The 57,671-nt window shown below is 47.8% G+C and carries 45 protein-coding genes and 1 riboswitch (2 of these 46 running past the window's edge); of the genes, 32 read left to right on the forward strand and 13 right to left on the reverse strand.

Translation table 11 applies throughout. The features are described from left to right. From M3629_RS24360 to M3629_RS24385, 6 genes are all read left to right on the forward strand, one after another. A protein-coding gene (locus tag M3629_RS24360; RefSeq protein WP_251511000.1) for an alpha-mannosidase crosses the window boundary here: on the forward strand, positions 1-1,767 show its 3' portion. Its footprint begins 1,539 nt before the window's first position; only the last 1,767 of its 3,306 coding nucleotides appear in the window; its start codon lies beyond the left edge, outside the window; its stop codon occupies positions 1,765-1,767. 320 nt (positions 1,768-2,087) lie between these two features. Then, the gene (locus M3629_RS24365; RefSeq protein ID WP_251511001.1) at positions 2,088-2,963 is read left to right on the forward strand and encodes a sugar phosphate isomerase/epimerase family protein; all 876 of its coding nucleotides are present in this window, start codon (positions 2,088-2,090) and stop codon (positions 2,961-2,963) included. 11 nt (positions 2,964-2,974) lie between these two features. Next, complete coding sequence (locus tag M3629_RS24370) at positions 2,975-3,847, forward strand: sugar phosphate isomerase/epimerase family protein (RefSeq protein ID WP_251511002.1); 873 nt, start codon at positions 2,975-2,977, stop codon at positions 3,845-3,847. A gap of 189 nt (positions 3,848-4,036) precedes the next feature. Beyond that, a complete protein-coding gene (locus tag M3629_RS24375; protein ID WP_090924231.1) occupies positions 4,037-4,264 on the forward strand; it encodes a DNA-binding protein in 228 nt (75 codons plus the stop codon). A 126-nt stretch (positions 4,265-4,390) separates the two neighbouring features. Then, positions 4,391-4,951 (forward strand): hypothetical protein, encoded by a 561-nt coding sequence (locus M3629_RS24380; protein WP_251511003.1) that lies wholly within the window; start codon positions 4,391-4,393, stop codon positions 4,949-4,951. 177 nt (positions 4,952-5,128) lie between these two features. After that, on the forward strand, positions 5,129-5,557 hold the full coding sequence (locus tag M3629_RS24385) for a VOC family protein (protein WP_251511004.1): 429 nt from the start codon (positions 5,129-5,131) through the stop codon (positions 5,555-5,557). A 146-nt stretch (positions 5,558-5,703) separates the two neighbouring features. Here the strand turns inward: M3629_RS24385 and M3629_RS24390 are convergent, their stop codons facing one another. Next, a complete protein-coding gene (locus M3629_RS24390) occupies positions 5,704-6,549 on the reverse strand; it encodes a hypothetical protein (RefSeq protein ID WP_251511005.1) in 846 nt (281 codons plus the stop codon). 242 nt (positions 6,550-6,791) lie between these two features. On the opposite strand from M3629_RS24390, the gene ytxJ reads away from it, so the two are divergent. The 8 genes from ytxJ (at position 6,792) to M3629_RS24425 (ending at position 17,361) form a co-directional block, all read left to right on the forward strand. Then, positions 6,792-7,331 carry a bacillithiol system redox-active protein YtxJ gene (gene ytxJ, locus M3629_RS24395; RefSeq protein ID WP_251511006.1) on the forward strand — a complete coding sequence of 180 codons (540 nt, stop codon included), beginning with the start codon at positions 6,792-6,794 and terminating at the stop codon, positions 7,329-7,331. 431 nt (positions 7,332-7,762) lie between these two features. Next, a complete protein-coding gene (locus M3629_RS28755) occupies positions 7,763-7,840 on the forward strand; it encodes a potassium-transporting ATPase subunit F (protein ID WP_090924284.1) in 78 nt (25 codons plus the stop codon). A gap of 90 nt (positions 7,841-7,930) precedes the next feature. Next, positions 7,931-9,610: a potassium-transporting ATPase subunit KdpA gene (gene kdpA, locus M3629_RS24400; protein ID WP_285888998.1), complete on the forward strand. Its 1,680-nt coding sequence runs from the start codon at positions 7,931-7,933 to the stop codon at positions 9,608-9,610. Between the two features lie 146 nt (positions 9,611-9,756). Beyond that, complete coding sequence (gene kdpB / locus M3629_RS24405; RefSeq protein WP_435368270.1) at positions 9,757-11,850, forward strand: potassium-transporting ATPase subunit KdpB; 2,094 nt, start codon at positions 9,757-9,759, stop codon at positions 11,848-11,850. A 106-nt stretch (positions 11,851-11,956) separates the two neighbouring features. Beyond that, positions 11,957-12,520, forward strand: a complete 564-nt coding sequence (gene kdpC, locus M3629_RS24410) for a potassium-transporting ATPase subunit KdpC (protein WP_251511007.1) — start codon at positions 11,957-11,959, stop codon at positions 12,518-12,520. 171 nt (positions 12,521-12,691) lie between these two features. Beyond that, positions 12,692-15,025, forward strand: a complete 2,334-nt coding sequence (locus tag M3629_RS24415; RefSeq protein ID WP_251511010.1) for a histidine kinase — start codon at positions 12,692-12,694, stop codon at positions 15,023-15,025. A 17-nt stretch (positions 15,026-15,042) separates the two neighbouring features. Continuing rightward, the gene (locus tag M3629_RS24420; protein ID WP_251511011.1) at positions 15,043-16,659 is read left to right on the forward strand and encodes a DUF4118 domain-containing protein; all 1,617 of its coding nucleotides are present in this window, start codon (positions 15,043-15,045) and stop codon (positions 16,657-16,659) included. After that, positions 16,660-17,361, forward strand: coding sequence for a response regulator (locus M3629_RS24425; RefSeq protein WP_154891505.1), 702 nt, complete (start codon positions 16,660-16,662; stop codon positions 17,359-17,361). Between the two features lie 140 nt (positions 17,362-17,501). Here M3629_RS24425 and M3629_RS24430 read toward each other — a convergent pair whose 3' ends face one another. Continuing rightward, a complete protein-coding gene (locus tag M3629_RS24430; protein WP_090924222.1) occupies positions 17,502-18,800 on the reverse strand; it encodes an alpha-glucosidase/alpha-galactosidase in 1,299 nt (432 codons plus the stop codon). A 229-nt stretch (positions 18,801-19,029) separates the two neighbouring features. On the opposite strand from M3629_RS24430, the gene M3629_RS24435 reads away from it, so the two are divergent. The 6 genes from M3629_RS24435 (at position 19,030) to M3629_RS24460 (ending at position 25,406) form a co-directional block, all read left to right on the forward strand. Next, complete coding sequence (locus tag M3629_RS24435; RefSeq protein WP_251511012.1) at positions 19,030-19,866, forward strand: AraC family transcriptional regulator; 837 nt, start codon at positions 19,030-19,032, stop codon at positions 19,864-19,866. 99 nt (positions 19,867-19,965) lie between these two features. Beyond that, positions 19,966-20,160, forward strand: a riboswitch (cobalamin riboswitch). A 199-nt stretch (positions 20,161-20,359) separates the two neighbouring features. After that, positions 20,360-21,298 (forward strand): nickel ABC transporter permease, encoded by a 939-nt coding sequence (nikB, locus tag M3629_RS24440; protein ID WP_251511013.1) that lies wholly within the window; start codon positions 20,360-20,362, stop codon positions 21,296-21,298. Further along, a complete protein-coding gene (gene nikC / locus M3629_RS24445) occupies positions 21,299-22,135 on the forward strand; it encodes a nickel transporter permease (protein WP_251511014.1) in 837 nt (278 codons plus the stop codon). Between the two features lie 18 nt (positions 22,136-22,153). Further along, complete coding sequence (locus tag M3629_RS24450) at positions 22,154-23,752, forward strand: ABC transporter substrate-binding protein (protein WP_251511016.1); 1,599 nt, start codon at positions 22,154-22,156, stop codon at positions 23,750-23,752. A gap of 2 nt (positions 23,753-23,754) precedes the next feature. Further along, positions 23,755-24,570, forward strand: coding sequence for an ABC transporter ATP-binding protein (locus tag M3629_RS24455; RefSeq protein WP_251511017.1), 816 nt, complete (start codon positions 23,755-23,757; stop codon positions 24,568-24,570). Next, the gene (locus tag M3629_RS24460; RefSeq protein ID WP_251511018.1) at positions 24,567-25,406 is read left to right on the forward strand and encodes an ABC transporter ATP-binding protein; all 840 of its coding nucleotides are present in this window, start codon (positions 24,567-24,569) and stop codon (positions 25,404-25,406) included. The genes M3629_RS24455 and M3629_RS24460 overlap by 4 nt, the downstream gene beginning before the upstream one ends. A 198-nt stretch (positions 25,407-25,604) precedes the next feature. On the opposite strand, the gene M3629_RS24465 is transcribed toward M3629_RS24460, so the two are convergent. From M3629_RS24465 to M3629_RS24495, 7 genes are all read right to left on the reverse strand, one after another. Further along, positions 25,605-28,499, reverse strand: coding sequence for a DUF5704 domain-containing protein (locus M3629_RS24465; protein WP_251511019.1), 2,895 nt, complete (start codon positions 28,497-28,499; stop codon positions 25,605-25,607). 537 nt (positions 28,500-29,036) lie between these two features. After that, positions 29,037-30,314 carry an S-layer homology domain-containing protein gene (locus M3629_RS24470; RefSeq protein ID WP_251511020.1) on the reverse strand — a complete coding sequence of 426 codons (1,278 nt, stop codon included), beginning with the start codon at positions 30,312-30,314 and terminating at the stop codon, positions 29,037-29,039. A 256-nt stretch (positions 30,315-30,570) separates the two neighbouring features. Next, on the reverse strand, positions 30,571-30,900 hold the full coding sequence (gene csaA / locus M3629_RS24475; RefSeq protein ID WP_251511021.1) for a chaperone CsaA: 330 nt from the start codon (positions 30,898-30,900) through the stop codon (positions 30,571-30,573). A 138-nt stretch (positions 30,901-31,038) separates the two neighbouring features. Next, complete coding sequence (gene udk / locus M3629_RS24480; RefSeq protein WP_090924213.1) at positions 31,039-31,671, reverse strand: uridine kinase; 633 nt, start codon at positions 31,669-31,671, stop codon at positions 31,039-31,041. A gap of 225 nt (positions 31,672-31,896) precedes the next feature. Continuing rightward, entirely contained in the window at positions 31,897-32,454 is a 558-nt protein-coding gene (locus tag M3629_RS24485; RefSeq protein WP_251511023.1) for a VanZ family protein, read from the reverse strand. A 33-nt stretch (positions 32,455-32,487) separates the two neighbouring features. After that, positions 32,488-33,615 carry a DUF4179 domain-containing protein gene (locus tag M3629_RS24490; protein WP_251511025.1) on the reverse strand — a complete coding sequence of 376 codons (1,128 nt, stop codon included), beginning with the start codon at positions 33,613-33,615 and terminating at the stop codon, positions 32,488-32,490. Next, a complete protein-coding gene (locus M3629_RS24495; protein WP_251511026.1) occupies positions 33,599-34,135 on the reverse strand; it encodes an RNA polymerase sigma factor in 537 nt (178 codons plus the stop codon). The genes M3629_RS24490 and M3629_RS24495 overlap by 17 nt, the downstream gene beginning before the upstream one ends. A 360-nt stretch (positions 34,136-34,495) precedes the next feature. On the opposite strand from M3629_RS24495, the gene M3629_RS24500 reads away from it, so the two are divergent. From M3629_RS24500 to M3629_RS24510, 3 genes are all read left to right on the forward strand, one after another. After that, positions 34,496-35,341: a PRD domain-containing protein gene (locus M3629_RS24500; RefSeq protein ID WP_251511027.1), complete on the forward strand. Its 846-nt coding sequence runs from the start codon at positions 34,496-34,498 to the stop codon at positions 35,339-35,341. Between the two features lie 202 nt (positions 35,342-35,543). Beyond that, positions 35,544-37,475, forward strand: coding sequence for a beta-glucoside-specific PTS transporter subunit IIABC (locus tag M3629_RS24505; RefSeq protein WP_251511029.1), 1,932 nt, complete (start codon positions 35,544-35,546; stop codon positions 37,473-37,475). A gap of 33 nt (positions 37,476-37,508) precedes the next feature. Further along, on the forward strand, positions 37,509-38,966 hold the full coding sequence (locus M3629_RS24510) for a glycoside hydrolase family 1 protein (RefSeq protein WP_251511049.1): 1,458 nt from the start codon (positions 37,509-37,511) through the stop codon (positions 38,964-38,966). A 185-nt stretch (positions 38,967-39,151) separates the two neighbouring features. On the opposite strand, the gene M3629_RS24515 is transcribed toward M3629_RS24510, so the two are convergent. Continuing rightward, complete coding sequence (locus tag M3629_RS24515) at positions 39,152-39,835, reverse strand: type 1 glutamine amidotransferase domain-containing protein (protein ID WP_251511030.1); 684 nt, start codon at positions 39,833-39,835, stop codon at positions 39,152-39,154. A 214-nt stretch (positions 39,836-40,049) separates the two neighbouring features. On the opposite strand from M3629_RS24515, the gene M3629_RS24520 reads away from it, so the two are divergent. Further along, positions 40,050-40,697, forward strand: a complete 648-nt coding sequence (locus M3629_RS24520; RefSeq protein ID WP_251511031.1) for a TetR/AcrR family transcriptional regulator — start codon at positions 40,050-40,052, stop codon at positions 40,695-40,697. Positions 40,698-40,873: 176 nt separating this feature from the next. Continuing rightward, positions 40,874-41,341, forward strand: coding sequence for a hypothetical protein (locus M3629_RS24525; RefSeq protein ID WP_251511033.1), 468 nt, complete (start codon positions 40,874-40,876; stop codon positions 41,339-41,341). Between the two features lie 128 nt (positions 41,342-41,469). On the opposite strand, the gene M3629_RS24530 is transcribed toward M3629_RS24525, so the two are convergent. Together M3629_RS24530 and M3629_RS24535 are read right to left on the reverse strand one after the other, a co-directional pair. Further along, positions 41,470-44,508 carry a DEAD/DEAH box helicase gene (locus M3629_RS24530; RefSeq protein WP_285888999.1) on the reverse strand — a complete coding sequence of 1,013 codons (3,039 nt, stop codon included), beginning with the start codon at positions 44,506-44,508 and terminating at the stop codon, positions 41,470-41,472. Then, positions 44,505-46,256, reverse strand: coding sequence for an SWIM zinc finger family protein (locus M3629_RS24535; protein ID WP_251511034.1), 1,752 nt, complete (start codon positions 46,254-46,256; stop codon positions 44,505-44,507). Before M3629_RS24535 ends, M3629_RS24530 begins: the two co-directional genes overlap by 4 nt. Before the next feature lie 241 nt (positions 46,257-46,497). Between M3629_RS24535 and M3629_RS24540 the strand changes: the two genes are divergently transcribed. Further along, positions 46,498-47,322 carry an endonuclease/exonuclease/phosphatase family protein gene (locus M3629_RS24540; protein ID WP_251511036.1) on the forward strand — a complete coding sequence of 275 codons (825 nt, stop codon included), beginning with the start codon at positions 46,498-46,500 and terminating at the stop codon, positions 47,320-47,322. A 212-nt stretch (positions 47,323-47,534) separates the two neighbouring features. On the opposite strand, the gene M3629_RS24545 is transcribed toward M3629_RS24540, so the two are convergent. Then, a complete protein-coding gene (locus M3629_RS24545; protein ID WP_251511037.1) occupies positions 47,535-48,362 on the reverse strand; it encodes a methyl-accepting chemotaxis protein in 828 nt (275 codons plus the stop codon). Positions 48,363-48,724: 362 nt separating this feature from the next. Here M3629_RS24545 and M3629_RS24550 point away from each other — a divergent pair, with 362 nt between their 5' ends. From M3629_RS24550 to M3629_RS24575, 6 genes are all read left to right on the forward strand, one after another. Further along, on the forward strand, positions 48,725-51,034 hold the full coding sequence (locus tag M3629_RS24550; protein WP_251511038.1) for a glycoside hydrolase family 88/105 protein: 2,310 nt from the start codon (positions 48,725-48,727) through the stop codon (positions 51,032-51,034). A gap of 222 nt (positions 51,035-51,256) precedes the next feature. After that, entirely contained in the window at positions 51,257-52,588 is a 1,332-nt protein-coding gene (locus M3629_RS24555) for an ABC transporter substrate-binding protein (protein ID WP_154891485.1), read from the forward strand. Positions 52,589-52,722: 134 nt separating this feature from the next. Next, complete coding sequence (locus M3629_RS24560; RefSeq protein ID WP_397351819.1) at positions 52,723-53,673, forward strand: carbohydrate ABC transporter permease; 951 nt, start codon at positions 52,723-52,725, stop codon at positions 53,671-53,673. Further along, the gene (locus M3629_RS24565) at positions 53,670-54,518 is read left to right on the forward strand and encodes a carbohydrate ABC transporter permease (RefSeq protein ID WP_090924199.1); all 849 of its coding nucleotides are present in this window, start codon (positions 53,670-53,672) and stop codon (positions 54,516-54,518) included. Before M3629_RS24560 ends, M3629_RS24565 begins: the two co-directional genes overlap by 4 nt. Before the next feature lie 27 nt (positions 54,519-54,545). Further along, positions 54,546-56,435 carry a cache domain-containing sensor histidine kinase gene (locus M3629_RS28760; protein ID WP_251511039.1) on the forward strand — a complete coding sequence of 630 codons (1,890 nt, stop codon included), beginning with the start codon at positions 54,546-54,548 and terminating at the stop codon, positions 56,433-56,435. Continuing rightward, positions 56,432-57,671: the 5' portion of a response regulator gene (locus tag M3629_RS24575; protein WP_251511040.1), read on the forward strand. It continues 368 nt past the right edge of the window; only the first 1,240 of its 1,608 coding nucleotides appear in the window; its start codon is at positions 56,432-56,434; the stop codon falls past the right edge of the window. The genes M3629_RS28760 and M3629_RS24575 overlap by 4 nt, the downstream gene beginning before the upstream one ends.

The following is a 57,671-nucleotide window of genomic DNA, read 5'->3' on the forward strand; positions in this document are numbered from 1 at the left end:
TATCTGGAGCTGCATCGCGGCACATATACAACCCATGCACGGAATAAACGCAGCAACCGTAAGGCCGAGGTACTCTATCGCGAAGCAGAAATCTGGAGCCAGTGGGATCAGAATCACGGCCGAATGTTGGATCGCAAGGAAGTGCTTGAAGAAGGCTGGAAGCTGATCATGTTGAATCAGTTCCATGATATTATTCCGGGTACATCGATTCCCGAAGTGTATGTAACTTCTGCTGAGGAGTATACGAAGGTGTTTGCGCTTGGTGATGAAGTGTTACAGGGGTCACTCGATGCGCTCACGGATAACATTGCAACGAATGAAGTATCAGGTAAGCCGTACGTTGTATTCAACAGTCTTGGCTGGGAGCGGAGTGAAGTGATCTGTATCGCAGGGGATACAGATTGGGAGGGCTTGGCGGCGTATGATCGCTATGGAAATCGTTTGATTAGCGAGGTAGAGCGGGAAGAGCAAGAAAATAGGGTTAGATTGCATGTTCTTGTTCCTTCGATTCCTGCCTTTGGGTATATCACCATATGGTTGCGCGAGACAAAAGAAGAAGTAGAACGATATTCAAAAGAAGAAATAGCAGTAACTGTAGAACAGGGAGCGGATAGCGCATTAGGAGCAACAGGTGAGGGCGACATTCCAGTAGGGAAAAGAACAACAAATGCAGATCTAGAAGTGAGTTCAGCGATCCAAAAGACAGCTAAGCTTGAGCAGATACCTGCATGTTGGGAAACCGAGTTCTATTTGCTCGAATTCAACGACTTGGGTGAGATCACAAGATGGTATGACAAGACGGTAGAGCGTGAATGGTTGAGGCCGGGCGATCGAGCAAATGAGTGGCAGTTTTTCCACGACAAACCGACGTACTGGGATGCATGGGATATAGACCCAAGATTTGAATCTCAGCGGGCGAGTGCTGTGCAGCTGATCTCCAGAGAGATTGTTCAGCGCGGCCCTGTGCAGGATGTACTGCGTTTCCGCTGGAAGCTGAATGAATCCGAGATTAGCCAGGATGTAATTTTGTTTCATCACCAGCGGCGCGTTGATTTTAAAACTCGGGTAGACTGGAATGAAAGTCACAAGCTGCTCAAGGTGGCGTTCCCGGCAGATTTGGTGGCGGCTAAAGCAACCTATGAGATTCCGTTTGGTGCCTTAGAGCGGGCAACGCATAACAATACAAGTTGGGAACGGGCGCAGTTTGAGGTGTGCGGGCATCGCTGGGCTGATCTCTCGGAGGGCAATAGTGGTATCAGTTTGCTGAATGACTGCAAGTATGGCTACGACATTAAGGATCGCACGATTCGTCTTTCACTTTTGCGAGCACCAAAATGGCCTGATGTACATGCCGATCAAGGACAGCATGCATTCACATATTCGGTACTGCCACATGCAGGAGACTGGCGTCAGGCAAATGTGGTGCAACGTGCGATGGAACTGAATCATCCGGTCCAGGTGATTGCACCCACACCACATGGAGGCGCAAAACCCTCGGAACACAGCTGGGTTCAGTTCCACAGTGAACATGTTATTTTGGATACGATTAAGGCATCGGAAGATGGAACGGGAACGGTACTGCGTTTCTACGAATCAAGCGGAGGCCGGGAAACGGTACAGGTGCAGTGGAATGAACGAAACGTGAGTGCTTCGATCATTAATCTGCTGGAAGATGAGCTTGCCCCGCTCACTTGCGAGGGTGGAGTGTTTAAACTGACGTTTAAGCCCTATGAAATCAAGTCGGTAAAGCTTGTGCCATCAAGGTGATACGATATAAGTTGAACTATTCATGTACACTATAACGGAGAGGACAGAAAAAACCTGAAAAAGCCAAGCTACAAGCTTTCTGTAAGAAAGCTGCATCGGAAGCATAGGCTTCGCCTTTATCACCGGATTTTCCCCTTTGGAAAAGGGAATCAAAAAAATCTGGGGATAACAGCGATTGGAAGGTTATTCTGTCATCGGAGTGTTCCGTGTAAAAAACCTTTAGTTCAACTTATATAGCTTGATTTTTGAATTCACGGATGCACGATGGATTGAAACGTCAAAGAGCAGCATAACTCATCTAATCTCATGGGAGGTACGACATGAAATTAACCAATAAGATTGGTGTAATTGTGGACAGTTTTGGCGTAGGTGTGCGGGAAGGGCTGTTGAAAGCCAAGGATGCAGGTGCAGAAGGCGTACAGATCTATGCGGTGAAGGGGGAGATGGACCCGGAAAATCTGTCGCTAGCGGCTCGTAAAGAGCTTCGTAGTTATATAGATGGTCTCGGTCTTGAGATCTCGGCATTGGTTGGTGATCTGGGCGGTCACGGCTTTCAGGTCAAGGAAGACAATGCTTGGAAAGTGGAAAAGTCTAAACGAATTGTTGATCTTGCTCTCGATCTGGGCACAAATATTGTGACCACACATATCGGTATTGTTCCACATGATCCTTCTTCCGAAGTATACGAAACACTGCATGTGGCCTGTGAAGAACTGGGACAGTACGCCAAAAGTGTCGGAGCCTACTTTGCGATCGAGACGGGGCCGGAAACGGCTGCTGATCTGAAAAGTTTCTTGGATACCCTCTCCACGAACGGGGTATCGGTCAATTTTGACCCGGCAAACATGGTGATGGTGACAGGGGATGATCCGGTACAGGGTGTTAAGCTACTCAAGGATTATATCGTGCATACACATGTGAAGGATGGCTTGCGTCTGAAAGAGGTCGATCCACGGGACGTGTACGGTGCTGTGGGTTACGCTCCGATGGATCATGAGAAAATTGCCGAAATGGTAGCTTCCGGCGCCTTTTTCCGCGAAGTGCCACTGGGCGAGGGAGCTGTTGATTTTGATGCGTATTTTGCCGCGCTGCAGGAGATTGGTTATACAGGGTATCTAACCATTGAGCGCGAAGTAGGAGATCAACCGGAATTGGATATTCGCAAAGCCGTGCAGTTCATCAAACAATATCGATAGGAGTGGAGCAGATGAAGGTAGGTCTGAGCACGTACAGTTTGTTGAATGATCTGAATTCAGGAGCCATGACGGTGCTGGATGTAATCGACTGGATTGCAGCGAACGGCGGCGAGCACATGGAGATGGTTCCCTACGGATACACGGTGGAGGATAATCATGAGCTGGCGGATGCGATTCGGGAGCGCGCCGAAGTAGCTGGGATTGAACTGTCGAACTATTCGATGCCAGCCAACTTTGTGCAGGAGACGGAAGAGGCTTTTGAAGAAGAGATGGCTCGGGTCAAAAGACATGTGGATGTCGCACACCGGATGGGTGTCAGGCATCTGCGCCACGACGTTACTGCATTCAAGTTGCCCAAGGAAAGCACGACCATTGCCTGGTTTGAACAGCATCTGCCGCTCATGGTTAGGGGAAGCCAGATCATTGCGGATTATGCTGCGCAGTACGGAATGACCACAACGATTGAAAATCATGGGTTCAGTGTGCAGGCTAGTGATCGGGTTCAGCGAGTATTACATGCCGTAGATCGGCCGAATTTCAAAACAACGCTGGATATTGGCAACTTCATGTGTGTAGACGAAAATCCGATTATCGGTGTGATGAAAAATCTGCCGTACGCTTCGCTCATTCATTTTAAAGACTTCTACTTCCGTCCGTATGACGAGCATCCGGGGGAAGGGGAGTGGTTTACCACAACTTATGGTAACTTCCTGCGCGGTGCGATCGTGGGTCAAGGTGATATCCCCATCCGTAAAATCGTCAAGCTGATCAAAGATTCCGGTTACGATGGCAACATAACGGTGGAGTTCGAAGGCATGGAGGAATGCAAAGCCGCTTCCAAAATCGCCATGGATAATCTGCGTCGTTTCTGGGATGAAGCATAGAGGGAATATTAATAGTGATTTGGCATAGGGCCGCGTTTTCGTGGCTCTTTTTGTCATATACAGCATACGAACTAGGAGATCATTTTGTAGTGCCATAAAGAGGAATAAGTGACGATAATCACAAGTATGCTATACTGAATGTACGCAGCCTGAAAATAACTGGCTATGGATAGGAGAGATCGTGAATCTATGCAGGTATTTGAGGACTGGAACCAAAAGGTAAAGAAGACGTTCAACGCAACGAATCCCGAAGTGGTATTGACGGTAACTGAGGCGGGCAGCCTGCTAGGGCTGAGTAAAGACCAGATGAAGTTATACGTGGATAAAAACAAACTCACCAAAGTACCTATTATGAGAAGTGTGCATCGATATCTTTTGTTAAAAAGTGAAATCGATCGCATTGTTCAGGCACAATAATTGAGTAGGAAAAAGGCAAGCAGTCTTAGTTGACCGGGGTAATAACTGAATAGAACATTTATAGCCATTTTACCGGGCAGTCTCGGGAGAGTGGCTTTTTTCTTGAATAGAGAGGGGGAGTCAGGCATGCTCGGCAGGTTATCATCAGGTTTATATCGGTATGTAAACTGGAAATGGGTTGTCGTTGCGACCATTGTCTTTGGGTGTTTTATCGCATTCGTTCTGCCTTGGCAGGCAGAAAAGTCAAAGGAGGCAACAGGCGGCGGAGAATCGCCAGATTCGTCGTTTCTATACAGCGCCGATGACTTGTATCGGATGGCTGGACACTATGGAGAGAGCGGGCGAAGCGCTTATATTCAGGCCAGGTTTACATTTGATATGATCTGGCCGCTAGTGTATCTGTTCCTGCTCGTCGTTTTGATATCCATGCTGTATCGAGTACTTCCTGCCACAAACCGCTGGAGGTGCATAAATCTGCTGCCCTTTATGGGCTGGGGGATGGATATGCTGGAAAACCTGGGGGCATCTCTGGTCATGTTCCGGTATCCCGAGCGAACACTTGTGATTGCTGAACTGACTCCTGTATTTACGTTGTTAAAATGGTGTATGATCTATGCCAGTTTTGCCGTTCTTGTACCGGGGATGGTGATCATGGTTGTGCATTACCTTCGCAAGCGTAAGGTTTAAGTGGTGAAGTTGAATGAAGTAGAGAATGGGAGAAGAAGATGTTGGGAAATATAGCTCAGTAACGGTCACCGTAGAGAGTGGAAATTTGTGCTTGTCAAAGGACGATTCGCTCCTATATACTCATGTCGCAAGTGACCTGATCCATATACTACACCAATCCAAGGAGATGAACAATCCATGGCAATTAACTTGAATGTATACCTTGTTACCAATGGTAACGGGCGTGAAGCTGTCGAGTTCTACAAAGAGGCATTTGGTGCGGAAGTACTCGCAATACAGACGTTTGGGGAAGGCCCATCCAGCCCGGATCATCCGATTCCACCAGAAGCCAAAGACTGGATTATGCATGCGTCTCTGCAAATCGGCAGTTCGGTGCTGATGTTATCGGACACACTGCCTGGTATGCCTCACACCATTGGAGATAATATCACGGTGACGGTCAATACGGACACGGCAGAGCAAGCGAAGGACATTTTCAGTAAGCTTGAAGTAGGCGGTAAAGTGAATATGCCAATTCAGGAAACGTTCTGGAGCCCCGCTTACGGTAATGTTACCGATAAATTTGGTGTGCAGTTCCAAATCAGTGCAACTCCTGGACAAGCATAGAGACCGTTATAGGTTGGGCGTATGTGCTAAGTATCAGGCATGGAACCACAAAATACGTAATAACTAAATAACTAGCTGAAAAAAACCTCCATTCGCTACATAAGGCAGCGTGGAGGTTTTTTTGTGTACTTTTTTGTGAAAGAAAACTAATCTTCCTTCTGAATCTTGGAAGGGTTGTTGATTTTGTATGGCACCGGATTACGGGTTAGCTTCTTTTTGATGATTTTAGCTTCAAAGGTTAGCACATCGCCAACTTCTAATTCCTGTTTCTTCATCGTTGCACTGTGACTGGACCAGGCCTCTCCAACCTCGATGACATCAGGCTCCGTAATGGTTACAGACTCATAAATGATAACTTCGTCGTCATTGTCCGAGAAATGATTGGGTACTGTCGCAAACTCTTTAACCACTCCGCTCATTTTCACTTTGCCTTCGGGCAGATCGATTTTAACGGCTTTTGTTTTCGGTGCAGCTTTGGTTTTGGGTTTGGTTTCTGAAGTCACATCGGCATTGCTCCCTGCCTGAGGCCCAATGTATTCCTCCACCAATCCGTCAGGATCACCTTTGAGCTCGGAGAAGGAATCTAGCCCATCCATGTCATCCTCCGGATCAACCAGCTTGGCTGGCGAGTCGTCCTGAGCAGATGTTTCAGTGGAATCAGGGGCTTGTGCAGTGTAGCCCTGTTCCGTTCCCGTCTCTGCTCCCGCTCCGCTTAATCCTCTGGTGCTGTAACCCGAAGCCTGCATTTCTTTGAGATAGGATGGGTGAATGCAGTGTTTTTGCCCGTTATCCAGCTCAATTACAGCCGTCATGTGATCCACAAAACCTAGAATGGTGCAGGGCAGATTCAGTCCGTTCCCTTTATAATAAAATGTTTTGAGTTTGGTCGCTTTCGCCGAAATTAGACCCCATTCCTGACACTTGGCAATTAACTCAGGCTCGTTGTCCAGTGCATAATATTCCGGTGGTTCAATTGTAAAAGCGTATGTCATATTGAATTTCCGCCTTTCAGTTGCTCTTATGTTCATCGTTTCCAAATTACCATCAGTGTAACACAATTATGTACCCGAAAGATGCAGATTCTGAAAGCTTGTGTGCAGGGGCTGTGCTATAATTTGAACAAAATATGAGATAAAAATATGATCATTGAAGTATTCAGGAAAAGCCTGTTTAGTCGTTCGACTTATATAGTTTCGAATCGCTTGATTCATACGTAGAGAAAGGATGACTTTATGTGGAGAATAAGGTAAATCATCAGGCACTTTGGCTCGGAGTCGGTGTGGCACTTGGTGCAAGCTTTGGTACAGCTACGGGGCAGATCGGGCTGGGCATTGCTTTTGGTGCTGCTCTCGGCGTGGTGATCGGTTCCGTGGTTAGTAAACGTACAGGTGCCGATTCACATGAGATGTTAAGCGAGCATGTGCTGGAATTGCATAAACTGGAGGATTGGCAAGAGATGCTCCAACGTTCGCAAGAGCATCCGGTGCTTTTGCTGAAACACAGCACAACTTGTCCCGTTAGTGCGCGAGCATATAGAGAGTTCATGGCTTTTGTCGGCACCAATGCATCCGATCCGAAACAGACGATGGAATATCGTATGGTAAAAGTCATCGAGAACCGTCCGTTATCCCGTCACATCGCCGAAGAGACCGAGGTTCGCCATGAATCCCCGCAGGTACTCCTACTCGATCAGGGGAAGGTTATTGAGCACACTTCACATGGACACATCACCAAAAAACGGCTGACACAGTGGGCGCAGAATCCGTTTGGGTAGGGAGGGCTCTGGATCTAATTCTTGATTTCCTTTTTGTTGTAAAACCTTGAGATCTAAAATGTTTCCCCGCTGGCATTAAGGGCAGGACTACTCGCAGTTCTTAAAAAAAGATGACCTATTCAATGTAATCCTTAATCCTACATTGATATGCATCTACGTCAGACCCGTTCTTTCAGCTGATCGCTGAGAAGAACGGGTCTTTTTTACGCTTTTTTTACAGCCAGAGCGGCGTTTCTTTACCCCCTTTTTACAGCGATTCGTATTACGATTTTACTTGTAGCAAGCGAGAGGAACGGTAGAGAAGAGAGGATGAAGGACGCATGGTGAATGATGCAACGATGATTGGACTGATCTTACTGTTATTTGCGGTGTTTTGGGGCTTTGTGAAATTTTGCGAGAAGGCCTGAAGGCAGGAAGGAAGGGCGAAAAAGATGATTTTCATCGGCGTAATTGTCATGGCTCTGATTGTCTATCTCGGGTACGTGCTGGTGAAGCCAGAGAAATTCTAACGTAACTGTTCAGATCATGTGCCTGAAGTTGAAGATAAAGAGTAGGTTAGTCGGAAACACCAAGGTTGGAATTAGGGAGGATATGCAGATATGGGTATCGGTGTAGTGCAGGTAGCGGTTACGCTACTCATCATATTGTTACTGGTGAAGCCGGCGGGCAGTTATTTGGTGAGGGTATTTGACAGGCAACGAACGGGACTTGATCGTGTGTTTGGAGGACCGGAGCGATTATTGTATCGGCTGATGGGTGTACGGGAAGATGAAACGATGGGGTGGAAAAAATATCTGTCTGCCGTGCTCATCTCCAATGCGGTCATGCTGATCCTGATGTTTCTGGTGTTACGGCTGCAAAAGTTCCTGCCCCTCAATCCCGATGGGATCGATAATATGCCGGCTGCGCAGGCCTTTAACACAGCGGCATCGTTTATGACCAATACCAACTGGCAGTCCTATACGGGAGAGAATGCTCTGTCGTATCTGTCACAACTGCTCGCGGTAACGTTCCCGATGTTCACCTCGGCGGCAACGGGATTCGCGGTGGCGATTGCCTTTATTCGCGGATTAGTAGGCCGCCGGGATGATCTGGGTAACTTTTATGTCGACCTGGTTCGGTCGATTACTCGTATTTTTTTACCGCTCAGCTTCATTGTGGCCTTGTTCCTTGTATTTCAAGGGGTGCCGCAGACGCTGGCCGGTGCGGTGAACGCAACCACGCTGGAGGGTGCACAGCAGACCATTACGCGCGGATTAGTGGCTTCGCTGGAGTCGATTAAACACATTGGAACCAACGGCGGGGGCTGGTTCGGCACCAATGCGGCGCATCCATTTGAAAATCCAACCGCGCTGAGCAATCTGGTGCATATCGTTTGTATGATGTTGCTGCCGACAGCGCTGGTGTATGCATTTGGCTTAATGGTGAACAATCGGAAGCAGGGCTGGACGTTGTTTGCTGCAATGGGAGTTCTGTTCCTCGTGATGCTGACGACGGTATTTGTTTCCGAGTATCGCGGAGTGCCTGCGCTGGATGCGAATGGACTACAAACCAACATGGAAGGTAAGGAGGTCAGGTTTGGTATTCCCGAATCAGCGTTGTTCACGGCTGTAACTACAGCGGCAACAACGGGGTCGGTGAACAACATGCATGAGTCACTTACTCCGCTTGGAGGTCTGGTCTCTCTTGCTCAGATGATGCTGAACAATGTATTTGGCGGCAAGGGTGTAGGTTTGTTGAATGGTCTGCTGTATGTGATCATTGCTGTCTTTATCTGCGGGTTGATGGTCGGCCGGACACCGGAGTTCCTGGGCAAAAAGATCGAAGGCAAGGAGATTAAGTTGGCCTGTATAGCCTTGCTGGTCCATCCGTTGATTATTCTCGTGCCAACTGCACTCGCTTTAATAAGGCCGGAGGCCGTGGTTTCCATTTCCAATGGCGGTACACATGGGCTAACCGAGGTGTTGTACGCTTTTGCCTCAGGAGCAGCCAATAATGGATCGGCTTTTGCCGGATTGAACGCCAACACGGACTTTTACAACATCGCAATCGGCATTGTGATGTTGCTCGGAAGATATATCTCGATGATTGCCATGCTGGCGATAGCAGGTTCACTTGCCGTGAAACGGGTTGTCCCGGTTACCACCGGAACGCTGCGGACGCATACACCGCTATTTGCTGGCATTCTGGTCATGATGATTGTGGTCGTAGGCGCGTTGACATTCTTCCCTTCGCTAGCTCTAGGTCCTATTGCAGAGCATTTGGCGATGGTGCGATGAGCGGCAGGTGGACGATGCGAGGTGGTGATGGCTGAAGAAGTGGCAGGCGAATAAGCCAGCGGCACGACAGCGACACAGCTAATAAATAGGGAAGCACGACAAAGGGTTGAAGTAAGCGCACGTATAGTATGGAGGTGGCATTCACAATGAATGCAGTGGAGCAAAACAAAGAACAGATTCATCAACGCAACAACCACGTTCAGCATCATCCCGGGTCGAAACGATCTTTAAATAAACCTATGTTGCTCCAGGCCATGCGAGATGCATTCAAAAAACTGAATCCGATGGTCATGATCAAAAATCCAGTCATGTTTATCGTGGAAGTCGGCACATTCATTACGTTGCTATTATGTATTGATCCCAATCTATTTACCGCTTCGGATGCAGGGCGAGGATACAATGTGGCTGTATTTTTGATTTTGCTCTTCACGTTGCTATTTGCCAATTTTGCCGAGGCGCTAGCGGAAGGGCGGGGCAAAGCACAGGCGGATACCCTGCGTAAGACAAAATCGGATACGATGGCCAATCTATTGCAGAAGGATGGAACTGTGAAACAGGTCGCTTCGACCGAGTTGAAAAAAGGGGACCTCGTCCGTGTGGAAGCCGGGCAACTCATTCCAACGGACGGTGAGATTACCCAAGGTTTGGCCTCTATCGATGAATCGGCCATTACAGGGGAATCCGCCCCGGTGATCAAAGAAGCCGGCGGCGATTTCTCTTCAGTCACTGGAGGTACACGGGTGACCTCCGATTACATCATCATGCGGGTGCATACCGATCCCGGCGAATCATTCCTGGATCGAATGATCTCTCTTGTTGAAGGCGCACAGCGTCAGAAAACACCAAACGAGATCGCCTTGACCACCTTACTTGCTGTTTTAACATTAATCTTCCTGATCGTCATTTTGACGATGGTTCCTATGGCCAATTATCTCGGCATCCGGCTTGATCTGGCCACCTTGATTGCGCTGCTTGTCTGCTTAATTCCAACCACGATCGGCGGTCTGCTGTCTGCCATCGGGATTGCTGGCATGGATCGGGTGACACAGTTTAACGTGCTTGCCATGTCAGGGAAAGCGGTCGAAGCGGCTGGCGATATCGATACGTTGATTCTGGACAAAACAGGCACGATCACATACGGCAACCGGATGGCTTCTGAATTTATTCCGGTTCAGGGTGTAACTGTACCCGAGATGACACGGGCGGCGCTTCAAGCTTCAGTGCGAGATGAAACTCCGGAAGGTCGTTCTGTCGTCGAGCTTGCAACTAAGCAGGGGCTGAGCTGGGAGGAAAGCCACTACACCAATGCCGAAATTATCGATTTCACTGCGGAAACACGCATGTCTGGTCTGAATCTAAGTGATGGAACGAAAATCCGCAAAGGCGCGGTAGATGCAATCAAGCGGTATGTGACCTCCGAAGGCGGACGTGTACCGGGTGATCTGGACGAAATAGCGACGCGGATTGCAAAGGCCGGGGGGACACCGCTGGCGGTAGCGATCCATAACCGAATCTATGGCGTGATTTATTTGAAAGACACCGTGAAACCCGGTCTCAAGGAGAAATTTGCCGAGATGCGAGCCATGGGTATCAAAACAATCATGTGCACCGGCGATAACCCGCTGACAGCAGCAACGATCGCCCTGGAGGCAGGGGTGGATGATTTTATAGCGGAAGCGAAGCCTGAGGACAAGATTGCGGCGATCAAAAAAGAACAGCAGGAAGGCAAACTTGTCGCCATGACGGGCGACGGCACCAATGATGCTCCTGCCCTGGCGCAGGCCGATGTGGGCCTGGCGATGAATTCGGGGACCATGGCGGCCAAGGAAGCGGCTAACATGATCGACCTGGACTCTGACCCGACCAAGCTGTTGTCGGTAGTCTCCATAGGCAAGCAACTGCTGATTACGCGCGGCGCGCTAACCACCTTTTCCATATCCAACGATATCGCCAAGTATTTTGCTATCATTCCAGCGATGTTCATTCTCGCCATGCCACAGCTTCAGGCACTGAACATTATGAATCTCTCTTCACCGCAATCTGCAATTCTGTCCGCACTGATCTTTAATGCGATTATTATTCCGTTGCTCATTCCGATTGCGATGAAAGGCGTGAAATATCGTCCGATGTCTGCCGAACGGCTGCTGAGCCGCAACGTGTTCATCTATGGTGTTGGGGGTGTGATTGTACCGTTTATCGGCATCAAGCTGATTGACCTGGTTTTGTCAGGTTTGATGTAAATGTCATTGTAGCTGTGAAGTACAGGTGTGATGACATTCATGGTGAAGATAACGTGGTTGCCCGCCTTTTTGATATTACATTAAATCCATTCAGGAAGTGATTTGTATGAAGATGTTATTGCCCGCGTTGCGGTTGTCTGTTGTGCTCATGCTAGTCTGTGGTCTGCTCTATCCGCTCGTCACAACGGGGGTGGCCCAGTTGCTGTTTCCTTCACAGGCGAACGGCAGTCTCATGGTTCAAGATGCAAAAGTCATCGGCTCATCTCTGCTGGCGCAGGAAGTGAAGTCGCCGGGATTGTTCCAGCCTCGGGCATCCAATGCGAATTATGATCCAACCGCTTCCGCAGGGTCCAATCGAGCGGTGGCATCGCCGGAGTATACCGCAGAGATGAACCAAAAGCTGGCTACGCTCCGCCAGGAAAATCCCGCGCTGCCCCATAAGATCCCTGCCGATCTGGTTACGGGTTCCGGTTCAGGGCTTGACCCGGACCTATCTCCTGAAGCGGCTGTGGCCCAAATTCCGCGGATTAGTCAAGCGACAGGACTCGGTAAAAAGAAGTTGGCTCAGCTTATTGAGGATCATACACAAGGCCGCCAGTTAGGTATATTCGGTGAACCGCGTGTCAATGTGAATGAGCTGAATCTGGCACTGATCGCAGAAGAGAAGTGAGAAAGAGAAATGTGCGGACAGATTTATCATAGAGCTATTTGATGATGTGCGGCTAAAGGTCAATGCCTTCTTCCAATCTGGAAGGGGCTTTCTCCATTTTATTATGGATAGGGAATAGTACTACTACATCATATGTTCGGAAGTAAATTCTGAGGGAATGAGGACAGTGGCATGGAGGACAGCTTCAAACGTAAATCGCCGGAAGAGATGCTGCGCATGATTTCGAAGCTGCAAGAGGGCACGTTTAAAATCTACATTGGCCCGGTCAGCGGTTCAGGTAAAACATATCATATGCTCAGAGACGGCAATCAGTTGCGCGAGCAGGGCGTAGATGTTGTCATATGTGCAGTCTCCACGATGAGAAGGCCGGAAACCGTAGAACAGCTTGGTGAGCTTGAGCGCGTGCCCAGCATTCACTGGATTCGGAGCAGTGACGGAGCGGAGATGAAAGACTTGAATCTGGATGCATTGTTAGTTCGCAATCCGGAGGTTGTCCTGGTCGATGGGTTGGCGCATCGAAACCGGGAGGGGGCGAGGCATGCGACCAGACTGGAGGATATCCGTTTTCTATTGCGCCACAATATCAGTGTCATAACTACCGTGAATGTGTATGAACTAGAGGGGTATACCGAACTCGCCAGACAGCTCACTGGAATTAAGGTGCCACATACCGTGCCGGCAGACACATTGGAACTGGCGGATGAAGTGAAGCTGATCGACGTTACGCCAGAGACCATTTTGAGTCGTCTTGCGGAAGGTCACCTGCAAGGGCATGGGGGTATGGACATTTTTCGCCATGGTAATCTCGGGATTTTACGTGAGCTGGCACTGAAACTTGTTGCAGAAGGGGTTAACGAGTCTTTACGTGAACATCGCGAGGAAATGGGTCTTCCGCCCGCAACAAGCATTATGGAACGTATTCTTGTCTCCGCGCAGTACCACTGGAATGGTTCGATCTACATTCAGCGCGGACAGCAGATTGCCCGTCGATTGAACGGGAGCTTGCATGTCGTTGTCTTCCGGTCCATGAAACAGCCACTAACGAAGGAAGCTACGGTATTTCGCCGCAGTATGATGAAACTGGTGGAGAAGATCGGCGGGCACATGGAGGAGCTTCCAGTCATACATCACCGCTATATCCCAGTCACATTGGCACAGTATGCGATCAGACAGCAGATTACCCGGATCGTTATGGGACATTCGCGGCGTACACGCCGGCAGGAGTTATGGCAGGGCTCTCTCATTAACTCGTTGCTTCGCAAACTGCAAGGAGTAGATTTACTACTGGTTGCAGATCGGTCGGCGCAAGAGGGCGAACGGGTTGTGCCGACAAAAGTAAGTGAAACGGAACAGAAAACCTATCGCAGACTCAGTGAGCAGGAGATAGAGGAACAGATTGGGCTGATTAGGCGTGGTACATTCAAAATTTATATTGGAGCTGCTCCGGGGGTGGGCAAAACCTACATGATGCTGAGGGAAGGCAATGATCTGTTGCGCAAAGGCATCCATGTGCAAATTGGATTGCTGGAAACCCATGGACGAGCGGACACGGTGGAACAAATCGGCTCTTTGTCCATCATCCCGCGAGCGCAGCGTATGTATCAAGGCACATGCTTAGAGGAAATGGATACAGAAGCGATATTACGATTGCATCCCGAAGTGGTGCTTGTGGATGAGCTCGCGCATACCAACGTGCCTGGAAATGCTCGGCAGAAGCGTTACGAGGATGTGCTAAGGCTGCTGGACGCAGGCATATCCGTCATTACAACCGTGAACGTACAGCATCTTGAAAGCTTGAATGATGCCGTTGAGCATATTACGGGTGTTCGGGTGCGAGAAACGGTACCTGATCGAATCATGCAATTGGCAGACGAGGTGCAACTGATTGATGTCGCTCCCGAGGCCTTGCGGCAGCGCATGCGAGAGGGTAAAATCTATGCAACTGCCAAGGTGGAGCAGGCGCTTGCGAATTTTTTTAAAATGGGTAATCTGATCGCATTGCGTGAACTGGCTCTACGCGAACTTGCAGACGATGTGGATGAGCGGCTGGAAACGCAGCGAGCAGCGCGAACACTACGGGGCCCATGGCGCCGTGAGGAGTCGGTTTTTGTGTGTGTCAGCAGTGACCGTCACGCCGAACGGTTAATTCGTAGAGGTTTTCGTATGGCTTATCGGCTGAAGGCATCCTGGCATGTCCATCATGTACACATCGGCACAGACATGGTAATGACTCCTGAAGTGAAGGAGCACCTGGCAGGATTGGAGCAACTCACTGTGCGGCTAGGAGGGCATTTTCATATCCATCAAAGTGCAAAGTTGCGGGAAGTACCAGTTATTTTGGATGCAAAGGCTACGGAAGCGAAGGCGACACAACTGGTAGTTGGGCAGGCGAAACGGGTATGGTGGCGGAATGGTCATCGTGGCTCGGGATCGGTGGTGAACCAGCTTGTTCGTCTGTCGAGACATCGTGATGTATTGATCGTAGCGGATGATGATTATAAATAAAGCGGGTGGAATTGAATTTGTCTGAACATCAGGAAGAGGGCAAAGATCAGGAAAGCTTACAGGGGATCTCTCGCCAGAAATGGGTTCCCGCCTATATATGGGTAACACTTACCATCATCCTGTTAACCGTACTGCTTCATATCATCGGGATGAGTGATGACTTGGTCAACGTTGCACTGGTGTACCTGTTTCCTATACTGATTAGTGCTGTATATTGGGGAATGGGGCCAGCAGTATATGCAGCGACCCTTAGTGTTGTCATGTTTGATTTCTTTTTTGTTCCACCTTATCTCAGTTTTACGATAGAGGATTTGCGATATCTCATTTCGTTTGGGGTGTATTTGGCTGTCGCCGTCATGACGGCAAGTCTCGCCGGACGTTTACGGCAACAGCTGGATCGGGTTAAATCTCGTGAAGCCACAACGAATGCCCTGTATGATCTTAGTCGACAGATCACTGCAATTACTAATCTGGATACCTTGTTGGATAACATGACGAGCCAGATATCCCTTATGCTCGGAAGTCCAGCCGCCATATATCTGCCGGATCAGCAGGGTGAACTGAAGCTTTGGACGAAACAGAGACCTGCGTCTGAGATCGGGACAGAGAAGAATGTCTGGGGAAGCCGTTCTTCGGAGCTGGCTATCGCGGATTGGGTCTACAAACAGGGACAGACCGCAGGCAAAGGATCGCCCAAGCTGGGTGAATCGGCGGGGTTGTATGTTCCGCTGCAAACAGAGAACCACATTCACGGTGTACTTGCTGTATACATGACTACTAGTGAGCCGGAGAAGCAACAGGAACAGGGCCAGCTGCTGGAAGCCTGCGGCAGTCTTGCGGCAGGTGCAATCGCCCGGGTGAAGCTGGCTGAGGAAGCGCGTCTTGCTCAAGTTACCGCTGAATCAGAGCGCATCCGAACTGCGCTGCTGGATTCGGTATCCCATGAGCTACGTACGCCGTTAACTGCCATTATCGGTTCAGCCACAGGGCTGATAGAGAATGACAGTCTTTTTACACCCGAGGATCGCCTGGAATTGACTGGTAACATCCGTGACGGCGCGTTGCGTATGAATCGTCTCGTAACCAACTTGCTTGGCATGGTGCGGCTGGAGAGCGGTATGCTACAACTTAATCGCAAATGGTGTGATGTAGGGGATATGATTAGCGTTGTTTTGGCAAAAGTCAGAGAATTCAGTCCTCATCGTGAAGTTACGGTACAACTGCCAGAAGAACCGGTTTTTTTTGACGGAGATGAGGTGCTGCTTGAGCAGGTACTTGTGAATATCGTCAGCAATGCATTCAAATATTCACCCGACGAGAGCATGGTGATCATAAGGGTAAAGAATGAACCGAGACAGAGTTGTGTGACCTTCATCGTAGATGATCAGGGTGTTGGAATTGAGGAATCGGAGCGAACTCGCGTGTTCGATAAATTTTATCGCTCACCCTCCACGCAGCATATTACGGGAACCGGGCTGGGACTTGCCATCTGCAAAGGGATTGTGGAGGTTCACGGAGGTACAATCCATGCTGAGGGGAATCCGGATGGAGGAACAAGAATACGTATAGAGTTGCCTGTGGGAAGGGATGAAGTGCCATTTTCCTATACAGGGCAAGGAGAGGTTGGAGATTAGATGAATGCCGCATTAGGGGCTCGCATTCTGGTGATTGATGATGAACCGCAGATTCGCAAACTGCTAAAAGTGACTCTTCAGGCTCACCAATATGATCATTATGAGTGTGCTAACGGAGAGGAGGGTATTACGCAGGCAAGTGTGGTGCATCCTGATTTGATCATTCTTGATCTAGGTTTACCAGGCATATCTGGCATGGACGTGCTTCACCGGATAAGGGAATGGTCACAGGTGCCAATTATTGTGCTGACAGCAAAAGATCAGGAGGCTGATAAGATTGCCGCACTGGATGCAGGTGCAGATGATTATGTGACGAAGCCGTTTGGCATGGGTGAACTGGTTGCCCGAATTCGGGTAGCGCTTCGGCATGTCGCCAAAACAACGGACGAACCCATTTTGCGATTTGGCTCACTGGTTATCGATCTGGCTCTCAGGCAGGTTGAGCTGGACGGAGAGCAGGTCAAATTAACGCCAACCGAATATGAGATGCTGAAGGTGCTTGCCTCGAATGCAGGCAAAATTATTACCCAGCGCCAGCTTTTACAGCAAGTATGGGGTGCGCATCATCATGAGTCGGACAGCCACTATTTGCGAGTTTATGTGGGTCATTTGCGTAAAAAGCTAAAGGAAGATCCTACTCGTCCATCCTATATTCAGACGGAACCAGGGATTGGATATCGTTTTCTACTGCCTGCGGAGTAATGGAGTAATCTGAAAATAAGTGAAAAAAAGCACCGCCCCTTCGATTTCGAAAGGAACGGTGCTCTTTTTGTATATCTTAGTTATGCATCTGGTTATACATTCTGTTTACATATCTTCATTTGTACGTCTAAACGTTTAGATTATGAAAATTTAGGCAGCCAGTCGCCATGAGCTTCAATCAAATCGTCGCACATCGCCACGATGTCGTCCATGGACAGCTCAGCAGCTGTATGCGGATCCAGCATAGCCGCGTGATAGATATGCTCTTTTTTGCCTGTCATAGCCGCTTCGATGGTGAGCAACTGGGTGTTGATATTGGTACGGTTCAGCGCTGCCAGCTGTGGCGGCAGATCACCAATATAGGTTGGGTTGATGCCCGAACCATCGACCAGACAAGGAACCTCGACACAAGCTTCGCGTGGCAGGTTGGTGATGAGCCCGTTGTTTATAACGTTACCGCCAATTTTGTACGGGCGATCCGTCTCCATCGCTTCCATGATATGCGAAGCATATTCATGGCTGCGGGTATGGTGAATATTTTCACTCGCAAACAGCTTCTCTCGCATTTCCTTCCATTCTGCAATCTGGTTTACACAGCGACGCGGATACTCATCGAGTGGAATGTTGAAGCGTTCGATCAGTTCCGGATAGTTGCGTTTGATAAAATACGGATGATATTCCGCACTATGCTCAGAAGACTCGGTGACATAATAACCGAAGCGATGCATCAGTTCATAACGTACCATGTCATCATGTGTCTCCTGCTGTTTCTGTCTCGCAAGACGTTTGATCTCAGGATACAGATCGACACCATCCTTTGTTACTTCCAGGAGCCATGCCATGTGGTTAATCCCGGCGATTTTGGCAACGACACCCGTCTGGTCAATCCCCAGCGTATCGAACAGATGAGGTACGCAGACTTGTACACTGTGACACAGACCGATCGTTTTAATTCCGCCATGCACGTTCATGACATTGGTGAGTACAGCCATCGGGTTCGTATAGTTGAGGAACCAGGCATCCGGGCACACTTCCTGCATATCCTTGGCGAAGTCCAGCATCACCGGAATGGTACGCAAGTTACGGAAGATTCCGCCAATGCCGAGCGTATCGGCAATCGTTTGACGCAGGCCGTATTTCTTCGGAATCTCAAAATCGGTAATCGTACACGGGTCATATCCGCCCACCTGAATGGCATTGATGACATATTTAGCTCCGCGGAGCGCTTCCTTGCGATCATGGTATGTTTTAACGGAACAGCGGCTTCCTAGCGACTGAGCCAAACTTTTTAACAAACGCTCCGAGTCACTTAGACGTTCAGCATCAATATCAAACAAGGCCAGTTCAAAGTCCTGCAAGGCCTCCGTCATCATCACATCACCCAATACATTTTTGACAAAAACGGTGCTGCCTGCACCGAGAAACGTAATTTTGTTCATTTCAACTTCATCCTTCCCGAAAAATGTTGTACCCCAACTATAGGCCGAACAGGCTCATATCACTATGGCTCAAACCCTCTCAAATATGGCATAATCCCATTTTTGTTTTCGTTTTCAGCAAGATTTCCTTTCTTCCACCTGTTATAATTTATTGTAAGTACAGATAAGAGAATATGTGAGATTACATTAAAGATGTCTTTTTAACCTTATTGTCGAAAGGAGGGGGCACATGAGTCGGAAAGTGGAAATGAATGTGGTCTCTGCCGGCTGGACGCAGATGGAACTGGTTTTGTTATTTTATGGCTGGGAGGCATGTGATCCTGCCCACTATTGGGGGCCGGGGGTGCGTGATTCCTATATCGTGCATTACGTACATGAGGGTCGTGGTACGGTATATATGGGGGATCGGGAATATCCTCTGAGCGAGGGGCAAGGATTTCTCATTTTACCCGACACGGTCATTCATTATGAGGCGGATGCACATGAGCCTTGGACGTATTCATGGTTTGGCTTCAGAGGTGTTCAGGCGAAGGCTTTTATGCAGCGTGCGCAGTTAAGCGAGGAGCACCCGGTGTTTACTGCTCATGATAAGCATATGATGGCAGTGCTGTATGACGAGATGCTTCAGGCTGGAACGAGCTCCGTTGCAGGAGGGGATGTGTTACATCAAAGTCTGTTATACCGACTTATGGCGGCATTAATCGCATCCTCACCGATCAAAGAAGAAGAAAATCCGCTCCTTTCGACGAAAGAGACTTATATTCGGCAGGCTGTGCAGTTTATGGAGAACCGGTATAGCCAGCGTACGTCCATTCTGGATATCGCACAGGCGGTCGGGCTGGATCGAACGTATTTATCGGGATTGTTCAAAGAGCGATACGGCAAGTCACTGCAAGCCTTTTTCCTGGAGTATCGCATGAATCGTGCAGCGGAATTGCTTCGTAACCCGATGCTGTCTGTGAGTGAAGTAGCCCACTCCGTTGGATACACCGACCCGCTGCTCTTTTCCAAAATGTTCAAACGTGTGACGGGGGTGTCGCCCAAGGGCTCGCGAGTGCGAGATTAGCCGCATTCATGATTTTAAATTTTGAAAGAAAAGTTTTGAACATTATTCCGTATGCCGCTATACTGATACAGAAGTGTAACAGATACCCACTTTTAGTGAATTGAATACGTGGAACTTGGTGCTCTACCCGCTGGGGTAGAAGCTTAAAAGGGAAGTCCGGTGAGATGCCGGCGCGGTCCCGCCACTGTAACAGAGGAGTCAGGCAGCATATCCACTGGTCTTACGAAGACCGGGAAGGAGCTGTTATGGCAATGATACTGGAGCCAGGAGACCTGCCAGGTTGGACAAACACAGCAGTACCCTACGGGAGATAGGAAGGTGTTTAAAGAGCATGATTTTTTTCTGAAAATCTGTTTATTTAAGGCGTCCTTATCCCGTGAAACGGAAAAGGGCGCTTTTTTGGCTTGAATTGGCTTGAATTGAATTGGCTTGTATTGAATGGAATGAGAATGAAGGCGTACACGCGCATTAAACCGGGAAGGGCGTTTTATTATTGGGCAGATATATCGTTAAACGGTTATTACAACTGGTCGCCGTTCTGTTTGGAATCACCTTCCTGACATTTCTATTAACGTATCTGTCTCCTGGAGATCCCGCCAGACTGATGCTGATGTCTACCGGAGTCACACCTTCGGATGAACTGGTCAGAGAGGTGGGGTCAGAGCTTGGGCTGGACAAGCCATTCTTGGTTCGGTATGGCACATGGCTGGGACAAGTAGTCACCGGAGACTTTGGTACGTCGTATAAATATGACCGTCCGGTGCTGGATGTGTTAATGTCCCGCCTTCCAGCAACGCTCAAGTTAACCGGGAGCGCAATGCTTCTGGTGATTTTGATTTCCTTTCCGCTCGGAGTTCTTTCGGCTGTACGCCGGAATCAATGGCTGGATTATGTGATTCGCCTGTTTTCGTTTGCCGGTCTATCCATGCCGAGCTTCTGGCTGGGGATGTTGCTGATGCTGGTATTTGGTGTGCAGCTGAAGCTGCTGCCGATCATGGGTAGTTCCGGCTGGAACAGCCTGATCCTGCCTGCTGCGACACTCGCGATTCCATTGATCGCCCAATACAGCCGGCAGATTCGTGCAGTCATGCTGGAGGAGACAAGCCAGAATTACGTAGTGGGTGCAAGAGCAAGAGGTGTGAAGGAATCAATGATTATTTGGCGACATATTTTGCCCAATTCACTGTTGCCAATTGTGACCTTGCTAGGCATGACAACAGGAGCACTACTTGGCGGAGCAGCAATTGTGGAGAGTTTATTCGTATGGCCGGGAGTAGGACAGATGGCGGTGGATGCCATTTTCACCCGCGATTACCCCCTGATACAGGGTTATGTAATCTGGATGGCAGTCATCTATGTCACCCTGAATCTAATCGTGGATCTCTGGACACATCTTCGTGATCCGCGCATTCAACTGGATGTGGATGTGTAGATGGCGATGAAGATTCGAGCATATCTGACACAACGTCGTCTATTTATTTTCTTGCTATCCCTGACCACAGGCTGGATCGTTCTGGCTCTGATTGCGCCGCTGCTGGCGCCTCATGATCCACTTGCTACGAATTTTGCGAAAGTGTTGCAGCCATCCAGCCCCGAATATCCACTCGGTACGGATCAGCTTGGGCGATGTGTCCTGTCCCGACTTTTATATGGAGCACGCACCTCTCTGTTGCTTACATTTATGATGATCGGTATTGTTTTCAGCTTAGGGGTAGCGGTTGGTGTCATTGCAGGTTTTCTGCGAGGGCTGGTGGATACGGTACTGATGAGGCTGTGCGATACGTTGATGGCATTTCCGGGTTTGATTTTTGCGATCGCCGTAGTCGGAATGTTAGGGCCGGGACTGTTTAACACGGTGGTTGCACTCTCCGTCGTCTGGTGGGCAAAGTATGCACGGATGGCCCGAAGCCTGGTCATTGCTCTTCAGCAAAAAGAGTTCGTCACTGCCGCTGCGTTCAGCGGTGCGCGTAAAATCCAAATCATTCGCAGAACAATTTTGCCGAATATGTTGCCCCCTTTGATTGTCATGGCCATGATGGACGTGGGCGGCATGATGTTGTCGATCTCGGGCTTGTCCTTTCTTGGACTCGGCGCACAACCGCCCGATCCGGAGTGGGGAGCGATGTTGAATGAAGGCAGAAGATATCTGCAGACTGCGCCTTGGCTGTTAATCTATCCGGGGCTTGCGATATTTGGCACGGTTATCATTTTTAATTTGCTGGGGGATAGTCTGCGAGATGTGCTTGATCCCAAGAAAAATACAGTGTAACTGAGGGGAATGTGAAGTATGGGTAAGTTTCAAAAAACATGGCTACTGGCTATCATATCAATGATGACTATTCTGTTGCTCGCGGCCTGTGGTAACGACAAAAATTCAACACCTTCATCATCCGATGTTACGGGGAAAAAGGCAGGAGTGAATGCGAGTGGTGCGGCTGGTGAGGACAAGAAATCACATCTGAATGTGGCCTTGTTCTGGCTGGGGAGTAGCCTTGATCCTGCGGAGGAATGGAACGGCTGGACGCTGACGCGCGCGGCTATTGGGGAGACGTTGATTCAGTTTGATGAGCAGATGAAGATCGTCCCCAAACTTGCCGATAAGTGGGATCGGATCGATGATACAACCTGGCATTTTCATATTCGCGACGGAGTAACGTTCCATAATGGCAATCCCGTGACTGCGGATGCGGTAAAAAAATCAATCGAACGCTCCATCTCGCTGAATGAGAGAGGTCAATCCACACTGCCAATTGCGTCAATGACTGCCAAGGGGCAGGATCTGACGATCAAAACAACACAGCCGGATGCCTCACTGCTAGGCAATATTGCCGAACCACTGTTTATTATCGTGGATACGAGTGCAGACACATCAAAATTCAAGAGTGAGCCCATCGCTACCGGGCCGTTCATGGTTACAGGATATACGCCCGACCAGGAGATTCAGGTGAAAAAGTACGATAAGTACTGGGGTGGCGCGGCTGATCTGGATACGATGACACTGAAATACATCAAGGATGACAATACACGGGCGCTGGCACTGCAATCAGGGGAAATCGATGTAGCGAGTAATGTGGGACGCAGCCAGATGCCTCTTTTTCAGGATAAAACACAATATACGATTGATGAAATTCCGAGCCTCCGTACGCAGTTTGTGTGGTTTAACACGACCCATTCACTGCTAAGCGATGTAAAGGTTCGCCGTGCCATCTCATACGGAATTGACCGCGAAATGTACGCGAATACGCTGGTGGGTGGACAAGCAGCCAAAGGTCCGTTTACCTCTGCATTGCCTTTTGGGTACGACAAAATTACCGGATATGATTACGAACCCGCGAAGGCAAAACAATTGCTGGATGAAGCCGGATATAAGGATACAGATGGAGATGGTATTCGGGAGAAGGATGGGAAGAAGCTATCGTTACAGCTCATCCTTAACTCAGCTTATGAATCCGATTCCGTTGTGGCTGCTGCGATGCAGTCCCAGCTTAAAGAAATTGGGGTTGGGCTGGAGCTCATCTCATATGAGGATCTCACCGACCATCAGAAGAGTGGGAATTATGATCTGGCTCTGACGAGCATCAATACAGGCATCACGGGTGATCCGCAGCATATTCTCGACTTTTATTTCAAAACAGGCGCAGAGTGGAATGTTGGCGGATACAGCAATCCGAAGCTTGACGAGCTTATTGAGCGTCTTCACTCGGAGTTTGATGTGGAGAAGCGTTATGCACTTGCGGCAGAAGCGCAACAGATGATTCTGGATGATGCTGCTTATATGTTTTTGACGTATACACCGATTAATATCGTGAGCAAAAGTAATGTAAAGGGTGCAACGATGTACCCGATCGACTTCTATCTGCTAGATCGCAACATTAAGGTCGAGTAGTGATGACGTCCTTGCGTAGGGGAACGACATCTTTGCTTGTTGAGGTGAAGAATCTGTCGGTAAGTTACAAGGAAGGCGTGCCTTCCTTGCAGGATGTATCCTTTTCGATGAAGCCAGGAGAAATCATTGGCATTGTGGGGGAAAGCGGAAGCGGGAAGTCGACCCTGATCCGGGCTTTGCTGGGACTACTGCCTGTAGGCGGACGATACACGGGAGGAGAGATTGTCTTTCGGGAGAGGGTGTTGCTGCGTGACTCGCAACAAGATTGGCAGGGGTTGCGTGGCAAGCGAATCGCGATGGTATTTCAGGACAGCGGTTCATACCTGAATCCGATTCGTAGTATTGGAAGTCAGTATGTGGAGGCCATTCGTGCCCACCTGCCTATGTCCCGTAAAGAGGCCTGGAAAATGGCCATTCACACTCTGGCCCGTATGGGGCTGGATGATCCAGAGCGAGTCATGCATGCCTATGCTTCTCAGCTTAGCGGAGGAATGAAGCAACGAACCGCGATCGCAATGGCGGCTACGTTAGAGCCGGAACTGTTGCTAGCGGATGAGCCGACGAGTGCGCTGGATGTTACGACTCAAAATGAAGTAATGAATCAATTGAGCAGGCTTTGTGCGGACAAGGGAACGGGCATGATGCTCGTGACGCATAATATGGCGGTTGCAGCCCATATGGCTGATCGGATCGGTGTGATGTTAGACGGCAGGTTAGTGGAACTGGGAGATACACTGCGTGTCATATCGAATCCTGACCACGAGTATACCCGCAAACTGTTAGAAGCTGTACCTGAACTGGAGGGGAACCATACATGATCAATGCCGGATCACCCATTCTAAAACTGAGTAACGTATGTAAAACGTACGAGATGAAAGGGCGGCAGGCTGTTCAGGCTTTACAGAATGTAGATCTTGCGTTATATCCCGGGGAGTGTCTGGGTATTGTCGGGCAGAGTGGAAGCGGCAAAAGCTCACTGGCCAAGTGTGTAACTCAGCTGGAACAGGTGACTTCAGGAGAGATTTGGTACTATGGGCAGGAGATTACCCGTTTGAAAGGTGAGAAGCTGCGCCAGATGCGTAAGCAGATTCAGATGGTCTTTCAGGAGCCTGCGGCGATTTTCAACCCACGCATGAAGGTGGGCATGTTTATCGGTGAGCCTCTGTTGAATTATAAAATGATGAAACGGCAGGCGGCTGCTCAGGAAACACGCAGATTGCTGGAGCGCGTTGGATTGTCTGCTATGGATGCGGATAAGTATCCACATGAATTAAGCGGCGGGCAACAACAGCGAGCTGTCATTGCTCGTGCGATTGGTTTACGGCCTGAGATCATTTTGTTTGACGAAGCTACCTCTGCTTTGGATGTTTCCATTCAGCAACAGGTTTTGGATCTGCTTATGGAACTACGTAGGGAGACGGGAGTTTCCTCCATATTCATATCACATGATCTTGCTGTGGTGCAGCAAGTGAGTGACCGTATTGCAGTCATGCATCAAGGGAGAGTGGTGGAGGTTGTGAACAGCTCCAAGCTGACCAGTTCGGCCAATCATCCGTATACCCGAAGTCTGATGTCCTCCGCTCTGTCGCTGAGAGGGTTGAAGGGTGAAATGCAGAGGCGGGAGCGTGTGGTGGTATTAGCGGGAAGTAGATAGATCATGCTAATTATGAATAAAGATTAGAGGAGAAAAGGGTTATCTGGAGTTGAATTCTGTTGATGAATGAATTCATTCGAGATAACCCTTTTGCCTTTTTTGATAGTTGTCATCTATACGGAGATAAGCTGTTCTGACTGGCAGAGTAATTTTGTAATCCGAATATTTGAACGTAATCCTTGACCCTTTACTTAATCCTCAATGAGGCACTTGGGACTGAAAGTCATTTCGACTGGACTGGTCTGCATGATAAAAGACAATATCGCCATCCTTCAATGGCCACCTGCTGCTGTTAGTAGTGCTGTTATTAAATGCAGGTGGGTGGTTGAAACCCTCCAACTGCCACTGATTCATAAGTGGAGCATGGATATATTGCAGATGCGGTGCCTGTGTATTGCCGTTGCGTAGACTCTCGATATTAAAGTTGACGACGATGTACCCATTTTTCAAAAAGATATCAGATTGTTCATCTAGCTTATTCTGTCTGGCAAGGGGTTCAAGATTTGTGCCTTTGGGAACAGCGTACACATCTGCCGGCAGACTGTATTCCCCGTACCACCGCTGGATTGCAGCATTGGCCCTGTCAACGTTAACGCTGGTAGGGATATTTGTTTTAGGCCCAATCAGTGTACGAATCGGCGCCGTCAGAATCATCCAGTCATAACGGCCTGTCCAGGTTTTTTGGTGTGAAGTCTGGTTGGCGACTTTGACCATATGTTCTGCTAATGTGAGACGATTGCGTTCGTCTGGTGAAAATTCATACCTATATTGGTAACCTGCCGCATCGCTCAATTCGGTGCCGGGTACAGTACGCAGTCGTGAGTTCAACACAACAAATCGTTTCTCCATATCCTGCGCAGAACCAATTCGAATAAGACGTTCCTGCCCCCGATGGTAGTATAGATCAACATCCTGACGGGAGGAGTTATCCTTGTTTATAAAAGAAAATGTGGGTGTTATTCGAATACCATCCTGTTTTCCGAACATATTACCCTTCGTCTTGAGATCAAACTTGAAGTGATAGCCTGTTTTCACAGCAACGTTCCGAAATCCTTCGACCGGATGACTGCCAGGCCTAATCGGCAATACAAATGGAGCAAGGTTCCCTCGGGGGTCACCATCGATGCTACGTAATCCGCTCCAGTAGCTATGACCTGTAGGTTCCGGGCCATCTGGTCGTTTGCGGAATACACTCTCCCAATTATAGTCGGATACATCAGTCACATGAAAGTCATACAGCCTGCCGATCACATCTACAGGTATCTTATCGCTTGCAACATGATGAGTTAGATCGGTGTTGGCATCGGGTTGCTCTGTGAAGTTTGCTGGTGAATTCTCGGCGATGTTCCGAAATTCGATGGTATATTTCCCCTCGTCCACCCATACTGGAATATAGAATGTTGTATCCATTTGGTTCACCGGAATGTTGACCCATGTGTGGCTTGGGATGAACTGTGTTCGATCTGCTGTGTAGACGTCAAACGGGAATAACACCTGTTTGATACGAAAATATTTGGCATATTCCCGGTTGCCATATCCGGGATAACTGGATGCATCTAGGTGCTGTCCGGATGTAGGGATACGCACAATGAAGGGGCGCTCCAAAATCAGTGCAGCACGGGTAGGGTCAGGTGTTGTTTTCTGATTATGCGGCTGATCGTCCGACACCCATGCGTAGTTTACGACGGGGGTGTGCACCGTAACAGTGTTTATCCCATGAATCGGAAGTATCTTGTTGGCTCCGCCGTTCACGTTACCTGGTAGTAGATCATAATAGATCTGGCCAGAACTTTCCGTGTTGGCTTTGTTTCGCAGGGAACTGCTGATCCTGTGGTTGGGAGTGTACAAGACATCCCGTCCAATTGTTGTTGGTGAAGGAATGTTGTTCGGCAGTGGCCCATCCTTGGTAGTTTCGTTATCATTCATGATCACTGCATTATTGAACTTCACCAAATCATTTTTTACGGTGCTTTGTGGTGTGTTAGTTTCCGCCATTCCCTTTAATAGGGCTGTGTCATCTGGTAAATCCGGGGGTGTATTCAAGCCACCTGTTAGTTTGGATGGAGTATAAGAGATGGATGACGTTTGTCCTGGCCTCACATGACGTTCAACGGCAGAGTCATTGCTGGATTCAAGTGTCGGTGGAACATAACCAGCAGGATTCATCGTAATGGTTTCGCCAGGCAGTGCATAATTTTTCATCGTTGCTTTGACGAGCTTGTACACTTCAAGATTGCTAATCATCCAGTAGGAATAGTCTCGTGTAATTTGAAAGTTGTATGGTTTAGGAACGGTATCATTTTTAGGTATAGGTGTGCCATCCCTACATCCGTCGTCATTACAGACCTGCGGCCCAGGTACGGTCCATTCTCTATCATAGGAGATGGTGATATTACAATCATATATTACTTTGCCGCTCATTTTGGTCCAGGCTTGCTTGAATAGATAATTGTCCGCGAAGGCGTTAGTGTAAAGAGACTCGGAAGTAGGAATTCCTTTCAATACATCGAATGTTTCATTACCTCTGTTATCTGACTTTATTATACCTGTAACGTTGGGATCAAGGTCACTCATATTCATCGTTGTACCTGGAGATGGTGATCCAATCGTAGGTGTACAGCCACCACCGCCTCCGCCGCTATCTCCCCCGCCGGTATTCCCGCCTCCGTCGTCACCACCCCCGCCGGTTCCCTGTTCAACACCGATAGTTGTTCGAGTCGTTAATTGAAATCCGTCTTTTTCCCATAAAACCGTGATGGATGTAGTGCCTCTGCTAACCGCTTGTACCATCCCGGAGTTACTTACCGTTGCAACCGAGGGATTGGAGGACTCCCACGTGGTCGTTCCTCCGCTGCCTGTGTTTACATTGGTTTCTGCACCAAAGTTGCCATCCCCTGTCTTGGTTTTAACCGTCGCATTGAGCTGTTTGGTTTGATTTAACCGGATTTGCCCTCCAGGAGAGAGGTTGATTTCTTTGGTGGTTTCGGCATTACCGAACCAATATAGGTCTGTGAAAAATATATAATCAGCAGAGTATTTTGGTGGATTATAGGGTCTATGAGCGGTTGGTTCTATGTTTCCACCAATCTGCATATTAAATTTAGCTCTTCTTTCAGTAAAAGACTCGACATTTAACAATATCGGTTTTCCAACTTCGTAATAAGCTGTATTATCCATATATTTTGGAGAAAGTGAGGCTGAAGTGATGTCACTTCTACGATATGCTTCGTCATTTCTATCCATGTAGACCTGAGCTTGATAGCTAGGTGCTTCTAATGATAAATCGATACAGACAACTGATGATTCAGGTTTGTTAGTGGAGTAATTATTACTTAGGGTTTGCCCGTTGCACTCTCCATCCACTCTCCATCGCATATTATCTAATTGGTAGATATATATTCCAATATTTGTAGATCCTTTTCCTTCTACAGGTACTACTTTCTTTTGAGTTTTTGCAGGTGAAGAAGGTTCAAAACGTGTAGGTCCTAGTATTGGTTTGTTTCCTGGACCTCCTCCTGCAAAAACATCAAAGGAGGAGAAAGGAAGCAATAATAAAATAATAGTGACTATAAAACTTCTTTTTAGTTTAGAAGATAGAAACATAGTGTATCATCCTTAAAATTCAATTTATTAATTAGGTATTACTCTATAAATAGTTCCGTCCTTTACAGTAATGAAGATCCCAGGTCTAAGTTCTTTATCAAAATGTAATAAACCACTCCCCCAATAGCTAGGGTTTCTAACAGTGAATACTCCTTTTGGGCCAAGGAAATCATTGATGTGCTTAGCTCCATAATCTCTAGAAGCTGAGGTGCTGGGTGAAGTTAAAGTGTTAATCGTGGGAGAGTTAATCAGACTTCCACCTTGCAATTGAGTCATAGATTTCTTGATGCTGATATCAAACTCGGAAAAGGAGTAATAAGCACCTCGCAAAGGTTTGTTTTTTTCTTCAACAAAAATATCGTAATAAATGCTTCGAGCATTTCCCTCTACATATGGGTTAACAACAATCCAATTTTTTATCTTCAAATCTGCATAATTTGTTACAGTCACCAATTCTTGATTTCGGATTTTTGAGAAATCACCAGTTATCTTGCTGTAATCATAAGATTCAGAGAATTTCTCAGGCCCTGGTTTCTGATACCTCGGTGCAATCACACTCAAATTGGTGCCTGTCAATCCCACCTGCCGCAGTTCATTCAGCCCTTGAAGATCGGCAGGTTTGGTTTTGGCCACGGACGCGTAACGACTGAGCAACACGGCGACTTCTGCCCGGGTTGTGGTGCGGTTTACGCCAAATGTCTTATCATTCGCAACGCTCATCAGCCCGGTTCCAAGGGCAACGGCGACAGCATTTTTTTGCGAGTCGGCCAGCTTGCCTGTAAAATATTCCTTCGCAGGAATGACGGTGTTTGTTACATCCGAGAGAGCCTGTCCATAGTCTGAATCCACTACACTCAATCCTTGTGTTAACCATTCCGCCATTTCGCCCCGTTCAAGTGCAGCTTGAGCATCCAGTTTGCCCTTATAACTGGAAGGACGGATAAATCCTTTGGCAATCGCCGTAGAGACACCATTTTTAGCCCACTCCGGTACATCTGTAAAATGATTCGGTTCAGCAGTCGGTAGCTCCGGCTGATCATTCAAACGTGCTAAAATACTAGCCATTTCAGCTTTGGTGACGGGTAAACCTGGTTTAAACGTTCCGTCTGCATATCCCTTGAAATAACCTTTCTCTACTGCGGAATAAATTGCTGAGGATGCCCAGTGGGATGCGGGTACATCTTTAAATGAGCTGACGGCTTGCGCTGCTTCGACTGTACTAGTGCCGCCCATTCCCGCCAAACTTGCATATCCCCCTACGAATAAAGCTAGTGCTGCTAAACTGGAAATCATCTGTTTTCTCATGAATCTAACTCCTCTCAATGGATATAGAATGACCCTGATATGTACTTACTAGGATTCTATTTGCTAAATTTGTAATAATAATCAATATTCTACCATGTATATCCTCTCAAAACACAAAAAAGGCCACGAATCTGCAGATTCATAGCCTTATGCTTTAAGGTCTCTCGAAATATGTAATTCATTTCAGTTATTGTTCAATACATAGAGGATACTCCATTTTCCAACATTTGAAAACCCCATGTACATAAAAATAAATTCAAGCAATCGGCGTTCCATTCGGTAACGGATGATCTGGGGAGAGCAGGATGACATCACCTTCGCCGGGAACACCGCCCAGTACAAGTACCTCGGACACGAAACTGGCGATCCGCCGAGGTGGAAAATTCACGACAGCAACGACCTGTTTGCCAATCATCATCTCGGGCGTGTAACGGTGGGTGATCTGGGCACTGGAATTTTTTAAACCGAGTGGCCCGAAATCTATTCTCATCTTAATCGCAGGAACACGAGCCTTCAGAAAAGGTTCAGCCTCTACCACGGTACCTACCCGAATATCATGTTGCATGAACTCTTCAAAAGTAGCCATAGATAAACTCCTCTCAACGAAACGATGTCATATAGTATAGATGATATATCCATCCCCGAAAACAAAAAATCCAGATTACGCTGTATCGTAACCTGGATTAATCCCTGAAAAACTCTGTTTTTCTTTATGCAATTTTGATTAAGATCTGTTCCAGTTTTCTCCCGTGAGATATTTCTCGGTAAGAATGGACAGCATCTGAATCCCTACTTCATTATGCCCGCCCTCAGGGATGATGATATCCGCATACTTTTTGGACGGTTCGATAAACGCATCATGCATCGGTTTTACCGTTTCGAGATATTGTTTGTACACGGATTGAATCGAGCGTCCACGCTCTTCCATGTCCCGCAGTACTCTGCGCAGAATGCGTACATCGGAGTCGGTATCTACAAATACCTTGATATCCAGCAGTGTACGAAGATGCTCATCAATTAGAACGTGTAACCCTTCGACAATGATGATGTGGTTTGGCGCAAGCTCAATCGTTTCGCCTGCAGCGCGGTTATCTATGGTGAAGTCATACACAGGAGCATACGCTGGCTGGCCCTTTTTTAACAGGGTGAGATGTTCGATCAACAGATCGTTATCAAAAGCAAACGGGTGATCATAATTCGTCAGTCTGCGTTGCTCAGGTGTGAGGTCTGACTGGTCTTTGTAATAATTGTCTTGGGATATGAATGTAACTTTGGCTGATCCCAGACGTTCAATAACGGAGCGAGCTACCGTTGTTTTGCCGGAGCCGGTTCCTCCGGCGATACCAATAATGAGCATGGTTGTTCCATAAACCTCCCTAAAGTGGCAGCATGATCAATCGATAAAGAGTGCCCAAAATGTTTTATTTTTAAGCGCGATCTGCATGTCTGTCTGCGAATACACAATTCCTTCATTGTATCACAGCTCGCGAACTTTTTCATCTTAAGGAACAGACCATGTTTTGCCTTCAAAGGAGGAAGCTCATTTTCAGATGTATCATTCTAACGTTGCGTAGAGTGTGATTTATGACCCTGGCATTTTCCAAGGAAGAATCAGCTTTTGGCCGATCAGGCGGGTAAGCAGACTAAGCACAATAAACCCAAGCACACTTCCTGAAGTATTGGCGATCAGATCATTAATATCGGTTGAGCGGCCGTTGCCTAACGCAATTCGAATCACGAGTTGCAATAGTTCAATAGTTAAACTTACCGTTAAGCCTGTCTTCGCCACTTTTTTTATGGAGTTGACCGAAGGTCTCCAAAGAGGAAGCAGGAATCCTAACGGCATAAACAGCAGGATGTTCAAAAGAAAGCTTGGCGCATCCGCAGTCAGCAATGGAACCCACTGAATGTTTGAATACCAGGGTGTTTGGTTGGCATACATCCCGATGTTCACATCAATGGGGAAAAATACAAAATGCATCATGCCCAGCATATATATCACAAATGTCAGCATCAACATATACTGTTTGCCTGTATATCTGGCTTTGCTCACCCTGGCATGAATCACCAGAGTGAGCAGGATCAGAATAAACAGTGGCACAAGAACTACAAAGGATGAAATGGTAAACTGAATGGACATGCGATAACCCCTTTGCAAGGAAATGAAATTGAGCTATGGCAGCTGGATTTTCATTTCCATCCCCTTAATGAATTGATCGTCTTTAACCTCTTCGGCAAAATCATCTTTCACCTTAAAAGGCTTCACAATCAGGTATTTCATATCCTTGGCTGTGGTAGCATAGATGTTTACCCAGTTCAACTGGTTTGCTTGATACACACCTTCACCGCTCAATGCAGTCAATTGTCGGCCTTGATCATCATAGACAGCGAATCTGATTTCACGTAGCTGTTTCTCTTCTTTTTTACTTAACGTTTCTTCCCCTTTTAACGCGATCGAAGCAGTTAGACGAGTCGTAATAGGGGTGACCTCGGCTTTGTTCACAGTGACCGTGTACAGATCATTTTCTATCGTGCTATTTGGCTGAACGTTATGAGTGTCCGTTGTAGATTTAGTGAACGGAACGGTCAATTCGAACTCATGATCCATACCTTGCAACTTCAACTTCACTTTAGCTTCGAACTGATCCGGGATGGCGCCTGTGTGATCTGCAGGAATAACCTGTTCAAAAAGCAACGTATCAGGCTCGTTCGCTCCGGCTGAACTATAGAACAGACCGCTATCTGGACGAGAACCGTTCACATCGAAAAATACATTTTCAACGCCACTGCTCAGCTTTACGATATCTTTGCCATTGTCGTACATGCCCTGATTGAGATTAGGTGCAGTAACATGAACGAGAAACGCTGCACGTGTGCCGTCATAGACCGTTTCTAATACTTTGAATTTCACATCCTGATAAGTGAAAGAGCTGTTCACTGGTGTAGTCAAACCTTCGTTGCCTGCTGTTCTCAGACCCATATCAGCTTCAATCGAGCTGAAGAGACTGCCTATCAGTGGAATGTTGCGCAACGAGTCAGCCATTGCTGGAGAGACAAAACCGGATGCAAATACGGTTAAGCCCAGCACACCTGCTGCGACAGCGACTCCTGCGGTACGGCGTAGTCCTTTATGAACACGTCTTGATGGATGAGTCTGAAACGACTCTATATTCATTTGGCTAGCTGATTCCGGAAGGGAATCCAGTGTGGCATCAATGCGGTTACGTACGATATTAGACATGATAGGACGTTCCTTGGCTTGTTCTTTTAATTTTTGATCGAGATTAAACGGGTTCGACATGTAATTTTACCTCCCGAAAGTTTTTGAATTTTTGGTATAGCTCTTTCCTTGCCCGGTTCAGTCTCATCTTCACGGCACTTTCAGACAGGCCCAGTGTATCGGCGACTTGACGCAGGCTCATATCTTCAAAATAGTGCAGTACAATCACAATGCGTTTGGTTTCTTCCAATTGATCGACTGCTTCTCGCATATCCACCTCATCGTATGGACTGGATTGTGCCTGATGTTCTGCGGGTACGTCTGCGTAAGAAGTGGAGAGAGAACGGCGGGATAACAAGGTATTGCATTCATTAATGAGAATACGGAACATCCAGGTTTTGAAATACTGTGGTTCCCGAAGGGTATGCATGGATTTGTAGGCTTTCAGGATCGTCTCCTGAATTGCGTCCGCGGCATCCTCTTCTTTGCGCAGCATGGATATGGCGGTATTGTATAGGGAATTTTCGATCTCTCGGATCAGCCTGATGAAAGCTTCACGATCTCCCTGGATAGCCTGTGTGATGAGATCGGGTGAATCCATAGTTAACAGCTCCTTTCGTAACGGGTTTATATCGTGTTAGAGATACATCTCTTGGCCGGTTTTACATAGATTAGACTGCCGGGTGGGGCAGATGGTCACATTTATTTTTGAATAAAAAAGTTCTAGTTGGTTAGACGCTTAGGAGCAACAGATGCCCTTCATGCGTAGCAAAATGCCAAAGTACAGGTTACATAGGAAGCAGGCTCTGATTCTCCTGATATTAACCAATTGACTTTTCGAAGGATGTGCCTATAATAAAAGTATATTGTTAACACGGACTGTTACTGGGGAAACCAGGCATGACCGAATTCGATTGCTTTCGTGTAATCGCTTTCGGTCTTTTTTTATTTCTAACGGGGGGTGAGAACATTGAAGGTTATCAAAAAAGTGAATAATAACGTGGCCATTGCGATTAATGAGCATAACGAAGAGGTATTCGTGGTGGGCAAAGGTGTAGGGTTTCTCAAAACCCCATATGAGCTGACCGAGACGGATCTGGTGGAGAAAATCTTCGTGGCCCCGAAGAACATCCGGATGTATGACCTGCTAAACAGCATTCCGATTGAGGATATCTATCTCGCGGAGGAAGTGATGAAGCTGGGCAGTGAGATTTTGAACAAAACCTTTAACCCGAATCTGCTTCTCACCCTGTCCGACCATATCAGCTTTGCCCTTTCCCGAACCAGGGAAGGCATCAACATTAAAAATCCACTGGAGTGGGAAGTGCGGACACTGTATCCGAGTGAGACCCGGGTCGGGGAAGCTGCACTGAAGCTGATTCAGGAGAAAACGAATTTGGCTCTGCCGTCAGCCGAGATCACCCTGCTTGCCCTGCATTTTGTGAATGCACAGGTAGGTTCTGGCGAGATGAGTGATACAACCAAGGTAACTACCGTGACGGGAGAGATCCTTTCCGTAATCAAATACGCACTCAAGATTGATTTTCAAGAGGACTCCATTCATTTCATGCGGTTCGCTACACATATAAGATACTTCATCATGCGGCAGATGAGCGGCAAGTCGCTGAAAGATGAGAATGAGTCCCTGTATACGATGGTGAAGGAAAAGTTCCCGAAGGAACTCGCTTGTGTGGAGAAGATTGCGGATTTCCTGAAAACAAACTATGGCTGGACATGTTCCGATGATGAGAAATTGTATCTGATCCTGCACATCCAGCGATTAACCACTAACGAACCAGCAGAATAACAGCTACTCTCCAGGTTCTTCTGTCATCGAAGCGTCAGTGTAAATGGTCGTTAGCTTTAACTAGTAGGACAACTGAATACTCATTAATGGACTGTTACTGATTCGATCAGGCATGACCAAGCGTAGGGAATGACGATTCCCCGGCTTGGTCATTTTTCATATATATCTAATTATCCATCATGAAGCAGAGGAGAACAGGATTATGAATAATAAAGACTTGGCTAAAAACGTGCTTGAGCTCGTTGGCGGCGAGCAAAATATATCCGGACTTACACACTGTGCTACCCGTTTGCGTTTTGTATTGAAAGACGATGGTAAGGCCAATTTGAAGGAGCTGAATCAGCTGGAAGGTGTACTTAAAGCGCAGAACTCCGGGGGGCAGGTTCAGATCATCATTGGAGCGAAAGTAGATGCTGTTTACAATGAAGTCAAAAACTTAACCTCAGATCGACTTGAAAATTCCGAGGAATCCGCAGCAAGCAGTGGATCGAAGAAAAAACGCAATCCGTTCAATGCGGTACTTGAAACGATTGCCGGTATTTTTACACCGATCCTCCCGGCTCTGGTTGGTTGCGGCATGATCAAATGTTTTGCGACAGTAATGGCAGCACTCGGATGGTTGGAAGGGTCTGGATTCATGGTCATTATCAATATGATCGGTGACTTGATCTTTTATTTCTTGCCGTTCTTCCTTGCTGTCAGCGCAGCACATAAGTTTAAAACAAATCCCTATCTGGCAGTAGCGCTTGCCGCTGGACTGATGCACCCGACGATTTTGAATGCGGCAGCTAAAATAGCCGAGACAGGTGTGAGCACAGTTGATTTTCTGGGCATGCCGATCCTGTTAATGAAGTACTCATCTTCAGTTATTCCTATTATTCTGGCTGTTTGGATTATGAGTTACTTATATCCACTCGTCAATCGAGTGATTCCTAAGTTTTTGCAAGTGTTGCTTACGCCAATGATCGTGCTGTTTATTATGGTTCCACTTGAACTTATCGTGTTTGGCCCTGTGGGTTCACATATTGGTGACTGGCTGACGAACGGTATTAACTCACTCTTCTCTACCGCGGGTGTTCTGGCAGGAGCGATTCTCGGTTTCTTTAAACCGATTATGGTTATGTTTGGTATGCACTATGCCATCATGCCGATTCAGATTCAACAGGTGGCTACACTGGGTGCAACGGTGCTGATTCCTACAGCACTGGCAGCGAATTTGGCACAAGCTGGCGCGGCCTTTGGTGTATTTATCCTAACGAAGAACAAAACGATGAAATCTGCTGCGGGATCTAGTGGCATCACGGCGTTATTCGGAATTACGGAGCCAGCAATCTATGGTGTAACGTTGAAATATAAACGCCCGTTCTTCGCAGCTTGTTTGGCTGGTGGTATCGTTGGTGGATTTTACAGTCTGGTTCATACCACGGCTAATGCAATTGCACTTCCAGGTTTATTGGCGCTAGGCACGTACACAGCAGATCGTTACATCTATGTCATTATCGGATGTATTGCTTCAGTGGTATTAGCCTTTGTATTTACCCTGATAGCGGGCATTAAGGAAGATACAGACGGAAGCCCGTCGCAGAAAACTTCTGGCACAGTAAACACCGATCAATCGAATGCAGTGGCAAGCACAGTACAATCAGAAAAGTCTATTTTGAACGACACTTCTTCTTCAGACATGCTCATCGTAAGTCCGATGACGGGTGAGATTAAACCGATCTCCGAAGTAGAGGATCAAGCTTTTGCACAAGAACTGATGGGAAAAGGGATTGCGATCGTGCCAACGGAAGGCAAGGTATATGCCCCGTTTGACGGAGTAGTTGAAGCTCTTTATCGCACGAAACATGCTATTGGCTTAAAGGCAAATAACGGCGTAGAGATTCTGATCCATATCGGGGTAGACACCGTCAGCCTGAAAGGCAAATATTTTAACGCACACATCAAACAGGGAGAGACTATCCAAGCAGGAGATTTGTTGGTGGAGTTTGATCCAGACGGCATTAGATCAGCAGGCTATAACACGATTACATCGATTGTTGTTACTAACATGCAACAATATGGAGATGTGCTCACGACAGCGAGCAGTGGCCCGATCCGGGAGAGCGAAGCTTTAATTAAACTTATTCCTTAAATAAAAATACAGGAGGAAATTACAATGACGATTATGAGTAAATCCCATTTTCCAAAAGACTTTTTATGGGGCGGTGCACTGTCTGCTTGTCAGGCAGAGGGTGCTTATGATGTGGACGGCAAAACGTTGACCATTCCCGAGGTCATGAAGTTTAACGAGAAGAACGACCGCAAGGTAACCAAACAGATTCGGGTGAACTGGGAGATGATTGAGGAAGCTCGAAACGACCCAAATGCGGCGAACTATCCGAAACGGCGAGGAATTGATTTTTATCATCGATTCCGTGAGGATATTGCGTTGTTTGCGGAGATGGGCTTCAAAGTGTTCCGTTATTCGATTGCGTGGGCAAGAGTGTTTCCGGGCGGGGATGATGCTTCTCCAAACGAGAAGGCGTTACAGTTCTACGATCAGGTCATTGATGAATGTTTGAAGCACGGCATGGAGCCGTTGATTACTATTAGCCATTTTGATACTCCGATTGTACTGATGGACAAGTTCGGTGGCTGGTACAACCGCAAGCTCGTGGATCTATATGTGAAGTATTGCGAAGTGCTGTTCAATCGCTACAAAGGCAAAGTGAAATACTGGGTTACGTTCAACGAGATTAATATGAGTGTCAAAGCATCGGCTAAAACGCTTGGTATCATTGATTATGACGCGCCTAATTATGAGGAAATGCTCTTTCAGGGTCTGCACCACCAGTTTGTGGCTGCGTCCAGAGCAACCAAGCTGGCTCACGAGATCGATCCCAATAACCAGATTGGCAGCATGGTGGCCTATTTCACAACGTACCCGTACACATGCAAGCCGGAGGACGCGTTACAGATGCAACAGGATGATCAGATGAAAAATCAGTTTTATCTGGATGTGCTCAACAAGGGAGAATACCCGTACTACAGCAAGACGTATTTTAAAAATAAAGGCATTCAGCTACGCATTGAGGATGGCGACCTGGAAGGAATTCGGTCACATACGGCTGACTTTGTAGGCATGTCGTATTACAACTCCATGATCTCCAGCAGCGATACCGAGCAGCTTGAATTAACAGCGGGTAATGTGCACAGCGTGTACAAAAATCCGCATCTACCTGCAAACGAGTGGGGATGGCAGATTGATCCGATCGGCCTGCGTTATACACTGAATCTGGTCTATGACCGGTATCAAAAGCCTGTGTTTATTCTGGAGAACAGCTCTGGATTTTACGACACACTAAATGAAGATGGTACGGTGAATGATCCATATCGGATTGATTTTTTAAGCAAACATATTGAACAGATGGGACTGGCCATCGCGGATGGCGTCGAGGTGCTTGGGTATACGATGTGGGGGCCGATTGATATGATCAGTTCAGGCACATCGGAGATGAGTAAGCGCTACGGATTTATCTATGTGGATCAGGACGACTACGGTAAGGGTACGCTGAAAAGGATTCGCAAAGACTCGTTCTACTGGTACCAGAATGTAATCCGTACCAATGGGGCAGAACTGTAACCGCATCGCACCTGTATCTAAAGTGAAGGTGTGGTTAATTCCTAGTAGTTTCCAAAAGGCTTAAGACTAGAAACAGTAATAAAACAGCACGTGCCCATCAGATCATGACGGATACGTGCTGTTTGTGTTGTGTAAATTGTTGCAACATTCATTTATATAAAAGCTCATGGGGGAGCTGAGGTATCTTACAGACCAAGCAATTCTTTGACACTTTCGGCTACGGCTTTGCTGGATTGCGGGTTTTGTCCCGTAACCACACGTCCATCTGTTGTCACATAGGAAGTGTAAGGAGAGGATTTAACGTACTCGGAAGCACGTTCCCGAAGTGCATCTTCGAGCAGGAATGGAACATATTTCGTTTGTTGTGCCAGTTCTTCTTCCTCGTTGGTGAAGCCAGACACTTTTTTATCGTTAATCAGAAGCAAGCCATTGGACAGCTTCACATTCAGCAGGGCAGTAACCCCGTGGCACACACCGGATACCACGCCACCTTTTTCATAAATATCACGTGATAGCGCTTGGAGTTCGGCATTGTCCGGGAAATCCCACATTGTACCGTGTCCACCCGTGAAGTAGATGGCATCGTAGTCGCTTGCGCTTACTTCGCTCGGTTTCAATGTGTTTTTCAATTTGTTCATGAAGGATTCATTTTCGAAGTACGCTTTGGTGCCGGCATCCAGAGAGTCGCCCAGACTTTTCGGATCAAGTGGCACGTTGCCGCCGTTCGGGCTAACCAGATCAATCTGCACATTATCGTTATTGTCGAACTCTTCGATGAAGTGAGTGGCTTCACTGAGCCACAGACCCGTAGGTTCATCTTTGGTTGCATATTTATCGACATTGGTCAAAACAACTAATATTTTTTTCATCGTAAAAACCTCCTGTACATGCTCATAATTTAAATTGTGTAAAATATAATCGTTAACAACTTCATGCTGACAATATATCATACTCATTTGTTAAAGTAAACTAAAACGATGAAATTCGTATAGTTCGTTTATTATATCTATTTTGTCCAGGCATGGTATACTCATTATATTGTCCAATTTGGAGCAATTGACGCAGCATGAAGGAGGTACCCCCTTGAAACGTTTGGAAAATTCACAAAAACTACTAACCAAAATCATTCCGGTTCTGCGTGCAAAGTCCATCAGTTCACTGCGCATGGATGACATCGCGAAACATATGGATATCAGCAAGGCAACCCTATATAAATATTTCTCATCCAAAGAGGAAATTATCCAAAACGTACTGAACGTGTATATTGAGGAGATTCATGATTCCCGGGCAACGATGGACGATGATACGATCTCGTACGAGCGTAGATTTCAGATTGCCTATGAGCATGCGATGACTCATGTGTTGTATCTGCCCGAGTTCTTTTGGAACGAGGTGAAGAAGCTTTACCCGGAATTATACGAAGGCATTGCTTCCGCCTTGCGGCATCATAGTGAACAGTTATGTTCCTTTTTTGAAAAGGGAATAGAACAAGGTATTTTTAATCGCATTAGCCCGGTGCTGTACATGATTCAAGATGAAGCGGTGATCCGCAGAATTGCTGAACCTTCGTTTTCCATCACGCATGATATGACCATCCGTCAGGGCTTGTTTGACTTTTACATCCTAAAGAAACATCAGTTACTTAGCCCGCCATGGATCGAGAATCTGGATGATCAGCCGGTAAAAGCATACATTAACGAACTGATTCAACAGCTATCACGGACGATGTAACGAGCGGATATGAGAGGGTTATTGGATGGCCAGCCCTGGATATAACAACGGGGAGTATATATTTTATTTCAAATTTAAAATAAATAGATTTAAAGTCCTAGGCCTTCTGATATAATCATGTCGAAAGATGTCAATTATGACCAGATGTCTTCTACATATTTTGGGAGGTCTACCCTATGAAAAAGTCAACAAAGCTTCTCTCTTCAACAGTTATTGCTGCAATTGCAGCGGTATCGGTTGTCACTTCTGCTTCAGCAGCAAGTGCAACTGTGGCAAAGCCCGTTTCTTCATTGTCCGGAGTAAACATCTCCTCGATGGATATTGAAACGGCCTTGATGATGGTGCAGCAGGAGCGCACCAGATTGCTGGATGCTCAATTGCAAACACAAATTCAAGAGGTACAGAACCGCAATCAACAGATTGCTGATCTCAATGCAAAATTGCAAGTGGCTCAGCAAAACGGAGATCAAGCCGCTGTACAAACATTGAAAGGCCAGATTGATGCCCTCAGCAATTCGCAACAAATGGATATGCTTCGTCTGCAGTCCATGTCTAACAAGCGGAATGAAGCTTTTGATCTCATGACTAATTTCATTAAAAAGATGCAAGACTCCAGATCCTCCATCATCGGTAACATGCGCTAGAACTGGGATCCCAAAACAAGGTTTAGAATGGTACTTTCATCAAGAAGCACAACGTTACAAAAGCAAAAAGAGCGAAGCCGGAATCCACATTCCAAAGCTTCGCTCTTTTTTTATTTTACTCAGCCAGCTTAACCAGACCAGTCCCGGCGACGCGTGAACAAATCCTTCAGCTCATCGGTCGACAGTTCGGTAATCCAGTTCTCCGAACTCGTGATGATGTTGTCACTAAGTTGTTGCTTGCTCTCCAGCATCTCGTCGATGCGTTCCTCGAGCGTACCGAGAGAGATAAACTTGTGCACCTGCACGTCCTTGGTTTGTCCCATCCGATAGGCCCGGTCTGTTGCCTGGTTCTCCACTGCGGGGTTCCACCAGCGGTCAAAGTGGAAGACATGATTGGCCGCCGTCAGATTTAGCCCAACACCACCAGCCTTGATGGACAGAATGAAGACCGAAGGTTGCTTGTCCGCAGGCAGTGTACGGGACTGAAATTCCTCAATCATGCGATCCCGTGCAGTCTTCGACGTGCCGCCATGCAGGTAGAGTACAGGCTCTTGCAGCTCCTGCCGTAGCACTTGCTGTAATATCTGCCCCATGCCGATATATTGTGTGAAAATCAGGCAGCGTTCGCCCTCGTCACGTAGCTCACGAACCAGCTCCATGAGCCGTTCCAGCTTGGCCGAGCGGCTGATCAGCATCGCCATGTCCTGCGGACTGTACACGTCATAGGTTGATGTTGCCGGATCATCCGCAGGCAGTTCTTCAGGCAACGTTTCCTTGGTGAGCAACAGCGGGTGGTCACACAATTGCTTCAATTGGGTTAACGCGGAGAGAATCGCACCTTTGCGCTTGATGCCCTCCAGCTCTTTCATTTTATCCATCAGGGCTTGCACCGATTGGTCATATAATGCACTCTGTTCACCTGTGAGGTGAATATATGTTTTCATCTCATTTTTGTCCGGCAGATCGAGCTGGATATTCGGATCTTTTTTCTTCCGGCGAAGCATAAAAGGTTTCACCAGTTGTTGCAGATCCTGCATGCGCTGCTCATCCTTATCCTTTTCAATCGCACTGATGAAGCGGGTTTGAAATGCCCGGGCACTGCCCAGATAACCCGGATTAATGAAATCATAGATCGACCACAGTTCGGATAACCGATTCTCGATGGGCGTACCTGTAAGCGCAATGCGATGTTTCGCCGGGAAGCTGCGTACAGCCACGGACTGTTTCGTCTGGGCATTCTTGATATTCTGTGCTTCATCGAGGCAGATAGCAGACCACGTGTAGGTTTCCAGCAGTTCCTGATCCAGCGTCGCCGTGGCGTAGGAAGTAATGATAATATCTGACTGTTCGGCTTGCTCCCGGAATTCTTCTCCGTTTAACCGGCGTGCCCCGTAATGCAGACTGACACGGATGGAAGGAGCAAAACGGCTGATTTCCTTCTGCCAGTTCCCGAGTACGGATGTTGGACAAATCAGAAGGGCAGGTGCTTGTCCAGGTAGTCTTGGCTCATGATCTTTAATGTGCAACAAATACGTAATGAACTGAATCGTTTTCCCAAGACCCATATCATCAGCAAGACAAGCGCCTAAGCCGAATCTGCGCAGAAAACCAAGCCAAGCAAAACCTTCCTTCTGGTAGGAACGTAGCTCTGCGTGAAGTCCCTCCGGAACGGGCAGGGAAGGGGCTCCGCCTTGTCCGCCTCCGAGCTGAGCGATGACCCGGTTCAGATGATCATTTAACTCCACCTCAAGCCGGATACTCTCGCTGGTCTGAGATGGCTCTGGTTCCTGTTCGCCCTCGGCCTGTTGACCTTCCTTCCATTTCTGCTTGGCATATTCCCGCTGCTCATTGTGAAGTAGATGCAGATGCAGAATATCCTGGAAAGAGAGTCCTTCCTCCCGATCTACACCCCCCATCGCTCTGCGAATTTGCTCCAGCAGATCGGGGTCGAGCGGAACCCATTCGCCGCGGAATCGGACGAGTCGTTCATTACGGGCGACGAGATCTGCAAATTCTTCTTCACTAAGATCACTATCCCCAATGGCGATGCGCCAGTCAAAATGAATGATGGAGTCCAATCCAAAGAACGATTGGCCACGCTCACTGCCTTCCTCCGGTTTTACTTTGGCTCGCAGCTTCGGTTTTTTCTTCCGGGCGGCTTCCCACCAGCCCGGCAATAGAACTTGCCATCCCGCGGCTAGCAAGCGACCGCTCTCTTGGGTCAGAAACTGCCAGGCTTGCTGATCATCCAGCGGATCGCTCAGAATATCTCGTCTGCCGCTGATGGAACTGCCAAGACGCGGCAGTTGCGCACGCAGCTGATCCAGCCAGCCAGCCGAGCGATCCAGAACAAATGGCGTCCAAGCTTCGGGCCATTCGCCCTCCAGTCGTCCGCGTGAATCGAGCATGACGGGCACGAGAACGGCAGCATCCAGCTTGTTCTGCAATACCAAACGCAGTCGCCAGGAGAAGTCGTCCTCGTCCGGCTCCTGCAATTGCAGCATCGGGCGGAAGGGTGCAGCATCGGCTTTCCAACCGATGGACACCAGCCACGACCGAGCATCAAGGCCGCCTGTTCGCGGAAGCACTCCGCGCTCTGGGAAGAGCTGTGGGAACTCCCGCCGCAGGTCGGTGGCTGCTTCTTCGGAGCTATACCAGCGCTGGAACACAGCGGCGGAGTAAGCTGCGCCAAGTCCTTCAGCGAAACTTTCATCCGTCTGCTGCATGGCTTGGTGAAGTGCAGCCAGATCCTGCTTTTTCAGACTATCCGAGTCCCACGTCCATTGCAGTTGTCCGGCACGATAAGCCTCAAAGCTGGGTACATGCTTGCGATGATCAATAGACGAGGACAGTATCGGGGCTAGTCGGATCAGGTACTCAGCCTGTTCATCCCACTTCCACTCAATATGAATCAGAGTCTTCATCTCTGCAAAAAATGGGAGAACCTCTTCCGCAGGCAAGACCACAAGCTCAATCTCTTCAATCTGCCGGATTTCAAGCTCCGTGCCGTAAAAGGAAGGAGCATGCCATGCGAATAGACGTTGTTTCAACGACTGGCCTGACACAAAGTGATGTGTATTCAGCGCACCGTAAAATAGCGCATCGCCATAGCCGGTCAACGCCACGTGTACCTCAATCGTTTCTGTGTAGGGGTGAATTAGACTCATGGAATCAGCTTACCTTTCCGAAGCTCCTCCTGCAGGGCGCGCAATCGGCTGTTGCGAACAGCCAGTGCAGTAATGAACTGCTCCCACGGCTCCTCTCGCTTCATTTTTTTATATATTTTGGACAGTCGTTTCAGCAGCTTTACTGCGGCTTTGTAACCATCCCTGTTCTTGTGTGCAATATAACGCTCCACCGCCTGATGATAGAACGGCAAAAGCAACTCAGGGGCGTCCTTCTCAATGGGTTGCAATACAGCTACTCGGAATTCGAGAGGTTCAGTGCCTGTGCTCAGCTGAAAATCAATCCACCTGCGCCACTGCCCCCGAGAATGCATGGCATCCTCATAAGCAGGCCTGGAGTGGGGAAGCATGCTGACCAGCGTGTCCCACATCCGGTGCTCTGCATCCGGGACATGCTGGATTGCAGTATCCCACAATCGCATATAGTCCTGTAAAGGAGCATTGCGGCGACCCGCCAACAGGGGCCCGAGCTGTACCAGCCATTCGGACAGACGTGTCCATTCAGCTGCATCGGTCAGTGTATGGAGAAAGTACAACAGATGTTCCGGCGGAATGCCATAGGCTGAGCTGCCATGGACAAGTTTCTGCCAAGCTGATGAATCCTGTTCCAGATGGTAGTACATCCAGCTCTGTGCCAGAACAAGCGGTAAGGGTAAAGATCCTTTTCTGACGTTCTTCTCTCCGCCGGGGACAGCTCCTTCTGGCGAAATGATCTTTGCTTCTGCTTCGTTCAGTAGATGAAGTTCTGACTCCAACATCGCCTGTTTACCTTGAAGCCAGGGCACAATCCAGTTCAGCCACAGCTTGGAGTAAACGGGTGAGAAGAACATCATATTAGCTGTCTCCGGCAACATCTCTGTCCGCAAATAAGCCGAAGTTTCTTCGAGCCTTGCCCAGACTTGTTCAAATGCCGTGCCCTTCAATCCGGACAAGTCCAGCGACTGGAGCAGAAGGGTCTCAATTCCTTTTTGGAGAGCGTCTACTGCCAGCTGGGCAGGGTAACTTAAATACACAGGAGTATGCGTAATCGAGTTGCGCGCGGGTGGTATACAGTATCGCATGAGGTAAAGCTGAACATGCAGCTCAAACAGCTGATCCATCGCCACTGACATCTTGGGTTTGATCGCGTATAGTTCATCTGCAGCTTCCTGAATGTAGCCCGTCGTTGCCGTTCCTGTCCCGAGTCGCTTAAGGGTCGCTCGAAATAGTTCATGCCATTCAACAATGTCCATTCCAGCGAGTTCGGTTGCCCGCTCCTTAATTGTGCTATACTGGGGTCCATCCGAGGAGATATTGTCTTGGACAGCCTCCTCTTGTTCCGTAACATCGCTGAAGCTATAAGCTCTCGCAGATGTCGAACCTGCCGGTTTGCTGGTTTGTTTCAAGGCAGTACTTGCATGTGCATTGACCAGTGCAGGAACGGGGCGTCCTTGCTGTTCGGCATAACTCATCAATACAGCAGCCATATGTTTGCATGGAGAGTTAACCGGGCAGGCACAATAACTGGTGGACAAGTCCTGCATACGGAGCACAACCTCGTAAGATTCTGATCCTTGTACCTCGGCGGTAATAGACTGAGCATCGTTGAAATTTATAGATACAACACGTTTCTGTTTATAATATTGGAATCCACGCATGATCGTCAGGTTGTTAAAAAGATCTGCAACTTCACGAATCAGTGCTTGCCACTGCGTGTCATCCATGGTCTGATCCTTAGGTATGTTCATCATTCCATCTCCTGGGGTATACATGGTTAACTAATGATGACGTCTTCAACGTCACGGCCTAGAGTTTCAATGCTTCTATCATATCAGTTCTGGAGATGCTCGTGCAGACGTCATCCGAATCTACTGCACGAATACTCCATATTGTGTATGCTTATCTTATAACGTATGTATTCATTTCAGGAGCAGTACTGGCTGCGCGGCAGCCATATAAAGACTATATTCAACAACAGGAGCGAGCATAGAGATGAAAATCCTTACATTAAATGTCCATGCTTGGGCAGAAGAAAACCAACGGACCAAGATCAGTCAGCTGGCTGATTTTATCAATACACATCAATTTGATATCATATCGATGCAAGAAGTGAACCAGCCGATTCAAGAAACGGCTCTGACCCAAGAGGAATTGCAGACGTATACAGCAACCGAAGCGGATGTGACGATCAAAAAGGATAACTACGCTCATGTCCTGCTACAGCAACTAACCGAGACGTATTACTGGACCTGGATTCCAACACATATCGGGTTTCGTACATACGATGAGGGGCTGGCGATTCTAAGCCGGACACCCATTACTCGTTCATTCGGCGAATACGTGTCCCACATGCGGGATTATAACAACTATCGAACACGCAAAATCGTCGGGATTGAGACTACCCTGGAAGGTGAGTCCACATCCACATGGTTTGTGAACGGACATTATAACTGGTGGGATGATGCACAGGAACCTTTTAAGGGGCAATGGGATTTGACCGAGCGTGTGCTTGCACCTTATATGCATCAACCGTTGTATCTGATGGGGGACTTCAACAATGTCGCGGAGATTCGTGGACAAGGCTACGATTACATGATGGAACATGGCTGGAATGATCTGTATACGACAGCCGAACAAAAAGACGACGGGGCTACTGTGGTTAAAGCGATTGCCGGCTGGGCGAACAATGAACAACCGCTAAGAATTGATTATATTTTCTCGAATCGTCCTGTTCAGGCGCAGACCTCCAACGTTGTGTTAAATGGTAAAAAGGGACCTGTCGTATCCGATCATTTCGGTGTTGCGGTAGAGATATAAGGATCTTCCGAGTTTATGCTTTTGCACGTACATTCTCTTTCTCTTGTACGCCTGAATGCTATATTCGATCATGTAGATAGAAAGCCTCCGCTCATATCCCGAACAGGGAATGACTGCGGAGGCTCTTGGTGTGTTATGAAAAACTCATTTCTTATGTAAATCGTGCTGCTTAAATTAAATTTTTCTAAGATTCATTGTTGATCAATAAATGTTTATTCAAGCGTAAGCATCTGCTGTACAAACTTTTTTAGATTTGCACTGGTCTCACTCAGTTGTTCAATACTTTGCATAAATTCAGTCACAAGCTTGGCTTGATCTCCAGTTGCTGTCGTAATCTGGCCAATCTCTTGCTCCATATATTTCATGGAATGCTGCACACTGCCCAGAGAGGTCTCGATATCCGACGCAGCTTGTTTCGTATGATCGGAGAGTTTACGGACTTCACTAGCTACGATGCCGAATCCGGCGCCTTGCTCACCGACACGAGCGGCCTCGATCATTGCGTTTAATCCAAGCAGATTGGTTTGCTCGGAGACTTCACGAATCACGTTAGTAACTTTTGTGACATTAATTGAATTTTCAGATGCCTTTTGAGAATTACGCAAGATTTCCGCAGAAGTTGCTGACAGTTGCTGCGAATGGGCTGCAATTTGCTGAATGCCGCCAACAAGGGAGTTAATTGTTGTTTCGCTTTCGCTAATTAGCGTTTCTAGTGTCAGGTGATTATCAAGCGCATAGTTAACTCCAAGGATGCCGACAACTTGTCCGTTTTCTTTCACAGGGATGAGGATGGAATCGAAAGGCCTCCCCTGAAGATCGCCAGGCATACGCACAATAGTGCGGGAATCCTTGTTGCTTAGCATTTTGAAATGTTTGTAGTCATCATGGAGTTCGTCGCCGGCTTTTACACCAATATCTAGACTTTGGGCTTCGGAGAAATATAATACCTTTTCATGGTCATTGATCGATATGGAGATATCGTCACGGAACATTTGACGTACAAAAGGCATCGAATTGACCAGAGATTCAAGCGTATTCAATATAAATCTGTCCTTTCCAAAATAGTATGGGTTGTTATTAAACTACCAAGTATATATCGGTTATGTTATGGATTTTTTTAAACGATGACTAGCTTGAGCTCCATATTTCCCTTTAGTATCCGAATGGGTAAGTAATAAATTCAGACCACAGTGTAAGCGTAAACAAAAATCTGTAGCCACCATGGTCTATGTCAGTTATACTAGGATTATTAATCGGTATGAGTGGTAAAAGGAGTACAATTGCTTTCCTCGAAAAGGGGTATCCTCACTGAGGTTAAGCGCTATATCTACATCATGAAAATTAGGTGAACAACGTCCTGTTAGCAGGCAGGGGCTTTTATAAGATTGAGAAGTACTTCAACATGAGAGGAATGTGGCATTCAATGACAACGTATTTCAGTGAACCGCAGAGCATGTATTATCGATTCGGAGAAAATCAGGAGCAGGTATTGAAGGTGCTTGCCGAGAGATATATTGGTGCCAATGCGCAGGCTGATTTTGTATACCGTGCGTTTCAGCAATCCGGCATTTTGCAAAATGATAAAGGGCTCTATGATCTGAATCTTGGTAAACGCTTTCCAGACGCGCCGAAAGATCATATCTCCTACGCCGCAGCGCTGGTATGGGGGGATGAGAATCGCAATCTCGATGTGCTGGTACGTTGCTATGGACCGGTACGTTTTTATTTTAACAACGAGTTGATCTACCGTTCTACGGTCATTGATGAGATAACGCCAGATGCCACGGTGAAGCTTGGAATCGACATCGAGCCCGGCTGGAATACCGTGTGGCTGGAGATGAAAAACACCCCTGCCGGATTCGGATGCCAGTTCGGTTCCGATGAAGGCAAAGTACGTATTCTGAATGTACTTGCTCCTTTTCAAGAGCGTTCGGGGCAAGCGGGATGGGTCTTCTCTGAACCTGTTACATCCGCACAAGCCCAGCCAAACCTGCTCGCGAGTCAAGGAGAGAGTAATCTAAAATGGTTGCCAGAGACCCAGTGGTCTGCTTCTGATCAGAATAAATCGGCTTTGGAACGAATCTATGGACTGCTTCCAGGCAGACACGCTTATGCATGGACGAATCTGAACAATCGTGATACCTCTGGACGTCCGGTTCGATTATCTGGACAATCCTCTGGTCCAATACAGATCTGGCTCGGGGACAAGTCAGTTGCAACAATAAAAAACGCAGGATCGTTTGAAGTGGAGGTTGAAGCTACATTTGGCCGAAATGATCTTCTGGTAAGAAGTGAATGTCAAGCCGGTGCTGGCTCATGGGGATTTGACCTGAAAGCTTCTGTCGGTACAGAGTCTCTTCAGTTGGAGCTTCCGCAACGAGTGCAGGGAGCATTGGAAGAATGTTGGTTCTATGCAGGTCCATTTGAATCTGGAGCCGAGCCAGAACTTGCAGATTTGATGCGTTTGGATCGTGTGTACCGGACTAATGCAGGACAACAAGGCACAGGAACGAGCGGCGTTTCGCAAGCAGGGCGGACGTACTGGCGTTTGGGTCGGCCGGATACGTTCATCCGACCTTATTATGAAAATGCGATGCTGAGCAATAAATGGACCGTGGGTAGTGTAACCAACTATGGACGTTGGGATTACCCGCTGGGTGTCACCGTCTATGGCCTGCTTCAAGCTGGAAGATATATGAAGAGACCGGATATTACCCGTTATGCGGCAGAACATGTACAGTCATGCACTCAGATGTATGCGTATTCTCTGTGGGATCGTGAGCAGTATGGTTTCCCTTCTATTAATCAGCAGTTAATTATGTTGAAAATGCTGGACAACTGCGGTTCCTTCGGCTCAGCGATGCTGGAATCGTATACGGAATGCAAGGAACCAACCTTCCTTCCCATTGCCGAACGTATCGCAGACTTTATGCTTAACCGTTTGGAGCGCCAAGCGGATGGGGCGTTCTATCGCACATGTGCAGGGGAGTATGCCGAGAACACCATGTGGGCAGATGACCTTTACATGAGCACACCATTCCTTGTGCGATATGCTCGTGTGACAGGGAAGTCCGAAGCACTCGACGAAGCGGCCAAACAGTTTTCGCTGTATCGTAAATATTTATTTATGCCTGAATACAAGATCATGTCTCATGTGTATGATTTCAAATATGAACAGGCAACTCAGATTCCTTGGGGGCGTGGTAACGGATGGACGCTGTTCTCCTTGACGGAAGTACTGGAGGCTTTACCGGAAGACCACGCGGAGCGTCCCGCTTTAATCGAGTTTTTCAACGAGCTATGCGAGGGTTATGCAGCACTGCAAAGTGAGAGCGGGCTCTGGCATCAAGTATTAAATCATTCGGAAACGTATCTGGAAGCCTCCTGTACAGCTATGTTTGCGTATGGTTTCGCACGCGGTGTACGTTTTGGCTGGTTTAAAGATCCTTCGGCATACGTTACGGCAGCTCAGCGGGCTTGGAAGGGACTGGTGAGCAACGCCATTGACCGTCAAGGGAACGTTCACGGCGTATGTAGCGGATCAAGATATGCATTCACAGCTGAATACTACGATCAAGATTTGCGGACGGTTACCAATGACAACCATGGGATTGGGATCATGATGCTGGCTGGAACAGAGGTAGCCAAAATGGAGAAACATTTATCGGAGCGCACGGCCAATTCTACAGCGTCTACTGTACATTCCGGATAGAACGAGGTTGTATCAGCTTCCCACCTGCTTCATTTTTTAGGTTTGTTCATCATGAAGAGATAAGCGCCACCGGGAATGTGGTTTCCGGTGGTTTTTCTTTCCTGTGAACCCCTTACTTTTTTGACAGGATAGCTTACTTTTGTTTATGTCATGTACAGAGACAGGCGATTACAATAGTTTTGTAAGCGATTTCATATAAGCAAAAGGGGAGGAAATTCATTCATGATCATCACCAAAAAGTGGGTAACCCTGTTCTGCCTGTCCCTGTTATTATTCGCTACAGCCTGTTCTGGAGGAACCTCAAGCACACCGGCATCTTCCGGTGATTCAGGCCAAGGCGGTACTTCTGACAAAATTGAACTGCGCATGACCTGGTGGGGGTCACAGACCAGACATGATCTGACAACCAAAGTGATCAAACTGTTTGAAGAGAAACATCCAGGCATTACGATTAAAGCTGAATATTCGGGCTGGGATGGATATTTTGACAAACTTACGACTCAGGTTGCCGGTTCGAACGCTCCGGATATCATCCAGATGGACTACGCGTTTCTGACGGACTTTGCACGGCGCGGTGCTTTGCTTGACCTGACGCCATATGCAGATAAAGAGCTGCGAATCAAAGACCACGACAAGAGCATGATTACAGCCGGATCGATCGACGATAAACTATATGCCATCACCCTTGGGGTGAATGCGCCAGGTGTCATTTATGACGCAACATTATTCCAGCAACTGGGCATTGAAGAGCCGAAGGAAAGCTGGACATGGGACGACTTCTCAGCGATAGCAGCCAAGATTGCTGCAGCGAAGGGAGACGGATTCTACGGTTCGGCTGACATTTCCGGTGCTACGAATATGTTTGAGGTATTTGTACGCCAGTCCGGCAAAGGTTTGTTTGAGGATGGCACTATGACAGCAACAAGTGACCAATTGAAAGAGTGGTTTGAGATGTGGGCTGCATTGCGTGAGAACAGAGGAGCTACATCCGCTGAAGTCGCTGCTTCCACAACCAATGCACTCGAAACCAGACCGATTTCTTTGGGTACAGCAGCTATGGACTTTGCGTGGTCCAACCAACTGCTTACGTTCCAACAAGTGAACAAAAACCAGGATCATAAGCTTGGCATTCAAGTGCTGCCACATGGTGTGAACGAACAACGGATCGGTGAGTATCTGAAGCCAGGCCAGTTCCTGTCCGGTTATGCCAAATCCAAACATCCAAAAGAAGTAGCTATGTTCATTGACTTTATGGTGAATGACCCTGAAGCGACAGCGATTCTTGGATCAGAGCGCGGTGTGCCAGTCAATGCGAGCATCCGTGAGCAGATGCAGCCGAAGCTGTCAGATGCAGAGAAAGTCATTTTCCAATTCATAGATACGGTATCCAAACATTCCAGTGAAATTAGCCCGCCATACCCGCAAGGTTTTGCTGAAGTGGACACGAGTTTCAAAAGTGCAAGCGAACAGATCGCTTTTGGTCAAGGTAGTATGACAGACATCATTGCCCAGTTTATTGAGGGTGCCAAAGCAACGCTTGGATCAAGCCAGTAAAGAGAATAGAACTTGTAGCTATAGACGAGTTTTACCTGTATCTGTATTTGTAGGTATGTCTACAAGATATATCTACAAATACACCTGGCAGAAACCGTTACGATGAATTCAAATCCTGCGGGGAGGTTGCGAAAATGACGACATCACAGGTCAGTCAAGCCAGAATCGAGAAAGTAGCCGCCCGGCGCATGAAACGTCGATACGCCCATAATGGAGCTGCTCTGCTCTTTCTCGCTCCTTGGCTTGTCGGATTAGTATTTCTGACCCTAGGTCCCATGCTTGCTTCGTTATACATTTCCTTTACCGATTATAGTATTCTTGCCGCTCCGAACTGGGTCGGTCTGAATAACTACGTCACCATGTTTACGTCTGACAAGCTGTTCACCAAGTCCCTTCAGGTGACATTTACCTACGTTGCTGTCTCCGTTCCACTCAAACTGATTTTTGCCTTATTTGTCGCGATGCTGCTCAACAAAGGCATTCGCGGACTTGGCATATACCGCACCGTGTATTACATTCCGACATTGCTGGGAGGCAGCGTAGCTATTGCAATGTTGTGGCGCAAAATGCTGGGCGGTGACGGATTGCTCAACAGCGTACTGGCGATGGTAGGCATTAAAGCACCAGACTGGGTGGCTAATCCGAAGTACGCACTGTATTCCATTGTTCTGTTGTCTGTATGGCAGTTCGGTTCATCCATGATCATCTTCCTGGCAGGACTCAAACAGATTCCACCGGAGTATGATGAAGCTTCCGCGGTAGATGGTGCGGGGCCGATGCGGAGATTTTTCTATATCACGTTGCCGATCCTGTCACCTGTCATCTTCTTTAACTTAGTTATGCAGCTGATTACGTCCTTTCAATCGTTCACGCAGGCCTTTATTATCAGTAACGGCAGCGGGGGTCCGGTGAATTCCACATTGATGTACTCTCTCTATCTGTACAAAAAAGGGTTCTCCTTCTTCCAGATGGGTTATGCTTCTGCCATGGCGTGGGTGCTGGTAATCCTGATCGGCGTATTTACATTGCTCGTATTCCGCAGCAGCAAGTTGTGGGTACACTATGAGGATGGTGGAAAATCATGATTGGACAACGTAACTCCGTAGCATGGATTGTCACCAAACATGTACTGATTTCAGGTATTGCCCTTGTGATGCTCTATCCTGTTCTATGGATGCTGGGCAGCTCGTTCAAGCCGGGGCATATGATTTTTACAGAAACGTGGTTCTGGCCAAAGGAATGGAATTGGCAAAATTACATGACGGGCTGGTCCGGCGCTCAGGGGAATGCCTTTTCCAAATTTCTGACCAACTCCATCGTCCTGTCGCTTGGAGCCGTGCTGGGCAATGTGATCTCCTGTTCGATGGCGGCCTATGCCTTCGCCCGGTTAAACTTCCGCTTCAAAGCGATCTGCTTCGGGCTAATGCTGATGACGATTATGCTACCGCATCACGTTACGCTAATCCCGCAGTATATTCTCTTTAATCAGTTGGAGTGGGTGAATACGTACTTGCCACTTGTTGTACCAAAATGGTTGGCAACTGACGCGTTTTTCATCTTCCTTATGGTACAGTTTTTCCGGGGATTGCCGCGAGAACTGGATGAAGCAGCGACGATCGATGGTTGTGGCCCGGTAAGAATCTATACCAAAATTATTATCCCGCTCGCTTTTCCGGCACTGGTAACGACGATGATCTTTACGTTCTTGTGGACATGGGATGATTTCTTCAGTCAATTGATCTACCTGAGCGATGTGAGCAAGTACACCGTTCCGCTGGGACTACGCTTGTTCCTGGATTCGAGCTCACAGTCCGATTGGGGTCCGATGTTTGCCATGTCTGTGTTATCCCTTGTGCCATGTTTTATCGTATTTATCGTGTGTCAGAAGTACTTCGTGGAAGGAATCGCGACCTCTGGGCTCAAAGGGTAATTCCAAGACGAAACGAGTTGATTCCGAGTGCGAAAAACAAGATGGTCTGCCTACATTCTTCAAAAGTTGCAACAAAGCAAGCTCTCCACGTTGATGGTGACTTGCTTTATTGCGTTTAATTTGCTGCTCGTCTCCATTGTTGTATGGCTGGCTTACCAATCCTTCTCTGCGGTCACATTTACCGAAATTAGCAAAGCACGTCTTGCTCTCTTGAATGAGAGCACCAGGCGGGGCTTTGATTTTATTACTGGAGTAACGGGCACGTCCTATGGGCTCGCAAGCAACAGGGAGTTGTCTAACTTGCTGGATACATCCAATACGGGCAGGTTGGCACAGATTCATCAGCGGAGAGAGGTTTCAAAAATTCTGGATCATACCATGGTGGTGAGTGATGGGATTACCTCGATTGAGCTGTATACGGATGCTTTTAATGAAGTGACAGTTACCATGGCTGACCGTATTTTCCCTGTAGATGCTATATCGAATGATTCATGGTTTGCCGCACTGGAGAAGGCGGACGCAGCTTGGGTCCCGCTTCGTGAGAATGAATCGGGCCAATCCTTGGTTGGATATGCACAGCGGATTTATGACAGTCGAGGCGGGACGGTCGCTTATGTGCTCATTCGTCTAAGCAGAGCGGATATTGTACGTAGGTTTGCCGATGTTCCAATGGTGCTCGATGGCAAAGTGCTACTGGTCGATACCGCCGGCAATGTGGTGATGCAGATGGGGAAAGCGGATCCTTCAGGGGGAAGTGTAGGTCAGGCTGATCCAGAGGAACAAGCCCGTCCTGAAGAAAAGCACAATAATGATCAAGGAACGGCGGACGGGACTGACTCATCATCTTCTATTATAGATAGTGCCTGGATTCAGGAGCATGCGCGGCCTGGAGAAGATGGATTCGAAGTGGTATCAGGTCAACCGGGTGGAGCAGAGTTGGTGCTGTACTCCAGACCTGCTATGCTTCAGTGGCGTCTTGTGCAGACGATTCCTGTATACACCTTGTTATCGCCGGTTCGCCAAGCAGGGTGGCAGATCCTTGGCATTGCTGTGCTTGGGCTTCTATGCTCGGCTGTGCTCGCGTATTTGTTTGTACGGCAGATTATTCGACCTCTGCGCCAATTGATCAAACGAATGAGACAGCTTGAAAAAGGGGACTTCGATACTCGTGTAAAACTGTCGTTTACAGAGGAGTACGCCCATCTGGCCTATGGTTTTAACCATATGGCTTCACAGCTTACGATGCTGATGGAGCAGGTCAAGGAAGAGAGTCGAGCGAAACGGGAAGCGCAAACCAGCTTGCTTGAGGCTCAGATCAAACCTCATTTCTTATACAATACGCTGGATATGATTCACTGGCGTGCGCTTGATTATGAAGCCAAGGACATCAGTCGTATGATTGTGCAATTGAGCAAGCTGCTGCGGATCGGGCTGAGTGGGGGCAGATTGTTTATCCGTGTAAGGGATGAATTGGAGCATGCCCGTTGTTACGTCAGCATTCAATCTGAACGCTTACCGTTCTCGATTCAATATGAGGAGCGGATCGACCCACGTATACGTGGTTGTCATATCCCCAAGATCATTTTGCAACCCTTTATTGAAAATGCCGTGATGCATGGGCATCCATCGGAAGGAACGTTGCGTATCCAGGTAGGTATTACGCCGGCGGAAGGGGCTGTTGCTGACATCACCATTCGAATCACGGATAATGGACAAGGTTTGCCGGAGGATTGGAACATGGAGGATGCACGAGGTATCGGTGTTCGTAATGTACATCAACGCATTCAGTTGTATTGTGGACAAAGGTATGGCGTGCAACTACGGAATGGAAGTTCAGGCGGTGTCGAGGTGGAGATTACACTACCGCGCATTGAGACCGAAGAGCATTTAAATCTGTGGCTGGACGGTGAAAAATGATGAAAACCATTATGCTTGTCGATGACGACCCACATATTATTAAAGCGCTGACCGAGCATATTAACTGGCCCTCTTTGGGCCTGAGTATTGCTGGTACAGCTGCGAGTGGAGTGGATGCACTTGAGCTGTTCCAGCGCGTGCATCCGGATCTTGTCATGACCGACGTATACTTGCCGGGCATGACTGGACTTGAAGTCACGCAGGAGTTGCGGCGTGACTATCCCCACTTACCGATTATCATCCTTAGTGGATATGACGAGTTCGAAAACGCCAGAGCGGCTATGCGCTGGGGCGTGAATCACTTTTTGCTGAAGCCAGCGGAGGTGGAAGAAATTGAGTCAGTGCTACGGGAAGTATTGCTGGAGCAAGATGTGAGAGATCGGAGAGAGCGGCTGGAGCGCACGTACAAACAGGAAGCTGGCCGGGTGCTCCCTTATCTTCGCAAACAGTTTCTTCATGAGTTGCTGACTACACGTTATCGAGCACACGAATTACCCGAGGCGCGGATGGAGTATATCGGGTTTCAAATCTATGACAAAGTTCGTGCTGTCAGTTTGCACCTGAATCGTCCGGGTTTTATGACACGTATGAAAGAGCGAGACTGGCAACTCTTGCGTTATGGGGCAGCGGATATCATCCAAGAGACAGTAAAGCAACAAGTTACTGGGATGGCAAAATGCCAACTGGAGGTTGTGGATTATTCCGATCAGGTATTTGTACTCGTAATGCTCGGAGACAAGGATTATTTTGACGAATTGCAGGCTCTCGTAGGTCGGATGATCGATCAGATCTTTACGTATCTAAAAATTGAAGTTAGCGCTGGCATCGGCCGGGTGAAAGATCATCCTTGCGAGGTCATTGACTCTTACCTGGAAAGCAGGGAAGCGGTAGAAAGAGCGGAGTTTCAGGGCGGGAACCGTATTTATCATGTGGAGACATCGGAAGATATGGAGCGGAGTGCGACGGATTATTCTTTATTGCTTCATCAATGGGATGAGGTGTGGGTTGATCTGCGGATTAGTCAGGCGGAGGAGGTCTGGCTTCAATTATTCCAATCGCTGCAAGAGGGGAACTGTGCAAGCATTCAGGATGCCCAGGTGGTAGCGGTTAGTTTATTTGATACGATGATGCATAGCTGGAAAAAGCAACATCCGATGCTGACACCACCTCTCACGATGAGCGACTTCCTGCGTGAAATACAGTCGAAATATGCTTTGCATGATCTGATAAACTGGA

The organism is Paenibacillus polysaccharolyticus (genome assembly GCF_023714295.1).
GTDB lineage: Bacteria > Bacillota > Bacilli > Paenibacillales > Paenibacillaceae > Paenibacillus > Paenibacillus polysaccharolyticus_A.

Bases quoted from the DNA above. Each gene is read 5' to 3' on its own strand.
- M3629_RS24365 (WP_251511001.1), top strand. From the start codon at position 2,088: ATGAAATTAACCAATAAGATTGGTGTAATTGTGGACAGTTTTGGCGTA.
- M3629_RS24370 (WP_251511002.1), top strand. From the start codon at position 2,975: ATGAAGGTAGGTCTGAGCACGTACAGTTTGTTGAATGATCTGAATTCA.
- M3629_RS24375 (WP_090924231.1), top strand. From the start codon at position 4,037: ATGCAGGTATTTGAGGACTGGAACCAAAAGGTAAAGAAGACGTTCAAC.
- M3629_RS24380 (WP_251511003.1), top strand. From the start codon at position 4,391: ATGCTCGGCAGGTTATCATCAGGTTTATATCGGTATGTAAACTGGAAA.
- M3629_RS24385 (WP_251511004.1), top strand. From the start codon at position 5,129: ATGGCAATTAACTTGAATGTATACCTTGTTACCAATGGTAACGGGCGT.
- M3629_RS24390 (WP_251511005.1), bottom strand. From the start codon at position 6,549: ATGACATACGCTTTTACAATTGAACCACCGGAATATTATGCACTGGAC.
- M3629_RS28755 (WP_090924284.1), top strand. From the start codon at position 7,763: ATGATTTTCATCGGCGTAATTGTCATGGCTCTGATTGTCTATCTCGGG.
- kdpA (WP_285888998.1), top strand. From the start codon at position 7,931: ATGGGTATCGGTGTAGTGCAGGTAGCGGTTACGCTACTCATCATATTG.
- kdpB (WP_435368270.1), top strand. From the start codon at position 9,757: ATGAATGCAGTGGAGCAAAACAAAGAACAGATTCATCAACGCAACAAC.
- kdpC (WP_251511007.1), top strand. From the start codon at position 11,957: ATGAAGATGTTATTGCCCGCGTTGCGGTTGTCTGTTGTGCTCATGCTA.
- M3629_RS24415 (WP_251511010.1), top strand. From the start codon at position 12,692: ATGGAGGACAGCTTCAAACGTAAATCGCCGGAAGAGATGCTGCGCATG.
- M3629_RS24425 (WP_154891505.1), top strand. From the start codon at position 16,660: ATGAATGCCGCATTAGGGGCTCGCATTCTGGTGATTGATGATGAACCG.
- M3629_RS24430 (WP_090924222.1), bottom strand. From the start codon at position 18,800: ATGAACAAAATTACGTTTCTCGGTGCAGGCAGCACCGTTTTTGTCAAA.
- M3629_RS24435 (WP_251511012.1), top strand. From the start codon at position 19,030: ATGAGTCGGAAAGTGGAAATGAATGTGGTCTCTGCCGGCTGGACGCAG.
- nikC (WP_251511014.1), top strand. From the start codon at position 21,299: ATGGCGATGAAGATTCGAGCATATCTGACACAACGTCGTCTATTTATT.
- M3629_RS24450 (WP_251511016.1), top strand. From the start codon at position 22,154: ATGGGTAAGTTTCAAAAAACATGGCTACTGGCTATCATATCAATGATG.
- M3629_RS24455 (WP_251511017.1), top strand. From the start codon at position 23,755: ATGACGTCCTTGCGTAGGGGAACGACATCTTTGCTTGTTGAGGTGAAG.
- M3629_RS24460 (WP_251511018.1), top strand. From the start codon at position 24,567: ATGATCAATGCCGGATCACCCATTCTAAAACTGAGTAACGTATGTAAA.
- M3629_RS24465 (WP_251511019.1), bottom strand. From the start codon at position 28,499: ATGCAGATTGGTGGAAACATAGAACCAACCGCTCATAGACCCTATAAT.
- M3629_RS24470 (WP_251511020.1), bottom strand. From the start codon at position 30,314: ATGAGAAAACAGATGATTTCCAGTTTAGCAGCACTAGCTTTATTCGTA.
- csaA (WP_251511021.1), bottom strand. From the start codon at position 30,900: ATGGCTACTTTTGAAGAGTTCATGCAACATGATATTCGGGTAGGTACC.
- udk (WP_090924213.1), bottom strand. From the start codon at position 31,671: ATGCTCATTATTGGTATCGCCGGAGGAACCGGCTCCGGCAAAACAACG.
- M3629_RS24485 (WP_251511023.1), bottom strand. From the start codon at position 32,454: ATGTCCATTCAGTTTACCATTTCATCCTTTGTAGTTCTTGTGCCACTG.
- M3629_RS24490 (WP_251511025.1), bottom strand. From the start codon at position 33,615: ATGTCGAACCCGTTTAATCTCGATCAAAAATTAAAAGAACAAGCCAAG.
- M3629_RS24495 (WP_251511026.1), bottom strand. From the start codon at position 34,135: ATGGATTCACCCGATCTCATCACACAGGCTATCCAGGGAGATCGTGAA.
- M3629_RS24505 (WP_251511029.1), top strand. From the start codon at position 35,544: ATGAATAATAAAGACTTGGCTAAAAACGTGCTTGAGCTCGTTGGCGGC.
- M3629_RS24510 (WP_251511049.1), top strand. From the start codon at position 37,509: ATGAGTAAATCCCATTTTCCAAAAGACTTTTTATGGGGCGGTGCACTG.
- M3629_RS24515 (WP_251511030.1), bottom strand. From the start codon at position 39,835: ATGAAAAAAATATTAGTTGTTTTGACCAATGTCGATAAATATGCAACC.
- M3629_RS24525 (WP_251511033.1), top strand. From the start codon at position 40,874: ATGAAAAAGTCAACAAAGCTTCTCTCTTCAACAGTTATTGCTGCAATT.
- M3629_RS24530 (WP_285888999.1), bottom strand. From the start codon at position 44,508: ATGAGTCTAATTCACCCCTACACAGAAACGATTGAGGTACACGTGGCG.
- M3629_RS24535 (WP_251511034.1), bottom strand. From the start codon at position 46,256: ATGATGAACATACCTAAGGATCAGACCATGGATGACACGCAGTGGCAA.
- M3629_RS24540 (WP_251511036.1), top strand. From the start codon at position 46,498: ATGAAAATCCTTACATTAAATGTCCATGCTTGGGCAGAAGAAAACCAA.
- M3629_RS24550 (WP_251511038.1), top strand. From the start codon at position 48,725: ATGAGAGGAATGTGGCATTCAATGACAACGTATTTCAGTGAACCGCAG.
- M3629_RS24555 (WP_154891485.1), top strand. From the start codon at position 51,257: ATGATCATCACCAAAAAGTGGGTAACCCTGTTCTGCCTGTCCCTGTTA.
- M3629_RS24560 (WP_397351819.1), top strand. From the start codon at position 52,723: ATGACGACATCACAGGTCAGTCAAGCCAGAATCGAGAAAGTAGCCGCC.
- M3629_RS24565 (WP_090924199.1), top strand. From the start codon at position 53,670: ATGATTGGACAACGTAACTCCGTAGCATGGATTGTCACCAAACATGTA.